Source organism: Spongiimicrobium salis (assembly GCF_043678055.1).
GTDB lineage: Bacteria > Bacteroidota > Bacteroidia > Flavobacteriales > Flavobacteriaceae > Spongiimicrobium > Spongiimicrobium salis.
In genome coordinates, this window is sequence record NZ_JBHEQA010000002.1 from 400,505 (window position 1) to 458,175 (window position 57,671).

The 57,671-nt window shown below is 39.7% G+C and carries 48 protein-coding genes (1 of these 48 cut by a window edge); 14 read left to right on the forward strand and 34 right to left on the reverse strand.

The features are described from left to right. Nucleotides 1–67: 67 nt before the first annotated feature. Nucleotides 68–1,291 carry a multidrug effflux MFS transporter gene (locus tag ACEXOE_RS11120; RefSeq protein ID WP_394748858.1) on the reverse strand — a complete coding sequence of 408 codons (1,224 nt, stop codon included), beginning with the start codon at nt 1,289–1,291 and terminating at the stop codon, nt 68–70. 189 nt (nt 1,292–1,480) lie between these two features. On the opposite strand from ACEXOE_RS11120, the gene ACEXOE_RS11125 reads away from it, so the two are divergent. From ACEXOE_RS11125 to ACEXOE_RS11150, 6 genes are all read left to right on the forward strand, one after another. Further along, nucleotides 1,481–2,212, forward strand: coding sequence for a TerC family protein (locus ACEXOE_RS11125; RefSeq protein WP_394748859.1), 732 nt, complete (start codon nt 1,481–1,483; stop codon nt 2,210–2,212). Between the two features lie 5 nt (nt 2,213–2,217). Further along, nucleotides 2,218–3,525, forward strand: a complete 1,308-nt coding sequence (locus ACEXOE_RS11130; RefSeq protein WP_394748860.1) for a hypothetical protein — start codon at nt 2,218–2,220, stop codon at nt 3,523–3,525. A 178-nt stretch (nt 3,526–3,703) separates the two neighbouring features. Then, complete coding sequence (locus tag ACEXOE_RS11135; protein WP_394748861.1) at nt 3,704–4,042, forward strand: hypothetical protein; 339 nt, start codon at nt 3,704–3,706, stop codon at nt 4,040–4,042. 572 nt (nt 4,043–4,614) lie between these two features. Continuing rightward, nucleotides 4,615–6,081, forward strand: a complete 1,467-nt coding sequence (locus ACEXOE_RS11140) for an ankyrin repeat domain-containing protein (RefSeq protein WP_394748862.1) — start codon at nt 4,615–4,617, stop codon at nt 6,079–6,081. Between the two features lie 31 nt (nt 6,082–6,112). Further along, nucleotides 6,113–7,162 (forward strand): sensor histidine kinase, encoded by a 1,050-nt coding sequence (locus ACEXOE_RS11145; protein WP_394748863.1) that lies wholly within the window; start codon nt 6,113–6,115, stop codon nt 7,160–7,162. After that, nucleotides 7,159–7,935 (forward strand): LytR/AlgR family response regulator transcription factor, encoded by a 777-nt coding sequence (locus tag ACEXOE_RS11150; protein WP_394748864.1) that lies wholly within the window; start codon nt 7,159–7,161, stop codon nt 7,933–7,935. The genes ACEXOE_RS11145 and ACEXOE_RS11150 overlap by 4 nt, the downstream gene beginning before the upstream one ends. Nucleotides 7,936–8,173: 238 nt before the next feature. On the opposite strand, the gene ACEXOE_RS11155 is transcribed toward ACEXOE_RS11150, so the two are convergent. From ACEXOE_RS11155 to ACEXOE_RS11230, 16 genes are all read right to left on the reverse strand, one after another. Further along, a complete protein-coding gene (locus ACEXOE_RS11155; protein WP_394748865.1) occupies nt 8,174–8,980 on the reverse strand; it encodes a DNA alkylation repair protein in 807 nt (268 codons plus the stop codon). 6 nt (nt 8,981–8,986) lie between these two features. Next, nucleotides 8,987–9,457, reverse strand: a complete 471-nt coding sequence (locus ACEXOE_RS11160; RefSeq protein ID WP_394748866.1) for a hypothetical protein — start codon at nt 9,455–9,457, stop codon at nt 8,987–8,989. A gap of 78 nt (nt 9,458–9,535) precedes the next feature. Continuing rightward, nucleotides 9,536–9,997: a YHS domain-containing (seleno)protein gene (locus tag ACEXOE_RS11165; RefSeq protein ID WP_394748867.1), complete on the reverse strand. Its 462-nt coding sequence runs from the start codon at nt 9,995–9,997 to the stop codon at nt 9,536–9,538. A gap of 60 nt (nt 9,998–10,057) precedes the next feature. Continuing rightward, nucleotides 10,058–10,447: a nuclear transport factor 2 family protein gene (locus ACEXOE_RS11170; RefSeq protein ID WP_394748868.1), complete on the reverse strand. Its 390-nt coding sequence runs from the start codon at nt 10,445–10,447 to the stop codon at nt 10,058–10,060. A 45-nt stretch (nt 10,448–10,492) separates the two neighbouring features. Then, a complete protein-coding gene (locus ACEXOE_RS11175; RefSeq protein WP_394748869.1) occupies nt 10,493–10,894 on the reverse strand; it encodes a nuclear transport factor 2 family protein in 402 nt (133 codons plus the stop codon). A gap of 119 nt (nt 10,895–11,013) precedes the next feature. Further along, nucleotides 11,014–11,868 carry a helix-turn-helix domain-containing protein gene (locus ACEXOE_RS11180; protein WP_394748870.1) on the reverse strand — a complete coding sequence of 285 codons (855 nt, stop codon included), beginning with the start codon at nt 11,866–11,868 and terminating at the stop codon, nt 11,014–11,016. 68 nt (nt 11,869–11,936) lie between these two features. Next, entirely contained in the window at nt 11,937–12,689 is a 753-nt protein-coding gene (locus ACEXOE_RS11185) for an SDR family oxidoreductase (RefSeq protein WP_394748871.1), read from the reverse strand. 151 nt (nt 12,690–12,840) lie between these two features. Beyond that, nucleotides 12,841–13,614, reverse strand: coding sequence for a hypothetical protein (locus ACEXOE_RS11190; RefSeq protein WP_394748872.1), 774 nt, complete (start codon nt 13,612–13,614; stop codon nt 12,841–12,843). A 199-nt stretch (nt 13,615–13,813) separates the two neighbouring features. Next, complete coding sequence (locus ACEXOE_RS11195; RefSeq protein WP_394748873.1) at nt 13,814–14,392, reverse strand: TetR/AcrR family transcriptional regulator; 579 nt, start codon at nt 14,390–14,392, stop codon at nt 13,814–13,816. A 282-nt stretch (nt 14,393–14,674) separates the two neighbouring features. After that, the gene (locus ACEXOE_RS11200) at nt 14,675–15,238 is read right to left on the reverse strand and encodes a DinB family protein (protein ID WP_394748874.1); all 564 of its coding nucleotides are present in this window, start codon (nt 15,236–15,238) and stop codon (nt 14,675–14,677) included. Between the two features lie 128 nt (nt 15,239–15,366). Next, a complete protein-coding gene (locus ACEXOE_RS11205; protein WP_394748875.1) occupies nt 15,367–17,448 on the reverse strand; it encodes a serine hydrolase in 2,082 nt (693 codons plus the stop codon). A gap of 174 nt (nt 17,449–17,622) precedes the next feature. Beyond that, nucleotides 17,623–18,837, reverse strand: a complete 1,215-nt coding sequence (locus tag ACEXOE_RS11210) for an alpha/beta hydrolase-fold protein (RefSeq protein ID WP_394748876.1) — start codon at nt 18,835–18,837, stop codon at nt 17,623–17,625. 111 nt (nt 18,838–18,948) lie between these two features. Beyond that, nucleotides 18,949–19,671, reverse strand: a complete 723-nt coding sequence (locus ACEXOE_RS11215; RefSeq protein WP_394748877.1) for a LytR/AlgR family response regulator transcription factor — start codon at nt 19,669–19,671, stop codon at nt 18,949–18,951. After that, nucleotides 19,658–20,818 carry a sensor histidine kinase gene (locus ACEXOE_RS11220; RefSeq protein ID WP_394748878.1) on the reverse strand — a complete coding sequence of 387 codons (1,161 nt, stop codon included), beginning with the start codon at nt 20,816–20,818 and terminating at the stop codon, nt 19,658–19,660. Before ACEXOE_RS11220 ends, ACEXOE_RS11215 begins: the two co-directional genes overlap by 14 nt. Before the next feature lie 52 nt (nt 20,819–20,870). Beyond that, nucleotides 20,871–21,788 carry a phospholipase A gene (locus ACEXOE_RS11225; RefSeq protein WP_394748879.1) on the reverse strand — a complete coding sequence of 306 codons (918 nt, stop codon included), beginning with the start codon at nt 21,786–21,788 and terminating at the stop codon, nt 20,871–20,873. A gap of 53 nt (nt 21,789–21,841) precedes the next feature. Next, a complete protein-coding gene (locus ACEXOE_RS11230) occupies nt 21,842–22,411 on the reverse strand; it encodes a DUF427 domain-containing protein (protein WP_394748880.1) in 570 nt (189 codons plus the stop codon). Nucleotides 22,412–22,546: 135 nt separating this feature from the next. Here ACEXOE_RS11230 and ACEXOE_RS11235 point away from each other — a divergent pair, with 135 nt between their 5' ends. The 8 genes from ACEXOE_RS11235 to ACEXOE_RS11270 all read left to right on the forward strand — a co-directional run bounded on the left by ACEXOE_RS11235 (nt 22,547) and on the right by ACEXOE_RS11270 (nt 31,797). Continuing rightward, on the forward strand, nt 22,547–23,152 hold the full coding sequence (locus ACEXOE_RS11235; RefSeq protein WP_394748881.1) for a Crp/Fnr family transcriptional regulator: 606 nt from the start codon (nt 22,547–22,549) through the stop codon (nt 23,150–23,152). Between the two features lie 73 nt (nt 23,153–23,225). Continuing rightward, complete coding sequence (locus ACEXOE_RS11240) at nt 23,226–24,599, forward strand: 2OG-Fe(II) oxygenase (RefSeq protein WP_394748882.1); 1,374 nt, start codon at nt 23,226–23,228, stop codon at nt 24,597–24,599. Nucleotides 24,600–24,685: 86 nt separating this feature from the next. Beyond that, nucleotides 24,686–25,024: a PadR family transcriptional regulator gene (locus ACEXOE_RS11245; RefSeq protein ID WP_394748883.1), complete on the forward strand. Its 339-nt coding sequence runs from the start codon at nt 24,686–24,688 to the stop codon at nt 25,022–25,024. Further along, nucleotides 25,018–27,600 (forward strand): ABC transporter permease, encoded by a 2,583-nt coding sequence (locus ACEXOE_RS11250; protein WP_394748884.1) that lies wholly within the window; start codon nt 25,018–25,020, stop codon nt 27,598–27,600. The genes ACEXOE_RS11245 and ACEXOE_RS11250 overlap by 7 nt, the downstream gene beginning before the upstream one ends. A 297-nt stretch (nt 27,601–27,897) precedes the next feature. After that, on the forward strand, nt 27,898–28,449 hold the full coding sequence (locus ACEXOE_RS11255; RefSeq protein WP_394748885.1) for an RNA polymerase sigma factor: 552 nt from the start codon (nt 27,898–27,900) through the stop codon (nt 28,447–28,449). Next, nucleotides 28,433–28,966 (forward strand): hypothetical protein, encoded by a 534-nt coding sequence (locus ACEXOE_RS11260; RefSeq protein WP_394748886.1) that lies wholly within the window; start codon nt 28,433–28,435, stop codon nt 28,964–28,966. The genes ACEXOE_RS11255 and ACEXOE_RS11260 overlap by 17 nt, the downstream gene beginning before the upstream one ends. Continuing rightward, nucleotides 28,953–30,287 (forward strand): hypothetical protein, encoded by a 1,335-nt coding sequence (locus ACEXOE_RS11265; protein ID WP_394748887.1) that lies wholly within the window; start codon nt 28,953–28,955, stop codon nt 30,285–30,287. The genes ACEXOE_RS11260 and ACEXOE_RS11265 overlap by 14 nt, the downstream gene beginning before the upstream one ends. An 82-nt stretch (nt 30,288–30,369) precedes the next feature. Next, nucleotides 30,370–31,797, forward strand: a complete 1,428-nt coding sequence (locus ACEXOE_RS11270; RefSeq protein ID WP_394748888.1) for a serine hydrolase — start codon at nt 30,370–30,372, stop codon at nt 31,795–31,797. Nucleotides 31,798–32,070: 273 nt separating this feature from the next. Here the strand turns inward: ACEXOE_RS11270 and ACEXOE_RS11275 are convergent, their stop codons facing one another. The 17 genes from ACEXOE_RS11275 to ACEXOE_RS11355 form a co-directional block, all read right to left on the reverse strand. Continuing rightward, nucleotides 32,071–33,459 (reverse strand): SH3 domain-containing C40 family peptidase, encoded by a 1,389-nt coding sequence (locus ACEXOE_RS11275; RefSeq protein ID WP_394748889.1) that lies wholly within the window; start codon nt 33,457–33,459, stop codon nt 32,071–32,073. Nucleotides 33,460–33,547: 88 nt separating this feature from the next. Then, nucleotides 33,548–36,763 (reverse strand): S41 family peptidase, encoded by a 3,216-nt coding sequence (locus ACEXOE_RS11280; RefSeq protein ID WP_394748890.1) that lies wholly within the window; start codon nt 36,761–36,763, stop codon nt 33,548–33,550. Between the two features lie 47 nt (nt 36,764–36,810). Further along, nucleotides 36,811–37,170 carry a hypothetical protein gene (locus ACEXOE_RS11285; protein WP_394748891.1) on the reverse strand — a complete coding sequence of 120 codons (360 nt, stop codon included), beginning with the start codon at nt 37,168–37,170 and terminating at the stop codon, nt 36,811–36,813. Beyond that, nucleotides 37,163–39,586 carry a penicillin acylase family protein gene (locus tag ACEXOE_RS11290; protein WP_394748892.1) on the reverse strand — a complete coding sequence of 808 codons (2,424 nt, stop codon included), beginning with the start codon at nt 39,584–39,586 and terminating at the stop codon, nt 37,163–37,165. Before ACEXOE_RS11290 ends, ACEXOE_RS11285 begins: the two co-directional genes overlap by 8 nt. Nucleotides 39,587–39,602: 16 nt before the next feature. Continuing rightward, nucleotides 39,603–42,623, reverse strand: a complete 3,021-nt coding sequence (locus ACEXOE_RS11295; protein WP_394748893.1) for a WD40/YVTN/BNR-like repeat-containing protein — start codon at nt 42,621–42,623, stop codon at nt 39,603–39,605. A 290-nt stretch (nt 42,624–42,913) separates the two neighbouring features. Beyond that, nucleotides 42,914–43,447, reverse strand: a complete 534-nt coding sequence (gene mog / locus ACEXOE_RS11300; RefSeq protein ID WP_394748894.1) for a molybdopterin adenylyltransferase — start codon at nt 43,445–43,447, stop codon at nt 42,914–42,916. Nucleotides 43,448–43,576: 129 nt separating this feature from the next. Then, nucleotides 43,577–44,221 (reverse strand): DUF1826 domain-containing protein, encoded by a 645-nt coding sequence (locus tag ACEXOE_RS11305; RefSeq protein WP_394748895.1) that lies wholly within the window; start codon nt 44,219–44,221, stop codon nt 43,577–43,579. Beyond that, entirely contained in the window at nt 44,218–44,652 is a 435-nt protein-coding gene (locus ACEXOE_RS11310; protein WP_394748896.1) for a MerC domain-containing protein, read from the reverse strand. Before ACEXOE_RS11310 ends, ACEXOE_RS11305 begins: the two co-directional genes overlap by 4 nt. 222 nt (nt 44,653–44,874) lie before the next feature. Continuing rightward, entirely contained in the window at nt 44,875–45,564 is a 690-nt protein-coding gene (locus ACEXOE_RS11315) for a CPBP family intramembrane glutamic endopeptidase (protein ID WP_394748897.1), read from the reverse strand. 302 nt (nt 45,565–45,866) lie between these two features. Beyond that, the gene (locus ACEXOE_RS11320; RefSeq protein WP_394748898.1) at nt 45,867–48,674 is read right to left on the reverse strand and encodes a S9 family peptidase; all 2,808 of its coding nucleotides are present in this window, start codon (nt 48,672–48,674) and stop codon (nt 45,867–45,869) included. Nucleotides 48,675–48,692: 18 nt separating this feature from the next. Beyond that, the gene (locus tag ACEXOE_RS11325; RefSeq protein ID WP_394748899.1) at nt 48,693–51,977 is read right to left on the reverse strand and encodes a VPS10 domain-containing protein; all 3,285 of its coding nucleotides are present in this window, start codon (nt 51,975–51,977) and stop codon (nt 48,693–48,695) included. Between the two features lie 305 nt (nt 51,978–52,282). After that, nucleotides 52,283–52,834: a YceI family protein gene (locus ACEXOE_RS11330; RefSeq protein ID WP_394748900.1), complete on the reverse strand. Its 552-nt coding sequence runs from the start codon at nt 52,832–52,834 to the stop codon at nt 52,283–52,285. Continuing rightward, nucleotides 52,834–53,331, reverse strand: a complete 498-nt coding sequence (locus ACEXOE_RS11335; protein WP_394748901.1) for a hypothetical protein — start codon at nt 53,329–53,331, stop codon at nt 52,834–52,836. The genes ACEXOE_RS11330 and ACEXOE_RS11335 overlap by 1 nt, the downstream gene beginning before the upstream one ends. A 123-nt stretch (nt 53,332–53,454) precedes the next feature. After that, nucleotides 53,455–54,567 carry a helix-turn-helix transcriptional regulator gene (locus ACEXOE_RS11340; protein WP_394748902.1) on the reverse strand — a complete coding sequence of 371 codons (1,113 nt, stop codon included), beginning with the start codon at nt 54,565–54,567 and terminating at the stop codon, nt 53,455–53,457. A gap of 161 nt (nt 54,568–54,728) precedes the next feature. Then, nucleotides 54,729–55,898, reverse strand: a complete 1,170-nt coding sequence (gene argE, locus ACEXOE_RS11345; RefSeq protein WP_394748903.1) for an acetylornithine deacetylase — start codon at nt 55,896–55,898, stop codon at nt 54,729–54,731. Then, complete coding sequence (locus ACEXOE_RS11350; protein ID WP_394748904.1) at nt 55,898–57,298, reverse strand: YfcC family protein; 1,401 nt, start codon at nt 57,296–57,298, stop codon at nt 55,898–55,900. The genes argE and ACEXOE_RS11350 overlap by 1 nt, the downstream gene beginning before the upstream one ends. Nucleotides 57,299–57,573: 275 nt before the next feature. Further along, nucleotides 57,574–57,671, reverse strand: the end of a protein-coding gene (locus ACEXOE_RS11355; protein ID WP_394748905.1) for a WD40/YVTN/BNR-like repeat-containing protein. 3,139 nt of this gene lie beyond the right edge of the window; the window shows 98 of its 3,237 coding nt (coding positions 3,140–3,237); the start codon falls outside the window, past its right edge; the stop codon is at nt 57,574–57,576.

The following is a 57,671-nucleotide window of genomic DNA, read 5'->3' on the forward strand; positions in this document are numbered from 1 at the left end:
ACTCCTAACTCCTAACTCCTAACTCCTAACTCCTAACTCCTAACTCCTAACTCCTAACTCCTAACTCCTAACTCCTAACGCCTAGGGCTTGTTTCTTATATTTTTTACTTCGTTTTAAATACAGTAGAATAAGGAGGGAAATACTGGCACAGACCAAAAAGCCCAAAAACAAGGGTAGGGGACTGTCCACCACATAACCCCCGATAAAGCCACTGATGGGAACCGCCATGATGGTAGAAATAAAGCCAGTGATAGCGGAACCAATGCCTGCAATATGTCCCAAGGGTTCCATGGCCAAAGCCCGGAGGTTTCCAAATAGGAATCCGATAGCGAAAAATTGCAATCCAAAAAAGAGCAACAAAATGCCAATACTGGGGTGTACGGTATGGGAATACAATAGGATATAGAGTAGGGAAACCCCGAAAAATGCTAGGAGGGAGGCGGTCACTAATTTCTCCATCCCATATTTTAAGACCCAACTCCCGTTGAGAAAAGTGGCTGCACCGATAGAGATGGCCAGAAGCGCAAAAATATAGGGAAACTCCTCTTTCAATTGGTATTGTTCTTCAAAAATCTGCTGGGAAGTACTGAGGTACACCATAAAAGAACCGACAATAAAACCAGAGATGAGTGTATAACCAATGGTTGATCGGTGCCGTATCAATTCCAGAAAACCATTTTTAAAAATATGTAATCGGAAAGGCCGCCGTAGCTCGACTTCCAGAGTTTCTTCCTGTCGCTTCCAAAACCAGAGTATCACGATAACAGTAAAGAGGAGCTGTACATAGAAAATAGCTTCCCAGGAATAATGGTCCAATACAAATTTCCCCATGGCCGGGGCAACGATCGGCACCAGAATAAAGACCACCGTAATGAAAGACATGATTCGCGCCATATAGTCTCCGCTGTATTTATCCCGGATCATGGCAATACTAATGGTTCTAGGAGCGGAGAGTCCTATTCCCTGTAAAATTCGCCCCGTGATCATTACCGTTAAATTATCCGCAAAAATGCAAATAAAACTAGCAATGATAAATAGGGCAAAACCCAGATAAACAATAGGTTTTCTTCCTAAACTATCCGAAATGGGGCCAAACAAGAGCGGGCCCACGCCCAAGCCAAGAAAAAACATGGTAATCAGCAATTGACTGTCCGTATTGGAGGTCGTGCCAATGGTAATGCCAATGACATCCAATGCCGGTAATAAGGCATCCAGGGACAAGGCCACAATAGACATCAATGAGGCCATTAAGGCTATGAATTCCAGCTGCTTCCATCTTGTTTTTAACATCCTGCAAAAGTACTGCAATTTCCCTTAAAAAGAACCCTTGGAATGTCATGGAAATGTAAAGAAGTGCAAGAAGTTCTATTTTTTGGGGCAGCCATAGCTGATTTACTTATATTTGAATTTTAATTCACCAAACCCTATTACACAATTATGGAAGGCCTTTTTACCCTCGAAAATTTTATTACCCTTGCAATGCTCACGCTCTTACAAGCCGTACTGGGACTGGATAACCTCTTGTACATTTCTTTAGAATCCAAACGAGCTCCGGAGGAAAAACAAGCGCGCGTAAGGGCCATTGGAATTGGCCTTGCCATTGTATTGCGGATCATACTTCTGTTTGTCTTGATTCGGGTGATTGCCTATTTCCAGGAACCCATTTTTGGTTTTGATATGACAGATGTGTTGGAGGGACATTTCAATATCCATAGTCTAATCGTTTTGGCTGGAGGTGCATTTATCATGTATACGGCCGTAAAAGAGATTTGGCATATGCTAAAAATAGAGGACGAACATAAAGTAACGGATAGCAAACCCAAATCCATAAATATGATCATTACGTCCATTGTGATCATGAACCTTGTATTCTCTTTTGACTCCATTTTGAGTGCCATGGCCTTGACCGATGTCTTTTGGGTGATGGCGACCGCCATTATCATTGGAGGCTTACTCATGATCTGGCTGGCCGGAAGGGTGTCCAATTTCCTGAAAAAGAACAGAATGTACGAGGTGCTAGGGCTATTTATTTTATTTATTGTGGGGATTATGTTGTTGTCCGAAGGAGGGCATTTGGCCCACTTAAAACTCTTTGGCAATGAAGTAACACCTATGAGCAAGACCACTTTTTACTTTGTTATTGTCGTCTTGGTGGTCATAGATATTATTCAATCCAAATACCAAAAGAAATTAGCTGGAGGAGGTAAGTAGCATTCATGGCATTGGATAAATCACAAAAAGCAGCCGAATTTAGAGCAACCAGTTGGCAGTTGGAACTGTTGATTACTGGGGGAATTATCTATACGCTCTATACCAGTACGGATTTCTTCAAAGCTTTTTATGTCTCCCATTATCCCATTCTGGACTTTAACCATTATAAAATATTAGGCTTTTTTGGGGTCTATATCCTGAGTAGAGCCTTACTTTTTGGATTTGGGGCCAATTTGATCCTACGTACGGTTTGGTTTGCGTATAAGGCCATCGACTATTGGTATCCACAGGGCATTGCCTTTAAAAATCTGGATGTTCCGACCTATAAAAAAACGCAATTAAAACAGGCGAACAATGCCGAAGCACGCCTGAATACCTTGGAGAAATGGGCCAGTTTAAGCTTTAGTTTTGCCATACTATTTACCTTTATCGTGGTCAGCACTTTGGTGGTCTGCTTGCTGATCTGTAGTATATTATTGGAGGTTTTTGGTCTTGAGGATTTGGTGTATTATCCCGCATTTAACTACGGTTTGGCCATTGTGATATTGCTTACCCAGTTGGGAGTCTTCCAAGGCCTGAATGTAAAGACAAAATTTGCACGATTAAATGCCTTGGGTAGTTTTTTAAGCAAGGTCTATTACTATGTCAGCGGCTTGTTTTTGTACCAAAGGGAATTATTGGTATTGCGGACCAATGGCCGAAAATGGGTCCTTGTGGCCTTTGGAAGCCTGTATTTGGTATTGGCTTCATTGATTTCCATCAATCAAATCGGGGAATTCTACGATGCAGGAACCTTTGAATTCAATTGGTGGGATAGCCGTAAGACCTATGAACAACCCACGGTCTATTCCATGAATTCCAGACGCTATGGAGAAAACCTGAAGGAAGGGGATGGGTTTTTCTTGGGCGGCATACAGAGCGAAGTGGTCAAAGACAAGCATATTAAACTCTTTGTGGTGCATTGGAATTGGTTCGATGGTTATATGCAACATGCCATGGATAGTCTGCAGATGAAGGCCAAGGCACCCAAGTTTGAATCCGATTCCGTAGGGAGGGCCTTTTATAACGAACAACACCGCAAATATCAAAAAGCCGTTAACAGCCTGATCAAAGTGAAGATCGATTCCACCGAAATTCCAGAATTGCGCTGGGAACGCTATAAACATCCCAAAACCCAAGAGGAAGGTTATTTGAGTTATATTTTGGCCGATAGCCTGAATACTGGCCGACATACCATGCAGGTGTTCCGGCAAATCCATTGGAAGGAAACCAGAAGGCAAAGTTGGTTTTCGCTACCATTTTGGGTGGAATAGCTTTTTTAGAAAGATATGGGGCAAATATGGCGTTATATCGAATATCTTATGCTTTGATGGAGGGTATGACCGGATAGGGGCGTTTTGTTCATATATTGTTGAAAGAAAACTTTTTATGCGGTACTATCGTATATAAGGAAGACGTATTTTTGAGAGAACACATCCATCCCTACAGAAAATGAAAAAACAAATACTCGTAGTGGTATGCCTGACTTTGGGTATGCTATTTAGCACCAATTTGAGTGCACAGAAACGCCCGGCACAGTTACAGCAAAAATTGGAAGATAAGAAAGCCGAAGAAGCTGGACCTGTATTTTTGAAGTTCGAACCTAACTACAGCAAAAAGCAAGCGGCGATGTTGGCCGAGTTCAACAGAAAAAAAGCACAGATCGATTCCATGGACATTTCGAAAGCAAAACGCCGAAGATTGCTGAAGGCCTTGTATAAGAATCGAAAAATGGGGATTACCTCCGGAACAAAACTCACCGAAACGACTTTCGAAGAGAAAGAGGAATAAAAATCTTATTTTTTTAATGAACAACGAAAACTCCTAACAGTAGGGGTTTTGAAATATTCTATTTTACATAATATAAATTATAGTACAAATGTATTTGAGCGAATTGACGGATGCTTGCATTTTATAGAATTCGCAGATATAATAACACGTGAAAATTAGAAGTATAGAGCAATACCCATTATTAGGTATTCGGACTATGAAATTTCTGGGGGAAGCAAATTGTAGGAAACAAAGAATCTTTGAGGAATATAAATATATTAAAAATTAACAAGTAACCTATTACTGAAAATCGTTAGGATAATAAAAAATGTAGTAAAATACCATTTCACACACATTGCCCTCAATGATTCACTTTGAGTATAATAATAGACATTATATAAAATTGCTTTATGGTCGTTTTCCTTTCGTTTATCCCTACAAAATACCGCTAGCACCAAAAACCAAAATAGTAGGTCAACCATTTAACCAGGTCATTTAAGACGAAGTTTTGTCCATTTCACGGAAATTCCGCTTCCAACCAAGGATGTATTCTAATAGTTTTAATTCCTGAACCTATTAATAGTATCTACAAAATGAAAACATTAATTTTATCTCTGGCGGCCATGATCGGTCTTCAGTCCTATTCACAATCCAAGACCATTTTTGAAATTGCTTGCAATGGTAGCGTCCCTGTTTTGGATTCTCTTTTACAAAGCGCGGATATTAATAAAAAAAGTGGAAACCAGTCCAATCTCCTTCACTTTGCAACCTACTGTTCCAACGAGGATGTTTTTGACTACCTGCTAGAAAAAGAAATTGATTTCGATCATACCAATAAATTTAAGGATACACCATTGATGTATGCCGTACTGAGACGCAATCTAAAAATGACCAAAGCACTTATTGATAAAGGCGCTACAGTAAATACTGTGAATAACGATAATCTTACGCCTTTATACAATGCGGTGCAGTCTGATCATATGGAGTTGGTAACTCTTCTCTTAAATGCCAAAGCTGATGTTAACTTAGGCACTTCCCTACTTCACAAAGCCGTACTTAACAACAATTTAGAGCTGGTTAAAGAACTGATTGATAACACTACTAATATTGAAACTAAAAACGATTATGGCAACACACCATTGGCACTTGCCATACGAGAAGGTAATCCAGAAATAGCAGAATTTCTTATCACCAAGGGTGCAACCCTTAAAAATGTACCTCAATACAAATTAAAAGGTGCTTACCTAGGTCAAAAGGTACCGGATAGTGTTCCATTGGTCTTTGCCAAAGGTTTTATTTCCACGGAGAATTTTGTACATAGCCCAACATTTTCCTCGGATGGAAACGAACTGTATTATACGGTTGAATCCCGACGCTATCACGGGGGGACCATATTTGAAACCAAGAAGGTCAATGGGGTTTGGACCTTACCTAAACCTGCAGCTATTAATGGCGATTTCAGAGAAATTGACCCTTACCTATCTAAAGACAATACTACCATGTACTACTGTACCAACAGGCCTATTAAAGAAGGGGATACTATACGGAATAATAGTGATTTATGGATGTTGAAACGCACTGAGAATTCTTGGGGGAAACCTATATATTTAGGTCAAGCAGTGAATAACCAAGACCACAATGACTGGTTCCCTACACTTTCCGATAGTGGTCTTCTCTATTTTTCTACGGGACCTAGTCGCTCAAGCAATATTGTCTATTCTGTTTTTAAAGATGGTCTTTTTTCAAAACCTATAGATTTAGGACCTTTAGTAAACTCGGAGCGTAGAGATTATGACCCAGTAGTAGCACCCGACGAAAGTTATATTATTTTTTCATCCAATAGGGAAAATGGTTTTGGTTCCGTTGATCTCTATATAAGTTTTAAGGATAACAATGGCAAGTGGCAAGCGGCCATAAATATGGGCAGCTTAATTAATACAAAAACCATTGAATTTGCACCACGTCTATCCCCGGATGGGAAGTTTTTATTCTTTAACAGAGGTGGAAGCATTTTTTGGGTTTCTACAAAGTGTATTGATAAATTAAAGGATAAGCGCTAAATTTTTTAAATTACCCCTAAATACCAATAGTGTGAGGCATAAGACAGTGTATATATGGCATATTATAGTTGCGGCAATTGTAATTACCATCTTGGCCAATATTGGTTTGTTCAACAACTTTCATAAACTGCAAAGCACCAAGGACCCGACTCCAGAGAATATAGAACAATATTACTTTGCGGTTAGAATAGGTTTCGTCGGTGTTGCGAGTGAACTTTTGATGTTGGTGATTTTTTCATTTTTTAACTATTCCTGGAAGGAGTACTTTTTTAATAAAAATAATATCAAACTGATCATACTAGCTAACTTTGTCTTATTGGCATTATTTATCGCGATGGATATGTTTATCTTCAAATATGTGGTGAAAACCCATCCTGATCTAGTTCTCAATGGGACTTATTTAAAAAATTACCTCATCAATCACTCCTTGGTGCTCTGCATCGCCATAGTGTCCCCTTATATGCTATTGCGAATGGAAAAAGCAAGGGAAATGGAAATGAATTTAATACAGCTGAAAGAAGAAAAATCCATTGCCGAGTTGTCGGCCCTAAAGGAACAGATAAGTCCACATTTTTTCTTTAACACCTTGAGTACCCTAAGTGCTATTGTTAGAAAAGATACCAAAAAAGCAAGCCTAGAGTTCATTGATGACATATCTAGTACCTATAGGTATTCATTGTCATCAACGAAAACGGATATAGTACTATTAAAAGAAGAATTGGATTTTATTACCTCCTATACCGATCTATTGCAAAAACGATTTGGCGACAAGTTGAAAATCATGGTAAATGTATCCGAAGAAACGTATGACCGCAAAATACCCCCAATGTCCATTCAATTATTAATAGAGAATGCAATGCAACACAATGTCATTACTTCTGAGCACCCTTTGCTTATTAAAGTACATAGTGAACATAATCATATTTATGTGGAGAACAGCTTAAACGAAAAAGAGGATATTGAAAGCTTCGGCATTGGTTTAATGAATTTAAACAATCGCTATAAATTGATCGCCAATAAAGAAATACGTATTGAAAAAACACAAGATGTATTTTTGGTGGAACTTCCCCTATTGATATGAAGGTTGTAATCATAGAAGATGAGACTAGTGTAGCACAAAATTTGAGCGATTTATTATTCGAAATAAATCCTGAAATCGAAGTATTGGTTGTACTTGAAACCATAAAGGGGAGTATCCGATGGTTTCATGAAAACCCTTCACCGGATATAGCATTTTTTGATATTAAAATTGCGGATGGCAGTTCTTTTGAAATACTGGAAAAAACCAAACTAAATTTTCCTATAATTTTTACCACCGCTTTTGATGAATATGCCCTTAAGGCCTTTAAATATAACAGTATTGACTATTTGCTAAAACCGATTAAAAAAGGGGACTTAGAAAAAGCGATTTTAAAATATCGGAATCTTTACACAAAGGATAAGGTAATTATAGACCATAACTTGAAGTTGATCGAGGTCATCAAGGAGATTAAGAAATCGGAAAAAAAAGCGATTTATAAGAACTCATTTTTGGTGAACTACAGAAACCAACTTATTCCGTTAGCGGTAGGCGATATCGCTTATGTTTATTTGGAAAATCAAATGGTGTATTGCAAAACCATAGAAAACAAAACCTATAAATTATTTAAGACCTTGGAAAAATTGGAAAACCAGCTGGACCCACAATTGTTTTTTAGAGCCAATAGGCAATGCATTGTTTCCAAACAATCGGTCAAATCTGCAAATACCATGGATAAAAGGAAATTAAGACTTGTGCTATCACCAAATCATAATGCTGAAGTGATCATAAGCAAGCTGAAAGTTCCAATTTTTAAAAAGTGGATTAAAAATTGACTTAAAATAGTATTTGTTGCATTTCATACACATTGTACCCTATCCCTCTGCCCTAGTTGCGACTGCGAAACAAAAAAATCAAGGCTGCATAAAACTTTGGAAACACGGACGAACGTTAAGAAAATGCCCCAGAGGACATTTTTAGTGAGTAGCGAACCTGTGGCGTTGGAGCTCACTCGCCATATTTTAGAAAACGTGGTAACTGGTAATATTGTTTTGAACTATCCTGAGTCCATTTTTACACGTTTTTTTCAATAGTTCGTAATCCTCTTTTAATAATGTATAAGGTTTCTTTTGTTGTAGATTCTTTTTCCCATCGACTACAAATTGCTTTCACCCATTCGGGTCGCGATTTACTGGCATCATTTAACCAATTTGCAACAGAATCTCGTACATATTTCGAAGCATCAGATTTTAAAGGTTCGAGACATGGCAATGCTTTTTCAGGGTTTTCTTGAAATATTGCAATCTTTTTGGTCCATACGCCTACTGGTCGTAAGGTCTCAGCAACATAGCGTCTTACATTTTCATCATTGTCAAGAGTCCAACCAGATAATATTCGTAAAGCGGTATCTAAATCGTCAATAAGCCGTTCCTTGGAAGCAAAAATGACTACTTCACGATTCATAAAATGTCGATCCGCAGCATGGGGTTTCACGGTTTCTAATAAACCATCAATCGAATCATGAAATAAGCTTTCTGCCCAACAACCCCAACAGCGAACCATATCGCTATGATTGTTGGACAGATGCTTCTTAACAAAAATGGCATTTGACAATTGCGCAAATGTTTGGCCAATGACCTTTGAAGTGCTATTAGATGTTGGTTTTTTCTGTGCATTAACAGCTTCTTCGAAGGAAGTATACCAATCCATCTTATTTGTTTGTTTTAAAACAACTTTTAAAAGTACCAATTGATCTATTGCCAACCATTCCATCAAATTCTTGGTTTCTATTTTCCCATCGTTTAGATATGCTATAACTTCGGGATTTAAATCCTTTGTGCTCCTCGCCCCTTTTCTATTGAGTATATGTTCAGGTATCATAAACAATCACCAGGATTTTATTGGTTTCAAAATGTTAAAATAAAGTCCTACTCCAAGAAAAGCAGTAGCGTCATCTCCGTAAGTACTTCCAATTTCGACATAGCCTTGAATATAATCGTCTACAATTGGTGTTGTAAATCCTAAAGAAAAATTTCCCGTATTTCCCGTAAGTGCTTTATCTACTGAAATATAAGTGCCTAATTCATCAAAAATGTTATAAGTGACAAAAGCACCTGCATTATTTGCACTAAAGTTGTAATAAGGTGCAAAAGACCAATCACCTTTTGCTACACCTACTGTAAGGAATAAAGAAGTATCTGTTGTAAATGGTGGGTCACCTTCAAAAGTTGTAACTGCAAAAGGCGCATAGATTATACCTGCAAATAGTTGTTTGGACTCTTGTTTGTCTTGCTTTTGAGCTGTTACATTAATTGTAGACAAAAATGATAATAAACCTAAAATAATTGATTTATACATTAGAATTGATTGTTTTGAATACATATTTGTAAAAAAGGACGCCTATAAAAGATTGTAAGACGTCCCATTTTTTGTTATTTACTTCTTTTTAACACTAGCCCATTTACTATGAGCCGCAGTCTTTAAGGTAGTAGTTTCTACATTCCAGAGTTGCATCGCATTGAAATCACCTCCTTCAGATGGACCATTGAAAAACAGATATAATTTGCCATCAACAATATCGAAGGTCTCGGGATTACTAGGAAATTTTGAATCCTTTGCTCCTACACCCCATGCACAGTGTCCTCCAAATTGTGGTAAATATTGTTCGGGATTCTTTCTGAAGGCATTACGATTTTCTACAGATGAAAACTGATAGGTAGCATTATTGTACTTTTCTGTAATTTTTGGACTACCTTTCTGTGCTGTATTTGAAAAATAGGCGACTACATCATAACCGCCAATAGCTAATCCATTGTCATCAACAGGTTGAACTTGTGCATTGATACTTAGTGCAATACTAAACATTGCTATTGCTGATAAAAACTTTAAATTTTTCATGTTTTAATTTTAATTGTTACTATTATTTAATTATTACTAGATATTAATTCGTATTGTGTATTAATTGCGCGAGTGTGAATCAAAGGTTTTTCCACTAATCTTCCATTCTCCATCTTTTTTGTACAAGACAAGGAAATCTGTAAAACGGTATCCCAGCCAATTCGTTGATTCTATTTTGGCTGCTGCTGCAGGTCCAGAAATATCAATCCAAGCAATATGGTTTTGAACATCCTTAGATTCTCCTAACGTGTCCATGACTTCACCAAATGTATCTGCATCTAGGTTCTTAAATTCGCCATCCATTGACCCTACAATATGTGTATGATCATAAAATACTGAACGGATTAGTTTACCATCTCCAGAACGAGCACTATCTATATAGGGTTGAAGTGCCTTGGCTATGGCTTTATACTCATTAAATTCTTGAGTTTCTTTTTCTGTTATTATCATTTTTTTAGATTTTATTATTACTTTTTTTATTGAATTGAGGAATGATTAGTTACGTGAATGTGAATCGTAAACTTTTGCACTGATTTTCCATTCACCATCCTTCTTGTACATAGCGAAGAAATCTGTAAAACGGAATCCGACCCAATTGGTAATTTCAAGTTTAACGGCAGCGGCCGGCCCTGAAATATCGATCCAGGCTATATGATATTGCATGTCATTTGCCGCGCCAAAGGAGTCCATTCCTTTTCCAAAGTCCTCCATGTTTGCATTCATGAACTCTCCATCCATAGATCCCACTACATGTGCATGATCATAAAATGCGGTTACCATTAATTGACCGTCTCCTTTTCGTCCTCCCTCAAAATAAGGTTTGAGGGCATTGACTATCTTCTTGTATTCGTCAAATTTTTTCACTTCTTCTTTTGTATTCATTTCTATTGTATTCATATCTTTTTTTTGGTTGCTTGTTAGAACAGATACCATAGTGCAACCAGTTTTAACTATGATAATGCATATTTAATATTAGAACGTTCGTATATCAATATCCAAAAAAATAACGTCTACCATCAATACTGTTTGAACTTGGAAGGTGTGACCCCGGTATGTTTTTTAAATAACCGGGCAAAATACGTAGGATATTCAAACCCCAGATCATAACCGATTTCCGAAATGGTCTTATGACTTGATAACAGCTGTTTTTTGGCTTCTGCTATAATCTTATAATGTATCATTTCTGTGGCCGTCCTTCCTAGGTGGTGTTTGATCAAATCCCCAAAATAGTTCGTTGAAAGATTTAATTTATCTGCAAAATAATTTACAGAGGGCAATTGCTGTGGATTACCTGCATAATAGCTGTTTAATTGTCTTTTAAACTCTAGTACTACCTTGTTATATAATGGTTCTCTTGTATCGAATTGCCTAGTATAACATTTACTTATATAGGTGCATATAAGATTGCAATATGCCATAATTAAATCCAAGGCATAATTATCTTTTCTGTATTCAACTAGAACTTGCTTATAGAGTGTCTCTATCTGTGATTGCTCCTCTTCTGATAAGAAAAGAGCTTCGTTAATTTCATATTGAAAAAAACTAAAATCAATATTATGTTCTTGTAACAAAATAGGTGATATCAAAATATGGTATCCTTTCCAAGCTTCCTCTACCTCCCATTTATGTATTTGATCTGGTTTTATGAAATAGCAAAAACCAGATTTGGTGTCAAACTCGGTATTTCCGTACCACTCTAAATCAGTCATACCTCGCTTAAATGCAATCATGTAAAAATCAGATTTCAATCCCTTACAAGAGAGTCGGAGCTTTGGAAATTCATCATAATGAACAACATCGATGAGTTTCTTTTTCGGTGAGCCGTAACCAATAAATTGGTTGTATTCTTTTATGGTATTGAAATGAAACATATTATTAATAAATAAGTCTATAATTCCGATTCTTTTCTAGCTTATAAAACTATAAGCTTAGAATGATATTAAAAGTCTTGAACCGTAGGTCTCAATACAATTTCATTTATATCGACATCTGCTGGTTGCTCAATAGCATAAGCAATTGCTCTCGCCACAGAATCTGAAGGGATTGCTTGCTGATAAAATTCTTGTACCGTTTTTGAACTTTCTTTATGCGAGCTTCCATTCTTTAATTCAGAATCAACGGCACCTGGCTCTATAGTCGTTGTTCTTACACTACCATCTAATTCATGACGCAACCCATCAGAAATGGCTCTAACCGCATATTTTGTACCGCTATATACGGTACCCCCTGGGCTAAATACTTTTATTCCTGCAACAGAAGATAGGTTAATAAAATGTCCTGACTTTTGTTTTTGAAAAACAGGTAATGCAGCTGCAACACCATATAAAACACCTTTTATATTGATATCAATCATACGATCCCACTCATCGGTTTTTAATTCGTTCATAGGAGCAATAGACATTAATCCAGCGTTATTGATAATAACATCCATTTTCCCAAACTCTTTCAACGCCTTCTCAACAAGAGCTTGTACCTCGTTTTTGTTTGTAACATCGGTTTTTAGATAGGTTGCTTTTCCTACACCTTTAGTATTGATGTCATTTGTAATATTTTGTAGGCGTTCTTCACGACGTGCGCCTAAAACCACATTTGCTCCTTTTGAGGCCAAATGACGTGCCGTAGTTTCTCCTAGTCCGCTACTAGCGCCAGTAATAACTACTGTTTTTCCAGATATATTATCTACTAAATTCATATTTATTTTTTTATTTAAATTTTTATACTGCAAAGATATGATGAGAGTTATGTAGGATACTGATACAAAAAAAGGGAAAGATGAAACAAATTACAGATTGATGTAATACTTATGATTTAGTAATGCATCATAATCACTGAATTATTGAAAATTAACTTTGGATGTTCTCTAAATTGTACCCATTATTAAATTTTACATTCTTGGAAAACTCTTCAGTCCAAGATTCTTTCAGTACATTTCCATCCCAATCAGCAGGGGCATATTTGCGATACGTGGGTAAATAGATACCCTCTATTTTCTCATACCTAACTTTTGTTATAAATGGTTCGGTAATACCATATCCAGTAGCATTATAAAGAAATTGATCTACTCTATAAGTTTCTGGATTGATATATAAAATATATCGATCTTTACTTGATTCACCTATATTATCTCCAAAGCTCATCTCAACCACCTTATAAGTGATGCCATCCAAATTTCTGGAAGGTAACATTTTATGATTCACACCGGGGTCTGATAACTTAAACATCATAGTAAACCAATAATAGTTTGTTTTTCTAAAGATATGACCAAGAAATACAGCTTGTTCATCTGTTATAATTTTTCCATCCATTTTAGAAATGGAATTTTTGCCATCAAAAAACTGTGTATATTTTTTACCCGGCATTTGTGGTAAGACAAAAACCTGTCTTTTTGTATATTCTGCAAAGGAAACTTCCCCATCAAAAATATACCGCTCTTTAGAAACGTCGGCTAAATTGTTGTCCTTAACTTTAAAAATGTAATCATAGGATACATCTTTTAAATTGTATAGAGCTTTCTTGCCACCATTGGCTTCTACAACTTTATTTATAAGGGTTTTAGCTTCTTGCGCTTGGCTTGTGGAAATAGATGTAATTAGTAGTAAAAAGATTATTTTTTTCATGATAATATAGTTTTATAGATTAATTGTTTTTGTGTGTTTTTAGGCCTTGAATTGTTGTTTTTATACAAAGGCCTTCCCTATTGTATTTATTGAACTTCATCTGCTTTTGTTAATTCTGTAATTTGCTCTCATTTCTATGTATTAATAATAGTATTTGTATTTGATATTAGAACGTTCGTATATTAAATATCAAAAAAAACTATGATTTTATGATTTTCATCATAAATTGTATGAATAATTGATAAGCTTCATCTTTCCCAGAAGCTATCATATGTGTCATTGCTCCTTGCCTATTTGTAAGAAATAATATTGCCATTTCAGATGCTTTAAAATCTTTTGAAAAAGCACCATTCTCTTGTCCTTCTATGAAAAACTGTTCAAAAATGTTTTGCCATTTTTTGTAATTACGGTCTGCTACCTTCTGAATGACTTCATTTTGTCCAGCAATTTCACTTGAAAGACTTCCTACCATACAACCTTCCTTACATTCAGCAACATTCAATCGCTCTAATTCTTCATTGAAAATGGTTTCCAATCTCATGGTATGCGGCATATCACTTTTCAATAATTTTGCCGTATAATAGGCGGCAGCTTTTTCTCCATAATATTCTAATACTTTAGCGGCAAAATCTTCTTTACTCTTAAAATAATAGTAAAAAGAACCACTTGGAATCTCTGCATTTTTCAAAAACTCCCTAAGGCCAAGATTATGGTATCCTTTCTGGCTCAAAGTCTTTATCCCAGTCTCTAAAGCTCTATGTATATTGTCTTTTTTCATTTTAATATTCGAACAGTCGTATATAAATTTAATTACCTACAAAAAAAATAAAAAATATTTAATTTTTTATTTGCTACATTCATAAAAGAAAAGAAAAGAAAAGAAAAGAAAAGAAAAGAAATAAAGCCATTCCATACATATTCCCACTTCACCCCTATCGTTGCTTCGTGCAAAACGTATTCCATTACTTTTAAAAAGAAGCTTTTGTGTAGAAAAAAAATCTAATAAAATTGAATTAAAGAAAGCAAAGTTTTATATCATCCATTTTTTAAACTTTCCAGTTTACTTCGGCAACCGATTCTTTATGGTCGCGATCTGTCCCATATGATTGGCCGAATGTTCCATCACATGATACCAGATATAGTGGTAGTTTAATCCTTCTTCCATATTGGCAGAGAACCAGGCATCATCCTTGGTTTTGAGTCCCTTTAGGGTTTTTTCACGGACTTCATCCCATAAATCCAGATAATAGGTGATTGGTTTCCCCCTAAGGATGCTCTTTACTTTTTCATTAATTTCCCCGGCAACACCCAATCTTGCCAGCTCCTCTTTGGTCCATTGCCGACCTTCCAATGTGGCTATCTGGTAATAGGATTCCGTGGACACCAAATGCATGATCAAAGCGCCTACGCTATTGGCATTATCATCATATAAGAAATCGACTTGTGATTGATCCAGATCTTTTACTTGTTCGGTAATTCGATCTTTTAAGTCTTCCAACATATAGACCATGACACCAATTTTTGGCGAATAGCCCTCAACGGACTTCAGCTCCCCTTGCGCCTGCAATAGGACTAAGGGTAGGAATAATAAGAAAGAGGTGATGTTTGTTTTTAGGGATTTCATAGTGTTGTGTTTAAACCAATTGTTCCGTTTAAAGATACTATATCATCCCCTCTTGCCCTTCATATGACCGTTAATACTATGTGAAAACTGAGAATAATAAGGATATTCCAGATTCTACAAGTTCTTAACTATTCCACAAAAGCAGGCAAAATACGTGCTGCCGTCATTTGTAAGGTGGTGGGCTCATCCCATTCACTTGCGGTAGATACAATCATCAAATCCAGCGCTTTGATCAGAATGATAAACTGACCTCCCCCACCCTGGGCAGATGCGCTGTAATAGCTTTGATCGCCATACTTCAAATCGGCATTCCACATAAAATAACCATAACCTTGGTTGGAGACATCCTTGCCACCGCCGAAGACATCATCATCCCCGGTATCGATGATCATGCTAGTCGCCTTGTCGATAAAGGCTTCCGGAACGAGTTGCTCGCCTTTCCATTGGCCTTTGTTCGCGATTAGCGTTCCCCACTTGATCATATCGCGGGATTTCATTGTTGAACCCGACGCTCCGTCTGGCAGACCACTGGTAGACATGATCCAGTCGTAATAGGTGATACCCTTTTCATGGAGCGCTTCCCAGCTGATGCCCATCTTAAGGAGCAATTCGTTTTCGATAAAATCCTTGGCCGATCCTGGAACCACGGCTTCTAGGACCTGCATTACCAGATTTGGTCCATCTCTTCCGTAGCGAAAGCTTTGGGACTGCTTGCTAATCGGTGCACTCTGCGTTAAAATGGCTTGAAGGTGTTTCCTTCCTTGTATTTCTTCTGGATTCTGTTTAAAATCCTCCCGCTGTTCATCAGAAATCCGAATGCCCGTGGTCATGGTCAGCGCATGACGTAAGGTGATCCGTTCCACACCTTCCGTAAATTGATCCGCTTCCAGGCCATCGAAAAAGTGAATAAGGGGTTTGTGCAGATCTGCCATGCTCAGATACCCCAGTTGGATCGCACGGCCGAGGGCCATGGCCGCATAGGTTTTGGTGGTTGAGGCTTGGGGATGGGGTAGGTCAATACGACCCTTGGAATAATAGGATTCAAACAGCAATTTACCCTTATGGGCAATCAACAGACTGTTTATTTTATCGTGCTGCCCATCAGCAATCTCCTGGGCCAATTTGATGATCAAGTCCTTGTTACCAGCATCAACACCAAGCTTGCCCACGGGAATTCCATCTTTTCGGTCTGCTGGTGAGCTATCGATAAATGCAGGTTCAAGAGCGGGGATATCTCGGTAGAGTCCCGCCGCTTCAGCAGGCGTGGCCTCTGCAGCGGAAGCGTCATTTTCTTCTGGGCTAGTACCACTTTTGGATCGGAGGTCTTCAATAACCTGGGTACTTACCCAATAAGGCTTTGTAAATACATAAAAACTACCGTCTTCATTAACCGTATAACCTCCCCTGGAGAAAGTCAAATATTTTCCATCGGGGGTCACATTAGGACCACTATCGGATTGTTCTGTATTGATTTCAGCTCCCAAGTTTATTGCTGCACCCCATGAACCATTTTCCTGTTTAAAACTGATATATAGATCACTATCCCCATATCCTTCTTCTCTTACCGCATCCCATAAGATATAGGATTCATCTGGAGCAATGTAGGGGTGCCCTAGAGGTTTTCCGTTATTGATCTGCTTGCCCAGTTTTTGACTGGATTCATATTTTCCGTCGATAAGTCGCGAATAGCGGATGGATCCGTCTATCTCTGGTTCGTTAAAGTGACTAAAGAAAATAGTTTTTTGATCCGAAATGGATATCCCCATGATAAACTTGTCTTCAAAAGGGGTTCCCAAGCTTTTAAAGTCGGACCAACCGGATGCGGTTCGTTTCTTATACTGATTTCCTTTATAGATGATATTTCCATCCTTAGAGAAGACGGAATGTTTGATATCAGTAACCGATTCCTCTTGCCATGTATTCTGTTCATAGCGAATAACGAGAGGGGTGAAATCTTCATATTTCCCGCCTTTTTTAACGGTATACATGGCTTTCATGTCTGGAGAAAATGTAATACCACCTATAAAATGCTCTTCGGTAGTCACTATCCCTGGGGCAATGATTTCTGGGGTACGACCAGGAGGCTTTTGCTTTAGAAAGAGTTGCTTTATATGTGGAAGATCGGTATCCTTTACTGGCGGGGTTTTGGTATTGCAGGCATATAATGCGAGTACCAATACCAGCGTTAACCTAAAATGGAATTGTTTCATGGTCTATCCTTCGATTTTTATAGGGTGCTCGTCATTTAGATGTCAAAACACTAGTAAAAGGTGTCTTTTTTCTCTGAGGGATTCAATCTAAATTTTACCAACGGCGCTATAGGCTCATGAACTGCTCAAAACAACCCAAGAACATTTTAAAAAAGATAGTTGATGTCCCTTAAATCAATGCTTGTTTTTCAATACCTTCAACATTTGAACGGCATTTTTATTGTCAGGGTTCAATTGCAGTGAAGCTTGATAGTTTTTTATCGCTTTCTGGGAATCTCCCATGATCTTATACATTTCCCCAAGACTATCAAAGGCATTCCAGGAATTCGGGTAATGCTCCGTATTCCATAAAAATGCTTGCAATGCCTTATTATGTTGCTTTTGGGAAATAAGGCGATACCCCAAGGCATTGATCATATGTTCCGGGGGCGTAAATTTTCCGTTGTACATGGCCTTGTACTGCGTAATGATCTCCTCCAAAGATGCAGTATGCAGTGCGGGTTGCTGTAAGTCCTTAAAAATGAATTGTAAACCTTGGTAAAGGCTTAACAAGGCAACGGTCCAATGATTTTCCTCTTTAAAATAGTCGAATTGTATATGGGCAGGATCCACACCTTTATTCTTTAATTTGGCATTGAACAATTCATGACTGTTGATGTTTGCCTTGAATACATGGGGAATGCGTTCAAAGTTTTTATAGTTATCGGCCGTGGAAAGGTAAAATTTCTTCCCTGCCAATTGTGCCAATGGAACCTGATCGATTTGTTTTACAATAAGCTGATTATCCCACCAAAAACTGGGATCCATGGAAACATAGGCATCAAAGGAGGATTGTGGAGAAAGGTAGGAGGATCCCACCAATAGTCCCCCATGCGAAATGCCCACTAGGGTTCTATAGGCATTGGTACGATAATTTTTATCGATTTCAGGAAGTAATTCCTCCTCAATGAATCGCAAAAAAGCGGCACTGCCTCCACTGGTGCTATGGTTTCGGACGGCACTGGAGCCATTAAGGTTCACCAAATACTTGGAAGGCGTATAATCCCGGACCCTATCCACATTGGTAATGGCTACAATGATCATTTCAGGCACTTGCCTACCCCTTGCCATTTGATTGATGATGCCGGAATGGGAATGGAATCGCACTTCCCCGTCCAAAAGTACTAAGACGGGATATGAATTTTTAGTGTCATGATAAGAATCGGGCAGGCCAACAATATAGGTACGCTCTTCTTTTAACACCTTAGAGGTCATGGTATAGGCAGAGCCAATGACTATTTTTCCCGCTTCTTTTTGCGCAAGAAGTCCAACGGGCATGCATAGGAGAGCAAGGAGTACAGTACTATATATGATTTTAGAGCTTTGCTGGACGATTTTAAAAGGGTGCATATTTTTTTGGTGTTTATAGGACAAAGTAAGGAGGAGTATTGTAAAGGCAAAAGAAAAGTACAGGAGCGCAGATAAACGCCGCTAAGCGTACACAAATCTTCTCCTTCACAATCACAGACTATTCCAATGTTTAAACTTTACGGATTGCCTGCTGGATATTTCTACCTTCTGGCCCGTGGTCAAGGTAACCTGTAGCCTGTTGTTGAAATGCGGGTGGATTTCCTGGATAAAAGTAGTGTTGATGATCTGACTTCTATTGGCCCTAAAAAAAATGGTAGCATCCAACTTTTCCTCCAGGATGTTCAAGGAGCGTTTGATCATGGCCTTCTCTTTCCCAAAATAGAGCCTGGCGTAATTTTCTATGGATTCTATAAAGTAGATTTCGGATAGGGGCACAAAATGACAGTTTTCCCCGTCTTTAATAAAGATTTTACGGTGCATAGGGAAAACTTCGATTGTTTCTTGGGTTTTTTCCGTGAGTTCTTGCTTTACTTTGCCTATAGTTTTGGCAAAGCGCTCTTCCCTTAGGGGTTTAACAAGATAATCCAAGGCGTTTAATTCAAAAGCTTTTACGGCATACTGGTCATAGGCAGTGGTAAAAACAACTTCGGGGACGGTGGTCAATTCTTCTAAGAGCTCAAAACCAGATTTTTCGGGCATATGAATGTCTAAGAAAATGATATCCGGAACTGTTCTTTGTATTAAGCTTATGGCGGCATCCACATGATCGGCTTCCCCGACAAGTTCAAATTCAGGATGTTTCTTTAAGGCACGCTTTACTTCTTCACGGGCTAAACGTTCATCATCAACAATGATGGTCTTAAATGTTTTCATAGGTTTCAAGGGGTAAAATCATGATGGCTTCTACCGTATTTTCATCCAAGGCTTTTAAATCAAAACTGGCATCGGATCGGTATTGAATGTACAATCGTTCTTTTAAATTTTTAAGCCCAACTCCATGGTGTTTTTCTCTAGACAAACTCCCTGGATTTTTTACCCGAATATGGATATGGTCCTGTTTTTTAACAATGTCGAGCATGACGATACCGCCTTTGATCAACCGATCAATACCGTGTTTGATCGCGTTTTCTACCAACAACTGAATACTTAAGGTGGGAATTTTATAGTGCTCCAAATCTTTATCCACTTGTATTTTTAGGCCGAGACGTTCTTCAAAACGCAATTTTTCCAAAGCGATATAATCCTGTACCAAGGCCAATTCGTCTTTAATGGAAATAACATCTTGATCCTTTCCATATAAAGAGGATCGTAACAAGTCTGATAATAAATCAATAGCTCTTCGGGCTATGGTGGGATTTTCCTTGATCAAGGATTTTATGGAATTCAGGGAATTGAATAGAAAATGAGGATTTAACTGGGCCGATAAATTATCCAGTTGTGTCTGTTTGATCAAAACGGACAATTGGGCGTTCTTTTGTGCTGTAGCCACTTCTTTTTGATAGTAATGATACAGGTGATAGGCCAATATCCAGGCAGACATCAACCGCAAACCTGTAATAATAATAGGATCCCAGGACATAATAGCCTTAAAAAGGGTCACCCTATCATCTACAAGGGCAGTGTAAAAGAAATACCATTTTATATTATTGATCAGCGCATAGAACACTGCGAGCACTAATACGGCGGGAATGACACGTATCAATAGTCTTTGTATGGAAAAGCTGTTCCAATTTGCCTTTAAAGCAATACTTCTATAGATGTGAGTCAATAGTATTCCAATGCCAGCATCGGACACATAATTAAGGAAGGTATAGAAAAATCCGTAATCGTCCCTGGTATATACCTTGTAGGCCCAATATAAGGAGACGGTCCCCCACCCTATCAATTGGCAGGCCCAGTATAAAGATGTTCTATTGTTTTTAATGGATTCCAAGCTGCTATTCATTCCTGCACAAAGAAAGGCATTGCCATTTAATCTAAAAAGGAAAAGTACAGGAACGCGGCATATAGGGGATACCATTGCATTATGTTGTGCTATACGTTTTCTTTCCTTCGGTCAAGGCCATCCCGAATCAACGCCAACGTATCAAGGAAAAACCAATTCCAAAAGTGGTCTGTTTATGATTATAATCAATCAAATTCTCTCCATAACCATGAAAAACTTGGGCGTGCAAGTATAAATTGTCCGCTATTTGATAGCCGTAATGGAAGCGTAGGCTTCCCCTATTATTGGTACCGGTATTCAGCGAATGCCGTAAAGCCAAGCTGATGTTGTGTTTGTTTTTGGCGAAGGCCGTCAATAATTCGGCCCTGCCCACATAATTCTCGATTCCCGGATTATTATCTTCCACAGCTCCTTCCGGAATACGGATCCAAGGATTGAACACAATGCTCCAGTTTTTGGTTTCCCAACCGGCTTGGAAAGTAACGCGATTCCAACTACGCGAAAAGGGATTGGATTTCCCATTGCTTTGATGGTTAAATCCAGCAGCGATATACACCCCATCCAAGCCAAAAACCTGATAATTCAATGGGAGGACGATGAGGGCTTCGGGTTCATAATTGGTTTCTCTAAAAGGCCTTGATATCAAGGCATTATAAACCTGCCATTTAGACAATTGGGTATAGGCCAACCAGAGGTCTATTTTCTGTTTCTTGTTTTTATTTAGGCGAAGTACACGGGTTTTAAAACTTAATTGAAATGTAATTTCCCCATTATTGAATTCCGTGGGCTCACTTACATTATTTAAGGGATTGCCACTTTGTGGACTATTGTTAATGTCATCAATATAGTTCAACGCCAACAAGTAAACCGGCTTGTAGGGTAAGATCTTAAAACTGCTGACACTATCGTTTTTAACCAGCCATCGCTCACTTAAGCTAGCGCTGTTCAGGTCCATTAATGGCGACTTCCCTTGGGCATGTAATTGAACAAAACAGCATAAACTCCATACAAGGGTTATGGGGATAAATTTAAAATATGGATTCATTTCCTAAATAGTGTGTGGTATTAGTGGTTAGTGGGATGAAATGATACCTAAGGTTACCAATGTTCACTTCCTTTTTCTCCTTTAAATGGCCCCCTAAGATCAGGGGTGATCCATCCGGCATAGAATCGCCCTGGCTGGGGAATTACCCGTATGCCCCCTACCCTACAATCCAGATATTGTGGATAAAAGGCCAAATGTTCTTTTAATTCATGAAACCCCTCAAATAACTTAGGGTATGACCACCCTATGGGGAAATCGGCCTGAGCTTTAAGGGCCCAATAGTGGGCGCTGCCCTTCCATTCGCACAAAGAAGTCTTTTTGGGTATGGGGACAAGCAAGTCCATTTGAATATCCTGCATAGGGATATAATAGGTAGGCGGACTCGCAGTTTCCAATACCGCCAGGGCATTGCTGGAATCCGCTATGATAGTATCTTCATGCATCACCTGTAGCGGTTGTTGTACTTTTTCGACCTTCGGTGGCCGTGGAAAATCCCAGACCGACCGTTGGCCTTTTTTAGGAATTTCGGCAAAAGACGGCCTTTTCTGGCCTCGATACTCCCACTTTTCACGGGCTTGTTGCAACCAATAGGCTATCTCTTCTTGTTTTTTATGTTGTTTCATATGATGAACTACCTTTTCGGAAAATTAAACAAAGCCGTACATTGGTGTTAGCCCATGATATGATCGGTCTGTTTAAAACCGTGGCAAAATAAGGCTTTTTGGAGAAGTATTCCCAACTTTAAAGTTTGTAGCTTTATGGTACGTATGGATACCACTAAAGAATATCAAAAATTGATTGCTTTTATTTCCAAATGGGTGGACCTGTCCGAAACGGATATCGATCGGCTACAATCTCAACTTTGCATGGAAACATATGCCAAAGGCGATGTCATTGTACAACAAGGACAACGATGTACTACCTTAAAATTTGTGATTTCCGGAGTATACCGGGTATATCAAATCAACGATGGGAAGGATATCACCAGCTATTTCAATTATGAATCCCGCAACCCCATCGTTGCCTCATTTGTCAGTCTGCTAAAAGAACAGCCTAGTACAGAGACTGTGGAGTGCATCCTTCCCGGAAAGTTGCTATCCATTGATTATTCCTATTGGAAATCTCTTTATGCGGTAAGTCCGCCTTTAAATACCTTTGGGCGACTCATGGCGGAATTCAATTATGTATTAGCGATGGAACGGATAGCATCCCTGCAATATCAAAAGGCTTCAAAACGGTATGCAATATTCATGAAGTTATACCCGGATCTCCTCAATAAGATCCCACATCATTATATCGCTTCTTATCTGGGCATTACCCCAGAATCCTTAAGCCGGATTCGAAAAACAGCATTTAACCCTTAAATCTTATCAAACATCAATGCAGGGGATTTCCATTTCTTGGAACTTTGAATGTTGAAATATTCAAACTTCTCCTATGCATACGATCACTAAAATAAATGGGTTGTTCCTTATTGAAATTGAGAACTTTCTATCGCATACAGAAATCAATACGCTTTTACAGCCAAGAAAACAGCAATTTAAAAAGGCTATCAGCCATTATCCAGATTATTATAGGAATAATGACCGTTTGGTGGAAGATGATCAAGAATTGGCGAACACCTTATTTCAAAAAGTAAAACAACATCAACTTCCACATGTTGAGGCGTCATTTGTTGGACTCAATAAGCGGATCAGGTTCTGTAGGTATCAAAAGAATCAATTTTTTGACAAACATCAAGATGGGGTATTCCATCAAGATGATATGCATCGTTCCCAATTTACCTTCTTGTTGTACTTGAACGATAATAGCTCTTTTGATGCTGGAGAAACACATTTTTATACCACTAAAACAAGTGAAACTCCTGTAAAGACCATACGCCCCAAGAAAGGGAAATTGGTGATTTTTGACCATCAAATATGGCACAAAGGAGCAACAGTGACCCTTGGGAATAAATACATATTGCGGTCCGATGTGATGATAAAAAGTAAGGACCTGAATACACATCATCAAGGATACATATGGAAACTTCTCAAACTCAATGAAACCGCTTTTCTGAGTTGCGGAAGAGATCGAAAAATAAAACATTGGAACGCCCAACTAGAACTTCAAAACACCTTTGAAATTCATACAAAATCGGTCCTTAAAATAGTGTCTTTTGGAAAAAATGAATATTTGTCCTGTTCCAGGGATTTTACGATCAAAAAATGGAACCTGTCAGGAGAAGTGCTTGCTGTGATCCATTTGCCCGAAATGATCTTAAATATGTTGTGCCTGCCCAACGAGCGCATTATTGCTGTAGGAACTAGTGGAAAAGTCTATGTGTTGAGTGCTGCCTTGAAAGTTATTAAGCGCATTGCGGTACATAAGGCATGGGTATGGGATGCGGCGCTATTAGATGAAGCTACCCTGATAAGTTGTTGTGAAGCGGGGAAAATACAGTTGACCCATTTATCCTCAGAGAAAAGCAGATGCATTTACGAACATGAACAACCACTATGTAGCATCAATGCCGAAAAAAAGAAGCTTATCCTTATCGGAACAAAGGATGGTACATTAATCCAATGGTGCACAAGAACCAAAACGTCAACGAAAATTAAAGTCCATGATGATATTATACGATCTATAGTCTATTATGGCAAATACATATTAAGTTGTGGGGAGGATAATAAGTTGATGTTGACCGATATGAGGTCCGGGAGAACGAAAGAACTATGGCGTTCCTGTAATTTTTTACAAGATATCATGGTGATGAACAAAGCGATATATGTGGCTGGGTATGATGGGATGATCCATAAGGTTAAAATATAAAGGGTTTCATTATTAAAACTACATTTAGGAATTTTTATTTGGTGGATCTATAAATAAAAACTACATTTAGGAAATAAATAAATCCAATGAAGAAGTACCAACTTGGAGAATTTGAGGAATTCGTCCTTTTAACGGTCGGAGTTCTCCATGGCGATGCCTACGGAGTTGCTATTAAAACCGAAATTGAAAAACGTTTGGAACGCAAGGTTTCTGTAGGTGCGCTTCAGTCGGCACTCCGACGGATGGAAGGCAAAGGTTTTCTCACTTCAGAACTCGGAGAAACCACAAAAGTAAGAGGTGGGAAACGGAAACGCTATTTTAAGATTACCGCCTTTGGAAAAGAAGCGCTAGAATTTAATATCCAAACGCGCTTAAAGTTGTGGTCGGAAATTCCAGATATTGATTTTCAATTTAAGCCATGCTAAAAAGATTGGGAATACGCCTATTGAAATGCTACTGTCACCCTGATTTTCAAGAAGATATTCTAGGAGACTTAGAGGAACACTATCAAAATAATCAAAAGGAAAAAGGCAGGCTTTATGCCAATTTTAAGTTTTTTATAGACGTTCTATTGCTATTTCGACTTTCCCTTCTCCGCACCTCATGGGGCCATCAAAACTATATACCCTTAGGAATGATCCATACCTTATTTAAAACCAGCTTTCGTGTATTTTGGAAAGAACGCCTCTATGCACTATTCAATGTACTGGGCCTTACGATTGGCCTTACCGCCAGTGCCCTGCTCCTACTCTATGTGGAATCTGAGTTATCCGTCAATGGGTTTCACAAAGATATAGGACAAATGTACCAAGTAATGGAAAACCGGACCAGTTCCGGAATAATTTATACCAATGATTTCACTCCCGGACCTCTTCATACCAGCTTTACAGATGATTTCCCTGAAGTGGAATCAATGGCCGCCTACACCCACCCCTACGACCCGTATTTTATCCTTGAGGATCACAGGCAACGGGAAAGTGGTATTTGGGCCAGTGCTGATTTTTTCAAGATTTTTCAGGTTCATTTTATTGAAGGAAATGCAAAAAGTGCTTTGAACTCACCTTCGCAAATCTATCTTTCAAAAAGTGCAAAAGAGCGCTTATTTGGGGAAGAGCCTGCCCTGTCAAAGACCATAGAAGTTGATGGTTGGGGCAATTTTGAAGTAGGCGGAGTTTTTGAGGATGTCCCCCATGAAAGCACGATTAATTTTGATTTTGTTGCCCCTTTTCTGCTCTGGAAACAGGAAAATACTTGGGTAAACGAATGGGGCAATAGTGGCATCAGTGGTATTGCCAAATTGCGTGCAGGTACGGACATCGATCAATTTAATGCTAAAATAGCGCCTTATATACAGGAGAAAATGGGAGCCGAAGAAGCTCCGGGCACCCTCTTGTTACAACCGTTTAAAGAACGCTATCTATTCACGAACTATGAGAATGGAGAATTGACCGGGGGGCGCATTCTCTATGTTCGTTTGTTTAGCGTAGTGGCCCTTTTTATTCTATTGATCGCGTCCATTAATTTTATCAATTTGGTGACGGCCCGTTCCACCAAAAGGGCCAAAGAAGTAGGGGTTAAAAAAGTAGTAGGCTCTAGTCGTAGGTATTTACTGTTGCAATTCATGACAGAATCCGTATTGTTGGCTCTTTTTTCTGCTTTGTTGGCTGGGTTCCTAGTGATGTTGACCATAGATCATTTGAATCTTCTAGTGGGCAAGAATATAAGCTTTTCCCTGTTTAATGTTGATCAATCGTATAAGTTGATGGTGATAGGGCTTATCGTAGGTCTGGTTTCGGGAATATATCCGGCTGTGGTACTTTCCAACTTTAAAACGATTAAGGTATTAAAGGGCAGCTTTAGAAGCTCCCGGAGCTCAGATGGTTTACGGAAAGGCTTGGTGGTTTTTCAATTTGTCATTTCTACCACCTTAATCATAGCCACTTTGGTGATCCAAAAACAGTTGGACTTTATGGAAAACAGGGAACTGGGGTTCAATAAAGAAAATTTGGTGATGGTTCCCTTAGAAGGTAGTTTGCGCAACAGTGATGTACAAGCACAATTAAAATCCAGATTATCAGAGAACCCGCATTTTACCAATGTAGCCTTTTCAGGGAGTTCCGCACTCACCTACGGAACGTCTACGGATGGTGGCTTTAGCTGGGCAGAAAGGGACAATGAACTTCGGACAAATTTTCAGATCATTCAAACCGATTATGATTTTCTGGAGACCTATGATATGGAACTTGTAAGAGGAAGGTCTTTTGATACCTCTTTGGTCACGGATTCATTGCATGTGATCATCAACGAACAAACCGCCAAGATCATGAATTTGGAGGAACCCATCGGCCATAGGGTGACCTTTTGGGGCCGAACCGGAGAAATTATCGGTATCGTTAAGGATTTTCATTTTCGTTCACTACACTCCCCTATTGAGCCTTTGATCATTAGTTTAAGGCCTCATAGCAATACGATACTCAGTTTAAGAATGGTGGATCAGCACCATGGGGAGAGCCTGGCTTACCTTGAGGAACTATGGAAAGAATATAACCCGGATTATCCTTTTGAATATCATTTTCTAGAGGATAATTACAAAGCACAATACCAAAGTGAAACAGTGATCGGCACTTTGGGAAATTACTTTTCCGCGATAGCCATTTTTATCTCTTTATTAGGGTTGTTTGGTTTGGCAAGTTTTGCTGCCGAGCAACGTATAAAAGAAATCGGAATCCGAAAAGTATTGGGGGCGGGCGCTTTGCATATTATGCTACAGATGGTGAAAGGTTTTCTTTTATTGGTAGGCATTGGTTTTTTGTTGGCTGTACCCATCAGTTACTTTGCCATGGACGACTGGTTGGACGCCTTTACCTATCATACCGAGATAGGGCTTTCTACCTTCTTGATGGCGGGTACGGCTTCCCTCTTGATCACAATAATGACCATTGCCTATCATGCCATACGAGCGGCACATGCCAATCCGCTGAAAAGTTTACGGTATGAATAGTGAAACATAGTAAAAAGAATAAGAAAGCCTGAAACTCCATTGGCTTATATTTCACTATCGTTTTTCCTAGAGTAACATACCTCTTGAAAATTATACATTCCATTTGATTTTTTCTTTCCCTAGATTTAAAGGGGGCACTAAACCTGTGTCATTTCTTTTCTTATGGTTTCATCCTATAGCTATATACAACCAACAGTATATTTTAATTGATTCATTAAAATTTTTTGCAACGTAGTCCTTTGTCTTTTGTCTTTCTTAATAGAAGGTGTTTTTATTTTGAAAAACTAGCGTACCCATATGCAACAAAGCCAATTAATAGAAGGATGTAAATCAAATCATAAGCGCGCTCAAATTGAACTCTACAGAAGATATCATCAAGGAATGTATAATGTGGCGATGCGCTTGTTGATGAACGCAGAAAATGCCCAAGATGTGGTTCAGGAGTCCTTTTTAAGTGCGTTTAAACATATATCCCAGTTTAAAGCAGAAGTTTCTTTTGGTGCATGGCTCAAAAAGATTGTTGTGAACAAATGTATCAACGAATTAAAAAAACGAAAATTGGAAGTGGTCGCCTTAGATGAAACCAAAGTCGATCATATGGAGCTTGAGATGGATAGCGATTGGGAGTTCGGTGAAAGTTTTGTGTTGGAAGATGTAAAAAAAGAAATGAATAAACTCAAAGATAAATACAGGTTCGTAGTAATGCTCTACTTGATAGAAGGTTATGATCATGAGGAAATTGCACAGATTTTAAACATTCCCGTGGTTACATCAAGAACACATTTAATGCGGGGCAAGGCACAATTAAGACAATTACTAAAACATAAAGGTTATGGCACAGAATCTTAAAAAACGATTTGAAAAAGACCGCTTAGTAAATCATACCCCTAGGCCAAATCATGAAGCAATTTTTATAGAAAAACTCTATGAAGAACTTCCTGTAAAAAAGAATAGCTCCTATGGCATATTAAAAATGGCCGCAGCTATAGTCGTTTTTATATCGCTGGGGGTACTGTCCCATATCTTCTTCGATCAAGACAGACAAAACACTGATCCTGATATGGTCTTGAGTACTATTTCACCGGATTTAAAGGAAATTGAAGCGTACTACGTAACCAATATCAATACTACCCTTTCAGAGATAAAAGATCGTCAAGAAAGTCGATCTATGGTAGATCGCTATATGAAGCGTTTTGCCATTTTAGAAGAAGAACATACCTCTTTGGTTGCAGAAATACGAAAGGAAGGTCCAAGTAGCATGAGCATACACGCCCTTATCAATAACTTAAAAAGACAACTTGAGTTATTACAGGATTTAAAAGTAGCAATGGAAGAATTAAAAAATAAAGATCATGAAATTATATAAAGTAGTCGTTAGTGCCTTTTTAATAATATTGGGTTATACAAGTGGTAACGCTCAGGTAGTGACCAAAACACAACAATACAAATTTGCGGTTACAGAAGATGTCGTTCTAGATGTCTGGACGAAGTACACCAATCTTGAGTTTGCCTTTACGGATGATAAAGTGGTGACCATTGAAGCTATACTGGAGATTGAAGGTTTATCGGAAAATGAGGTAGAAAATTATTTTAAAAAATGGGATTTTAAAGCGGAGCAATACGCCAATGAAGTGAGAATAGCTTCTTTGTTGCAAGAGGAATCCAATGTTGAATTAAAAAAGCGAGGATATTACAAAGGCTATTTTGTGGATACGGATAAGTTGGATGCTGGCAAGGTTGAAAACAACAATTTTAAAAAGAAAACCCTGCGTCCAAGCATAGATCAAAAGCAAAACACCTTTGATTTTGATACCTATATTGAAAAAGGGAATGCCTATCTAAAGGAATGGGAGCGGGAAAATAACGAGAAAGTCGGTAGACGCTGGTACCATAAGACCAAAGAAGAACGCATTAAATTAAAAGCCTCTAGAAGAGAAACACTTCCAGCATTGGAGAAGAAATCCACTATGATAAATCAACCTGCCCTTAAAAATAAAAACCTACTTCCAAGTGCTAATGTCCGAGCATTATCCAAACGCGCCATCATCAGCAAAACAGTAAAAGTAAAATTTCCAAGAAACGCTAAACTCCATATTAAAGCCAGACATGGAAAAATCGTCTTATCTGAGGAATTTAAGAATCTGAAAGCAGAACTTAGTCACGTATTGCTTCAAGCAAATAAGTTAAGTGGCAAGCAAACATCAATTAAAGGATCCTATTCAAATTTTGAAATCGATTATTGGGGCGATGGAGATCTCAATGTAGTATTCTCCGGATATACCTTGATAAAGAACGTGCAAAATATGGTGTTAACTTCAGATGCTTCCACTGTTTCCATTGATGATGTGACGAAAAGCATAGATGCCAGGGGAAATTTTAAAATGTTGAGCATCGATACTTCTTCGGAAATCCAAAAGGTCCACATGGATGTTGAAGACAGTAAAAAAGTGTGGTTGAAATTGCCTAAAACGGCTTACCATTTCCACTACGAGGGCATTAATTCCAAGTTGATCCATCCGGAAAAATTTACCTTAAAAACAAGTAAATCCAATCCGAGAAAACAAATCATAGAAAGCAACCGATTCTTGGAAAATGGTCCTAATGTTCATATAAAATCCCTTTCTAGTGTTATGCAAATTTATGATATCCCTTGGGAAAATCTAAAAATCAAAAGCTTACAAGAATAAACTTTTCGCCAGAGAAAACGCTAAATACCTACTGGCATCATATCACTTTTACTTTAAACAATTCATAAATCAATGTAGTTATATGAAACGAATCCCTATACTTCTATGTTTCCTTTTTTGTACGCTCTTTGGAAGTTCGCAAGAACATCCAAAAAACTACCATGAAGCCTTTGCGTTGATAGAGGTTTGGTTGGAAGCTCAAAAAGACTTTGAAAATATTCCTGGAATCACTGCCATGATCCTTCAAGATCAAGAAATAGTATGGACCGGAGCTTTTGGAAAATCACATATAGAACAAGATAAAGATATGGATACCCATACTATTTGCAGCATTTGCTCTATTACCAAGTCGTTTACAGCCGTCGCCATAATGCGACTTGTAGATGAAGGAAAGCTCCATTTAGAGGATAAGGTGAAGGACCTTCTGCCATTTTATGAAGTACATCAAAAATTCCCTAAAAACGGTGCCGTTACTGTAGGTGCCCTGTTATCACATGCTTCTGGATTACCCGGAAATACGGGTCATAGTTATTTTAGTGGACCTGATTTTACTTTCCCTTCCCCAAAAGAATTTCGCTCTGCACTAAAAGATTTGGAGACTAAAAGTGAAGTGGGAACCGATGTTGCTTATAGCAATATAGGCTATGCTTTGTTAGGTGAAATCATTGCAAAAATTTCTGGGATACCCTACGAAGAATACATTCAAAAAGAAATCTTGAATCCATTAAAGATGACAGAAACTACTATGGGAGCTGCAATACCCAATAAAGAGCATGCTATGGGATATACGGCCATAAATAGAAATGGAAAACGGGAAATGGTCAATGAATTTGACACCAAAGCGATGCAACCGGCGATGGGACTATGGACCTCCATTCATGATTTAGCGAAATATGCCAAATGGCAGTTTAGGTTGTACGATGCTTCACGCTCAGAAATTCTAAAGCCTTCTACCTTAAAAAAAATGCATCAAGTGCACGCCACGAGTAAAAATGGATATTTAAAGTGGGGCTTGGGCTTTGAAGTGATCGAGGAATCAGATGGCAATACGTGGATATCCCATGGCGGAACCTGCCCTGGTTTTGTTTCTCTATTGCAATTAAATATATCTACTAAACTTGGTTTGGCCATCCTGATCAATGGAAACAGATCCCAAACCTTTAAATATCTAAATGGAATAAAACAAATACTGGACCATGTAAAACCATTGAAGAACATGGCCGAGCATAAGCTCAACCTCAAGGAGTATACAGGCTATTATAATATGAACCCTTGGAATAGTGAAGTTTATATCTCTAGTTGGGCAGAAAACCTAGTGGTATTGCAGTTGCCCGAAAATTCACCCGGGCGCAGAATGATGTTCTACGAGCATGTAGGTGGTGATACCTTTCGTTACATCAAAGAGAATGGGGAACTAGGTGATACCTTTACTTTTGAAAGGGATCAAAAAGGAAAGGTCTATCGATATGTTGAGGGAGGAAACTATAAAAACAAAATACGGGATAAATAAGAGTTTATATCATGGCGGTGTCATACGTTCCGTGCAATACCCATTCGCCTTTATTGAAATCAGCATAAGGATTATAAATAGCATAAAAAGGGTTTTGCCTTCTAACTAAACCGTTGAAAAGCTTACGGTATGAGTAGTTTATCAAATATTTTAGGATAGGGTCAAAGACAAAAACTTTTAGTTGAACAGCGTTTTAATTCCTTCTTTTAACTTAAATGCAGATTTTACCTTTTTGGTCTTCAAAGGTTTATCTAAAATGGCAAGTGCATATCCTCAGTTTTTAAGAATGGTGGTCATGGCATATATTTCTTCAATGATGGAAAGGGGCACCTGATCATTTCCCTCACCTGCATATATAGAGGTGATCACAGCTTCCCCGATGACATGCCTACCCTTTAAACTTCCATCTTTATCTTGATGGATTCCCTCAATGGGGTATTCCTTCAGGAAATGGGCAAGTTGCTCATCGGAGTAGGACGTTTTTAATCCCCAAATGGCATGAAGGATCAGGGGGTCTCCATTGGGGGCATCCCCAACATAGAGCATATTGTGGCCCTTTTTTCGCAAAATGGTCAAAAAGGGAATCCCTTTTTCCTTGATCAACTTCACTTTCTCCTCCGTGGTTTTAGGAAACTCATAGTGATCGCCAATGGCCATTTGATCCTCGGAATCCCTGGGCAACCAAATTCTATACGTACCCAATAAATCCCGAATCATGGCAGAACAATCTCTATTCTCCAACATCCCTCCCCATCCATACGGTCTTTCGATCAAGTTGGAAACCAATTGCTTCAACGTACTTTCCTGAAATGGAAAGCTGTCAAATGCCAGCGCATCCCGGTTTATTTCTGCTTTTAAAATCGCTGCCTTTTGGTTTTTATCGGCATTGGCATAATAGACGTGTACTTTGTCCAGGCTTTTTTCAATTTCTTCATAGGGCAATAGCATTCCAATTTTAGCATTGATGGCATAATGGGAAGTGGTATTTTGAAGGTTGACCTGGTCGGACAAAGGAAAACAAAAGCTTCCCGAAGACCATTGTGCTATAAAATCGGCGTCAACCAAGGCAACATCATGCATGTTTACCCAACCTTTGTAATAAGGACTTAGCACATAACACCATTGTTTATCCCGTGAAGTATGCGCTATGAATACAGGAGTATTGGCCCACAAGCTGGTTTCCTGAAAGTAATCAAAGGGATAGCCTTCACCTGCCTTGGAATAGGTATCAAAACCAGGTCGTTTTGTGGGAATTCGCCTTAGATCCGTATGGGAAATAATGATGCCTCTTTGCTGAAAATTGGGGAAGCTTTTAACATCGGCATTAGCGACCACTTCTTCCCGTTGCCATTTCCTATGGGGTTTCTTATTCTCCCCATACCAAGCATCATCTTTCAGATAGTTGTCCAAGTAGGACATTTCTTTTCCAGGCAAACTAGCTAAGGAAGAAAGCAAGGTTTTTGAGGAGGATTCCCAAGGCACAAAGAATTTTTCGATAAAGGCATTTTTTAGGGAATCCGGAAGCTTAACCGCAGTTTCCGGATATCCGATATCCTCATAGGAATGGGTATCAATGGTAATAGGAACTTCTTTTTTAGGAACATTGGTGCAGCTATATAACCCTACACAAATACCTAATCCTAATATCAAAAACAAACGCATACCTTACTATTTTCTTCGTTTATATATTGCGGCCAGAGAGATTTCACGCACTCCGTATCATGCTGGCCGCATCCATCTTATATCAGATCTAATTTAGATCTTTTAATAGCGTTTCTACCGCTTTTTGTAATTGAGTATCTTGTTTTTTTGCTTTGTCGTCGGGATTGTTATTGACCAAAATATCCGGTACTGCAGGTCCTAATTCCATGTTTTCCTGCGTGGCCTTTACGTACCAACCCCTAAACGGCATACGGACAAAAGAACCATCGATCAAACCTCTTCCTCCTGTGGATATTACGGCACCAAAAGTAGCTTCGCCGACCAATTTCCCAATACCAAGGGTCTTAAAGGCGTGGGCAAAAATCTCAGCATTGGAATAGCTGGTGTGATTGCTAATGGCTATGGATGGCTTGGTCCAGGAAGCCAAGGGCAAACGCTCGCTATAAGGATAGTAGTTAACAAACTTTTTATGCTCAGTGGCCAAGTTTTTTGCAGCACCTCGTGGTACGGTATAGGCGTGTTGCCGCACATTTAAAACGGCCATTAAATAGTCGGTGGTCCAGCCGCCTCCATTGTAGCGCACATCAATGACAATGCCTTCCTTACCTAAGCCCGCAGCGGTCAATTCTCTTTCAAAACGCTCAAAACTGGTCCAGTTCATGCCTTGAATATGAATATACCCCAATCTGCCGTTGGAGTACTTTTCCGTAAGGCGTTTCCGTTCTTTTACCCAGGCATTGTAATTTTCCAAACGATTACTGTTCTTAGGTCTGATCACAACCTCTCGGGTGTTATTTTTATTTTTGACTTCCAAGTATATTTTTTCATTGGCAGTCCCGGTCAGCAGGCTATAAAAATTGGTTTTGGCTTTAAGTTTTTCTCCGTTGACGGCAGTAATGATATCTCCCGGGCTTAATTTGCTCGTTCCCCTATCCGCGGGCATATTGGGAATCACTCCCAGTACTTTTAAATTCCCATTTTTCTGAGGTTCCAGTTCCAGACCAAGCTGGCCTGTGGATTCGCGTTGCAAATCTTCTCGTTGTCTGCCTCCCCGTAATCCCATATGGCTCGCGTTGATCTGCCCTAACATCCAGTTGAAAATTCTTTGGAAATCGGCTCTGGTAGAAGCTTTCATCGCTAAAGGTTTGTATTTCTTTTTTAGGGAAGTCCAATCTTGTCCATGAAAATCGGGATCATAAAAACCGTCATTGATGGCTTTCCAAGCTTCTTCAAAAATCTGATCGGATTCCAGTGCATAATTGATATCCATCCGAGCTAAAGTCGGAAGATTTTCAGACTTGTCGCTCGCAAGGTTGATTCGTGCCAGATTTCCTCTTGATTTGGTATAATACAATTGGTTGTGTTTCTTGTTCAACACGATATTGGAAGGACGAGTATTTCCTTTGGTGATTTCTTTTCTATCCTTTCCGTCCCACTTGATTTTATACAGATCAGAAGTAATACTTTCATTTCCTCTCCCTCCATTTCCGGTGACATAATAGAAGGTTTTACCATCCTTGGAAATGGCCTGGACAAATTCCCCTCCTGTATAAGAAGTTACTTGGTTTTGCCGTTCATGAATATCTTCAAAGTCGATACGAACAACCGCCTCGGTAGCCTTGTCTTCTTTTTTCGCCCCTTCCTTAGCCCTATTGGAAGAGTCTTCTGCTTCTTCTTCCCAATCCTGGGCTGTTTTTTCCCAATCTTCCTTATTGAGCCATACAAACCAAACATCGTAATCACTATTATTACGGTTTGAGGAAAAGGCCAATTTTTTTCCATCCTTACTCCAGATCGGATTTCTGTCTTGTTTTGGGTGTAGGGATACGTTGACGGGTTTTTGGGAGTTGTCTGCCCTATGGATATAAATTTCATCGTTAAAATCTAAATTGCCTAGGCTATAGGCCAACCATTTTGAATCTGGGGACCATGAAACACCTCCTGGAGTGTCCCAACCATCTAAAAGTATTTTTTCATTAGACAATTTCCCGTTTTCATTAATGGCGGCAACAATAAGTTTTCCCCTACCTCGTATAAAGCTTATGGATTTACCATTCGGGGAAATGAGGGGGTTACTCTCCTCTGCCGTGGTCTTGGTAATCCTCGTTATTTTGTGCTTTAAGGTTTTAAAAAGATCGTTCTCCTTAGGGTCATCAGATTTCACCACAAAGAAATCGTTTTGTCCATCCCGGTCCGATACAAAGAACAAGGTGGTATCATTGATCCATTTCACCATTCTGTCCCTGTAAGGGGAATTTGAAACGTTGACCGTTCTGTTTTTCTCTTTATCGTTTTGGGTAATGAATATTTCACCGCGTACCACAACAGCGGAGAGCTTCCCATTGGGAGAAACGGCAACTTCACTAATATTCCCGGAAATGCGCTCGTGTTCTATAGGATCAAATTTATAGTCCGATTTGATGGCCAAGGGGATTACTTTGGAGCTGGAAGTAGCGGTATTCATGTGATGTAATCGATCGCCTTGGATGGCTACAATATCTTTTCCGTTTTTACTTAAACGAAAGGAAAATATCCCCATATCCTTGAAAGTACTATGTTGAGTTACGGTTCCTGTTTTACCCCCTTGGGCATCGATTTTTAGGCTATGTACATTGTAGCGCCCGCTGCGGGAAGATTGAAAGTAAATGGTGCTATTATCTGCCCATTGCGGATAAAAATCATTCCCATCATAATCCGTAAGTTGCGTGTAATTGTCCTTTTTGATATCATACAACCAGACATTCCTGTTTGCAGGTCCTCTATACGCTTCTCGCTCTAGCCGGCAAGAGCCTTTTACAAAAGCAATGAATTGACCGTTAGGCGATAAGGTGGCGTCAAAACCCAAGGAATTCATATAACGAGAGGGTGTTCCTCCTTCAGTACTGACCATATGTATTTCCGGTTCTCGTTCCACTTGCATGAAATTCCTTCGAGTTTCGAAAATCAAATGCCCGTCTGCCGTAAAATCGGTGATATTGTCATTGGTAGAGTGATACGTAATTCTCTTGGGAATGCCGCCTTCTTTTCCGATGACATACACATCATTGTTGCCAAAGCGATTGCTGATGAAACTTATGGCAGTACCATCCGGACTCCAAATGGGCTTGGTATCATTTGCTTCATGGACTGTAATCCTTCGTAGATTAGTTCCGTTTACATTAGCCGTCCAGATGTCGCCCTGAAAATTAAAGGCAATGGTTTGTCCGTCCGGACTAATGGAGGGGGTGTTGATCAATGGGTTTTGCGCATAGGAAATGCTGAAAACCAGAAAAAGTAAGACCGTTAGTTGAATTGATGATTTCATGAAAATAATTTGTGTGATTTGTACTTATTTTAATCGATTAAAAGGAATTAGATTTTAGGGCTTCCCAGATTGCGCAGCTGTCTCCCAAAAACAGCACTGATTCCGGCTGCCAAGCCACCAATCACTCCTGTAAGAAGAATAAGGATATAAGGATTCCCTCCTATTTGCAACAATTGGGATATTTTTTTGGCCAAGGTAAAGTCATTTGCACTGCTCTGTAGAAATGAATACACCGCCCAATAACAACATATGGCCAAAAAGGGAACGAAAAATACTGCTGATTTTTGCAATGGGATTAACAAGGCAGTGATCAAAGCGGCTATCATGATGGACCACCAAGGGAGAAAGAGAGACAATAACACCGCTAATATAAGAGTGGCTATAAAATTATAAATGTTCTTAGTCATGATGTGCCGGTATTAAGGTTTGCGTACCGATAACGGCACTAGTCGTATTATTGGATTGCAAAAAATGAAGGCTATGGTATTTTCCAGCAGCCCAATCGTCTATAAAATTGTCGTAATATGTACTCCCTGGGTTACCAGATTGACCTCCAGGGTAGATGCCCAAAGCGGTTGGTGGAGATGTCATTTCTACAATCATTCTCCATGAAGGGCCATGATCTTCAGAAGTGGCATTCACAATATTGCGATCCCCTCCAATGGGAATATCAAATCTAGAGAAAGCCGGCAAGGCCTGTAACAAGTGGCCGGCATAGGTGCCTTTATAATTTACCCAGGTATAATCTCCCTTTTCTGCTTTTATCTCGTTTAAACGTTTGGCGGCTTCCTTAAAGGCCAATACAAATAGATCTCTAGCAGTCTCGGTCCTATCCTTGGTGGCTACAATATCCATAAACTCGTGATTCCCATGATTTTTAAGGAGATAAATCGTTTGGTAGGTATAAGGTGAAGTCAATGCCATGTTCTCTACATCCAATTCGTCCCAAAGCATGGTATATAATTTACCGTACCATTGCCGCCATATACTGGGCCCCACTTCATGGATATCGTTATTGAACTTCCAAGTGCTAATTTCTTGGAGGATGATCTTTTCATCTCCAGTCAAGGAAGAAGTATCCATATGTTCCAGCATATAAGGTACTAATTCTTCAGCTTTGAGGTTGTGATTGTTGTTGTGCAAATCCTTGAAATCTTGTACACTGATTTTGTCTTTAGTGCTAAAAAAATCGTTGATTACACGGTTTCTGTAGGTTTCATAGCCATCATTAAAAACATAATAAGGATAGTTTTCATCTACAGGATGCTGATTGGCAGAGCTGACAAAACCCCGTTCCGGGTTTTTGGTATGGGCATTGAACTGTTGCGGAATATACGATTGCCAGTCGTTTTCAGGAAGACTCCCATCCATTAGAAATTTCCCTTGACCTTCCCATTTATTGGCAAACTTCCCTTGGATCCATAAGGCAATATCACCTTCCGTAGAGGCAAATACAAAATTTTGTGCCGGGGCATTCCAATACTGTAAAGCACTAACATAGTCATCATAGTTTTTGGCTTTATTGAGCGCAATAAAGGTTTTCTGGTTATTGCCTCCATCGTGACCTATCCACCGCATAGCATAGCCCGAACGTTCATTGTCCGATCGAAAATTTTTATCGAAGACCACAGGACCATGATGCGTATACAATACAGAGTCCTTGAAGTTTTCTTTGCCTTTTATCTTAATGTCCTCAATCCTCAAACGAACGTCTTTCCATTGCTCATTATAGCGGTATTTCGTACGGTCTTTATTGAAGGCTACTTTATACCAGTCGATAACATCTCTGGTGGCATTGGTTTCACCCCAGGCAATGTGTTGATTAAAACCAGAAATAACGCCCAATGCCCCTGGAATCGTTGCGCCAAAGGCATTGTGTTCCGGAGTACTCAATTGCATGATGAACCAGATGGCGGGTAAATTGAGTCCCAAGTGCGGATCGTTGGCCAATATGGGATTTCCGCTTACGGATTTTGTTCCTGAAACTGCCCAGTTATTGCTCCCATTGTCCGGATGTGGTTTAGCTATCGTTTCTACAATGGTATCTAAAACCACTTGGGATTCTGGTAGTGCTGTCTGTGGCACATCGATAAAACTCCAGTCCGTATCCTTCGGGATCACAGGGTCGTTACTATCGAAGAAGTCTGGAAAGAGCAAATCAAAATTTTCCTTTCCAATAAGGCGGAGTACATTGGTGTATTCCAGATCATCGTCATAACCTGCCAACATCTTGGTCATATACATTAATAGCAAGGCCGTTTTTTTGGGCGACCAAGCTTCAGGCGCGTAATCCAAAAGCTTGTATTCTACCGGATAATCTTTAGGGTCCAATTGATCGATATAGGCATTTACCCCGTCTGCATAATCCTGCACAAAAGCTAAGGTCTCGGTATCATATTGCTCCATATAGGCAATGGCTTGATCTGCGCCATAGCCCATGCCCCGTCTTCGTTCTGATCGGTCATAATTTAAGGCGCCTTCACCAAAGATTTCGGATAAGCGTCCGGCTGCGGCATGTGTTTGGAATTCCAATTGCCATAGGCGATGTTTCGCTGTTAAATAGCCTTGCGCTTTATAGAGGTCATGTTCGTTTTGTGCAAAGACATGGGGAATCAGCTGTTCATCATAGTGCACGGTCACTTCTTCTGTTAATCCAGGGATAAGGATTTCACCAGTAATGGATTCATCGCCTTCATTTTGCCAAATGCCCGAGCTAGGATTTAAAAATTTTCCCAAGGGCGGAATGGCACCCAATTTTGTATGTAAAACATAAAAAATTCCGATGGTGAGTATAAAGGAGATAGCGAGTTTAAGGTATTTCATGAGGTAGCCTATAAATTTAGTGCACGTTATTTTTAATCGCTGTAAAATCGGTCATCAATTCGTCATAGCGTTCCATCACATCTACACCAATGACCTGATCGGCACCATTTACAATATTGTAGATATAAGAAATCTGTGCGATTAACATTTGTTGCGGATAGGCCCCTTTGTCATTCTTGAGTTGTTTTAAAGCGGCTTTTAGCTGTTCTAATCGGCCTGTGGTACTATCTTCTTTAGGGTCCAATTTTTTAATTTCCTTTTCTAAGCGATCTTGCAATTGTCTAGCCTCAGACAACAATGCCAATATCTTGTCTTGCATGTCTTGCTGTTTTCCAAACAAAGCCTTGGTCATGCCCTCTGCTTTGACCCTAGGGTCCATCATCACTTCAAATTCCTGTGTCATTGTCTTATCTCCTAGGGTGAGCTTGGCGGTGTACTGGCCAGGAGCTACCAAGGGACCATTCTTATAACGTCTATTCTTTGTCTTATGCCAAGGCCCTTTTTTACGAAGGTCCCACTCAAATCGATGCAAACCTTTCCTTGCTTTTAGCTTTTTACTGACATAGCGAAAGAGGGTATTTAGCCCCATATCCTCTACCTCTGTTACCGAAGATTTCAATAAGGTGCTATCACTTAAAATGGTAGTAACGGGTTCTTTCTGGGCATTCAGTATTTCTAGTTTCACCCCTTTGGTGGCCTCGGGCAAATAGTAATCGATATAGACCGCTGTTCTGGGATATTTGGGGAAACTGTTCCCTGCGCGTATTTTTGGGTAGCGATAGCGTATGGTAGTATCGGGTTTAAAAAGGTGGGGTGTACCCCCTAGTTTGGGCATTTTAGGGTCGCGTAAACTGGTAATATTATCCAAAATCCAAAATCCGCGCCCCATGGTACTCAATACTAAATCGCCTCTAAAGATTTTTAGGTCCGTAATGGGGGTCACAGGAAGGTTTTGTTGAAAGGATTGCCAGCTGCTTCCATCATTGAAGGAGACATAGATACCATATTCTGTACCAGCATACAATAAACCAGGTTTTATGGGATCTTCACGTAAGACACGTGCCGTATGATCACTAGGAATACCGTTGGTTGCCTTGCTTAGTAAAGTCCAGTTTTTTCCATAATCTGTAGTTTTATAGAAATAAGGCTTGGTGTCGCCCAAGAGATGACGATCCACTGCAATATAAGCCGTGGCCAGATCGTGCAGGGACGCAGCAATGGATTCTACCCTACCTCCTTTTGGCAATTTTTTTGGCGTCACATTTTGCCAGGTCTTGCCCCCATCCTTGGTGATGGAAACCACCCCATCATTGGAACCCGTCCAGATCAAGCCTTGCTGTAAAGGGGATTCCCGTATGGAATATAAGGTACTATAATATTCCTCTCCGGTAATATCACGAGTAATAGGGCTCCCTGAAATTACTTGTTTGTCCGCTTCAAAGGCGGTTAAATCCGGAGAAATGGTTTCCCAGGAATATCCATCGGAATCTGTTTTGTGTAAGAACTGTGATCCATGATAAACCACGTCGGGATTATGTGGCGACACATGGATAGGGGCCACGCGTTGAAAGCGGTATTTTAAATCCTTTGGATTGTGCCCATATATATTGCTTGCCCCCACATAATAGCTTTTCTCAATTCCGGTCAATTTATTAAAGACCCCAAAACGTCCTTTACAATTCGCATACACGATATTGGGATTGCCCGGTTTGGGCACGGCAGGGCCTGTTTCACAGCCCCCGGTATTGATGATCCAGGCCGTTCCTGTTTGTTGTACCGCAGTAGGCGGAAAACTCGGTACGGCAATGGTAGTATAATTGTCTTGCTGCCCCGCATATAGCCAATAGGGATATTGGTCGTCCACTTCCACCTGATAGAGTTCTGCTGTAGGCTGATTGAATTGTGTGGACCAGGTCTCTCCTCCATTAAAACTTACATTGGCACCCCCGTCATTGGCCTGAATTAGGAGTTGTGGGTTATTTGGGTTTAACCAAATATCGTGATTGTCACCGTGAGGCACTTGTATGACTTTCCAGGTTTTTCCACCATCAATGGATTTTATGAGCGGATTGGCATTGGAATATATGATATCAGGATTGGTAGGATCTAATTCCACATTGGTATAATAAAAAGGGCGGTTTACCAAACGGATGTCATCCGAAACATGGGTAAAGGACTTTCCTTGATCTACGGATTTATACAATCCTTGTTCCCCTTCAGGTGCCTCGATCACAGCATTCAGAATACTGGAATTGGCAGGAGAAACGGCCAGATCGATTTTTCCAATCGTATTCTTGGGCAGCCCATTCTCCAATTTAGTCCAATCTTTGCCCCCATTCACCGATTTATAGATGCCTCCTTCCGCTTTGGTACCACCAGAAATGATGGTCCATGGTTTGCGTTGGCCCTTCCAAGCAGCCGCATAAATTACATTAGGGTTTCCTGGAAGTAATTCGAGATCTGAAAACCCTACCTTTTCGGAAACAAATAAAACCTTCTCCCAACTTTCCCCACCATCTGTTGTTTTAAATATCCCGCGTTCCGCATTATCTTTGAAGGCATTACCAATAGCCGCCACCCAAACGACATTACTATTGCGGGGATCAATTTCCACCGCACCAATTTGCCCCACATTTTTAAGTCCGATATGCTCCCATGTCTTACCCGCATCTATGGATTTGTACATCCCTTTTCCACTGATAATGTTGCTTCGGAGTCCGTCTGAACCCGTACCAACGTACACAATGTTGGGATCATTTTCAGCTACTTGAATTGCTCCAATGGAGGGTGTTTCGAAGAATCCATCAGAAATATTGTTCCAAGTGGTCCCATAATCTTCGGACTTCCATACGCCTCCTCCCGATGCACCCAAATAAAAGGTTCCTGGAAGTGAGGCAACCCCGGTTACCGTGGTTACCCTACCGCCTCTGGATGGGCCTACCGTACGGTATTTCAGGGCTTCAAAGCTTTGAGAAAAGGTCATCCCAAAAGCCAGAAATGAAAATAGGAATAGTCTTAGAGATAAAGAGAAGTTCATGTGAATATATGGATTAGGTAGTACTGAATTTTTAAATTGCGGTTGCGCATTAAATTTTGGAAGTAATTCCTGAATATTTTGCGAATGGATCCCATTTCCCAAGGAATCCGAACAATTCTGAAAGACAAAAATCTCATTTTTTTAAGCTCCTTATTTAATTCAAAACAATTGAAGTGGCGGTATGGTTTATAATCATTTATTTGCGCTTTTGAATATAGGAATAATAGACAAAACTTAGGGCATTTTCTTCCAAAAGCTGTACTATCTTCAATCACAATTTTACAAATCCCTTATCCTTGTTTAGGGCGGAATACGTTCATCTCCTTTACATCTGTCTCCAAGTAAGGCCCTCCTATCAGATCAATACAATATGGAATGGCCGGAAATACGGCTTCCAGACATTCCCGAATAGATTTTGGTTTACCGGGAAGATTAATGATTAAGGTGCTACCACGAATTCCCGCCGTCTGGCGCGAAAGAATGGCAGTAGGCACATATTGCAAACTCACCTGCCGCATCTGCTCCCCAAAACCAGGAAGTAATTTTTCGCAAACGGCCACAGTGGCTTCGGGGGTCACATCCCGTTGGGCAGGTCCTGTACCACCCGTGGTTACAATCAGACAACAGGTTTTCTGATCGGCCATATGGATCAATTCTTTTTCGAGCAAATCCTGTTCATCGGGAATAACGGCGTACTCTGCTTCCCAGGGACTAGACAACCATAGCTGTAATAAGCGCTTGACCTCCTGACCAGGCAAATCGGAGTATTCACCACGACTGGCGCGATCCGACACATTGATAATACCAATTTTTGTTTTTCCCATTATATCATCAGTTTTAGCATTCTACAAGCGCAATTATTTCAAAAATAAAAGAAATAAAGATCATGCCCCTTTTGGGATTTCATTATCTCAAAGCCCATGGGCCTCAACATCCTCTTTGTTTTTGGAATATCACAGGGGGAAATTTAGAGGTTCATTGAGGTCAATACTGAGTAAGATGCGTTCCCCGCCATTTTCCTCAATACTAGGACTGCGATGCAAAACCGGAACTGCTCCAGGATACAAGGCCCCTTTTAAAATGACAACGTCACCTGTATTGACCTGTATGACAAGGCTTTCATCGGTTAAGATTTTTTGATTTCCCTGCCCGGTGAGGTACGCTTTTCGATCTTCCGCTTGATCGGGAAGGCATAAGGTGCCTGGGCCATAATAGGTACATAACATCCTTAGTTGGTTATTGTCTGCATGGAATCTAGGACACATGTTCGTACTCACCTTGGCTAGTGAAACCCGAAAAGAGGATGCTCTTGTAACTTGTTTAAACAATCCTAAAAGATTTAAAATATCCTCCATAAAGTCAACACGTTCCGGATGTGCGTTTGTAAAATACGTTCTCAAGGAAAAATCAATTTCTTCCACTCGGCCACTTACCCCAAATTCCAATGGTTGCTTTATGACTTGATCAAGTCCTTTTTCCAATGCCGTTATCCTACGTTGGTAAATGCTAAGATTTTTGGCTTCCAAATGAATGCCCTGTAATAGTATTGGATCGCTGCCAATTACGGCATTATCGGCCAGGAGGTGTATTGGTGTCATCTATTCTTATTTTCAGTAGTAAAGTCTCTCTTTGATTTTTTACAATAGCGGTGATTGTATATATGCGCCACAACCAATGCAATGGAACCGAGGTACATGAACCACATACCATAGATAAAATGAAAAGTCTCGGATAAAAGGCCAAGGGCGAAAACACCCCATGCTGCCCATAGAATACTTTTTATTCCTTTATGAACCGTATGACGTGCAGAGTACCAAACTGCAATTAAGCCTAAGATTAAAAAAAGATAATCCAATAGTGCCCAATATCCAGAGGCGTGATGGTGTTTCCCTATGATGTTTTCCAAAATCGGTCGAGTGGCGAAAAATAAGGGAGTTAGTGCACAATGAACAGCACAAAGACCACTGGCAGCTACCCCAAGTAAATCAGAATAACGTAATTTTTCCATTGGACCAGCACTAGGTGTCATAGTTGTTGTATTAATGAGAATATGAAGTGCAAAAATAAGCAAATCATTCATTAATGCAACTGAGTTGCAATTAATTTATACAATGAAAAGCATACGAAGAAAGAACCGATCGAAAGCGTGCTCCAAGAATTGAGGCAGATTGGATAGGCCGGGATTCGTGTCACTTCAATGGTTTGCCCGTTGCGATCCCTAGCCTAGTGGCATGATATGATACTTAGAAGTTCAATGAAGTAAAAGTTGCTCAAACAGCTGTTTTACCGGGCTTGACCTTCCCAAATACAAGTAGGTCAACCCCCAAGTATCATGTAGGGCATGTATAAGAATGAGGATCCATAAATTATCCTTGTTCTTGTAGAATATAAAGCTGGTGAATAGGGAAATGATAGCAATGGTCATCATTCCAGAAATCCCTTGGTAATAATGGGATACGCCAAAATATATGGAGACTAATATCCCAGCAAATAGCCAAGCAATTTTTGTATTTCCAAAAAATTGGGCCAGCCATTTAAGATAGTACCCTCTAAAGAGAAATTCCTCTCCGAAAGCAACAAGGGTCCATACTACGATAAGAATAACGATATAATTCAGCGTATCCCCCGCAATATCCAATGAAGATAAGTCGGGTTCTCCGAAGTATTGCTTTACCAAGACACCTACAAAATTATCGATGAGGATCAAACAGAGGGTAAGTAATACACTTTTAAGAATGGTTTTTTTGGTCAACTTTTTAGTAAAACCAAATAAAGACCATTGGAAATTGCTTGACCAAAGTAGGAGTCCAACAATAGCCAATCCAAAGAAAAAGCTATAGTTTCTATCGAAGTAGTTTAATAGTGGTGCAACAAGCATGACGAGTACAACCACATATGACTTTGTTAATCTAGGGTATATTTTGCTCTTCAATGATTCCATAAGGTTGTATTTACTTCCAGTAAGACATCTTATTTTGAAAAGAGGTTACAAAGTATTCTAATTTGTCTTCTGTTGCCTATCCTATGGAGACTTGGTATGCTCTGAGTAAGGTTGTTTTAGTCCATTTGTATTATGGACTAAAGCTTATATTATTGCTTTTGCTTTGTAAAAATGCGGTATAGAAAAAACAGCTAAAATTTAAGAAGTAAAGTCAGGCTTTTAGCTCACACATAATTTTAAAGTGTTTTCATCCATATAGAATACCGGACCAACATAAAGCTGGCCCGGGTTCTTATTTGAAATCACTTTTTCTCACGTTCAACATACTCATACCCTTGATTGATTCCTTTTTCCAAGGCTGGAACACCCCGTTCCATCCATTTGGGCTTAGGAGCGTCTTTAAGATAATGATCAAAGAATTGGGCCATGCGAATGTTAAAGTCAATACGGTTTTGCCATTTCAAGGGCCAATGGGGTTCGCCGTTATAATTTAGGAACCAGGAAGGTTTCCCCAATCGGCGTAAACTCACAAAAAACTCAATTCCTTGGTACCAAGGCACGTGTCCATCGGCATCATTGTGCATGATCAATAAAGGGGTATTGATCTTATCGATATTGAAAATTGGGGAATTTTCCACGTAGCGTTGAGGGTATTCCCAAGGCGTACCCCCTATCCTACTTTGGGTATGTTCATATTGAAACTGTCGGCTCAAGCCCGTCCACCATCGAATTCCGCCATAAGCACTGATCATATTGGGTACAGGAGCTCCAGATTCCGCAGCTTTAAAAATATTGGTTTTGGTCACCAAATAGGCAATTTGATAGCCTCCCCAGCTATGTCCCTGAACGCCGATATTATCCTTATCAATAAAACCTTTATCGATCAATGCGGTGACTCCGGGAATCACGCAATTGAAAGCACTTTCACCTGGATAACCATCCCGGTAATACACATCGGGATTAAAAATAACATAGCCCCTACTAGCATAAAACGGATAATTGATGGTACTTCTGCCATAAGAAGGAGAACGGTGACGGTACAAGCCGTCAGTACTCCGCTCATAGAAATTTACGATCATTGGATACTTCTTGTTGGGGTCAAAGTTTTCTGGTTTGATCAGCAACCCTTTTAGCGCTTTACCATCCAAGGATGCCCATTCTACCAATTCGGCAGTACCCCAATTGTAATCGGCTTGCTGCGGATTGGCATCTGTAATTTGCTTGGGGGAACTGAATGACAAATTGGAACTCCACAGATTTGGAAATTCGGTAAATGACCCTCGCGTAAATACAATCCGCTCTTTTTTATCTGTCTGCGCCAATACCGGACGGTTATACGAGTAGGGTCCACTGACCAGTTCCTGAACCGATTTCCTTTTAGGATTATAGCTGGAAAAGCCCCCATATTTGGTCTCTTCATTAAATGTACTTAATAGCCAGGCATTGGCATTTGAGATAGACCGTTCTTCATCGTCTGTTCTGGTATACCGATAACGAATGTGTTGTGATCGTCCCTTGGTGAGGTTCTCGGACTGCCCTGTATCCGGGTCAAAGGCCCAAATATCAAATCGATCATAAATCAAGAACTTGGCATCCTTTTCCGTCCATCCTGCAGCTCCGTAGCTATAGGGGTCGTCTGGATAATCGTGCAACTCGTTATAAAACTGTCGCCCTTTGGTCAGTGCCTTATATTGTAGTGTCTTTAGGTTGTAGGTGAACCACGTACTATCTTTACGGCTATAGCCAAATAAATACTTGCCTTTGGGACTTAAAGAAGTACCTCCGTACATCTTGCTGCTCAAATCAGTACGTTCCCCTGTACTTAAGTTTACACGCTGCACGTCCATAGGGCGTTGTGCTGTCCATTGACTTTCTAGCTCATAAGGTGTTCCGTTGGCAATTACAGCATAAGCACCATTGCCTTCATCGCCATAACGTACAATATCGTATTCTGGATTGGCAATAGGAACAATTTTCTTTGTTTTAAAATCATAGAGCGATAGATACGCCTTTTTCTTATCGTCTTTTACATCGAGTTCCTGGACGGTATACAATCGTGGTTCGTCATAGGTCCATACTTCCACATTCACGATTTCCTCCTCCAATAAGGTAGTATCCTGAACAATAGGCGGAGTTCGCAACCCAAAGAACAAACGCTCTTCGTTCTTTGAAAACCGAAGGCGTTCGTCTCCGGATACCAATAGTTTTGCAGGATTTGTTTCCGAAGCTACAATTTCCTGCGCAGCTTTTTGTCCTTTGTTCCAAGCATATAGAACGGGTTTTTTTATAAGACTTTTTGTGGAATCGGCATCGACTACAAAACCTACGCGTTTCCCGGATTCGGATATCCCCAATTGTGGATACTTGGTTTTTTCATGACTTTCAAATAACAAGCTGCTACTGCCTTTATTTACATCGTAATAGTATACACCTCCAGCACTTTTGTTCTTTTCACCCGAGCTGGCATATATTAAAAAGCGTCCCTCTTTGGCCAAGGCATGGCGGTGTACGTATTTTAAGGTATCTTCTACTCCGCTGGCCAATTGCCGAATCACCAAATGGAAACCATTGGCTTTGGATACTTTTTTCAGCTTCTTTTTGACTTTTGCTGTATCTTTTTTCTGGGTTTTCGCCGAATCTTTCTTAGGTTTTATAGCAGCTTCCAAATAATACGTAACAATTCCGGACCACTTTTCCGGCATCTCAAAGGATTTTACATTAGGAATCTTATGTACCGTTTTGTCATTGATATCATAGATGACCAGAGTATCTTTTGGAAGGTCTTTTTTCTTCACCTTCCTACGTTTCATTTCTTTGATACTGTCTTTCCAGGCATTGACGGTAAAAACGGCATAATTGGAATCATAGGAGAACTCTCCCCCTTTACTTCTTTCATAGGAGAATACGGATTTACCATTGATTTCCTGCAGTTGGAAACTTTGATCTTTTTCGCCTTTTTCCAGACCATACAACACATGGTTTCCCGAATTTGAAATACGGACATTTCTAATTTGGTTCCAGAGTCCTTTATCATCGTGTTGCATTATTTTTTTTTGTGCTGTTATCGTCGTGGTTACGCATAAAGCACTTAGTACGAATAAAATTCTCATATTGTGGGTGTTTTAATCTCAGTTATTATATCCTCTCCCAGGTGTGTAGGGGGCGCCGGCTTTGATGAGTTTTTGTTCCAAGGCCTTAATATCTTCATTATAAATGCGTTCCATAGTAGCTTTAATTGCGCTAACTTCCTCTTTGGCTATGGCGTAGCTGTCCCTATGCGTCTTCGTAGGAGTGGAAGTAGAATACTTTTGTTCAAAACCTATAGCTCCCAAACGACTAGCTGGAGACAAGGGTTGATCGATATCCAATCTACGTTTTACCGGATCGCCAAAGAGGGCCATTTGTACCTCCTTTAATTGTTTTTCTAAAGTATTGACTTCCGTATTTAAAGCACTTAAAGGCTGTTCGGCGCGTTTGAGCGCTGCTTTGATGTAGCGCAATTTGTTTCGGGAATCCGATAATAAATTTTGGGTAATTCCCATATCGGCCTGTAGTTCGGCCAAACTTTTCTGAAAAGCCACTTTTTCTGCACGGTTTTCTGCCGGCATCTCTACATTATTCAATGCTTTTACTTCGAAGGTTGTTGGATTGGTCAAAGTGCTTATTGCGCCTTCTTTTACCAATGCCATTTCCACCGTATAGGTGCCTGGAACTACTAAGGTACCTTCATCGGTTCCGCTAAACGGATTGTAAAAGGAAGGTTTGTTTGAATTAATTGGATTCTGAAGGGTATACCGTAAATTCCAGTGGAAGCGCTGCACTCCTTTCTTGGCAGGTTTAAAGGTTTTATGCACCACTTTTCCATTGATGTCTTTGATGGTAAACACTAATTCTTCCTTATTCTGATCTGATTCTGCTTTTAAAGCCTCATAATTGGGGTAAGGGGCATCAGCACCAGATTTGATACGCTCTTTTTCCTTTTTCTGACGCTGATCTTTGATCGATTTATAATCGGTATTGTAATAATAGGTGATCATAGCCTCAGGGCCAAGGTTGGAAGCTGTATAAAAATTATCACCTTGAAAAGATTTGCCCGGTAATCCCAGGGGGCTGCTCTGTTCCCACATCAAAGCTGTTCGGATAGGATAAATTTTGGCTTCATTGGCTGGAGCCGTATTTTCAACCTCCCGCAATACGGAATAGTCGTCCATGACGTAAAACCCGCGACCAAAAGTACCCAATATGAGGTCATTTTCACGTTCTTGAATTGTGATATCACGTACGGCAATGGTAGGTAAACCATTCTTTAACTGTTTCCAATGCTGTCCCTGATCAGGAGAGAAGAATACACCAAACTCTGTACCTACAAAAAGGAGGTTGGAATCTACATGATCCTCTTCTATGGTGTATACACTACCACGCTCGGGCAGATTTGAACTTATGGCGTTCCAACTAGCACCTTTATCTGAAGACTTAAAGATATACGGCTTGAAATCTCCGTATTTATGGTGGTTAAAGGCTACATAGATGACGTTTTCATCATGTTTGGACAAAAAGATGCTATTGACATAAGATTGATTTGGAGCTCCGGGAATGGTTGAAATTTTTCTCCAATTTTTCCCGCCATCTTCCGAGATGTGTATTAATCCGTCATCGGTTCCAGCCGCCAATACATTTCTATTTTTCGGAGATTCCGAAAAGGCCACTATAGTTCCATAAAGTGAGGTTGAGCCGTTTTTGGCCACCGCATCAATACTGACCACACGATCATATACTTTGAGGGTATTTCGATCAATTTGTCGGGATAAATCATCGCTGATCACTGCCCAGCTATTTCCATAGTCATCAGATCGAAAAACTTTGTTTGCCGCAAAATACAGTCTTCCTGGAACATGCCTGCTCACCGCTAAAGGTGCATCCCAGTTATAACGATATGCATTGTCTCCTTTGCCCGCTTTTGGTTTAATCCCCACGCGCTCTCCACTCTTTTTATCAAAACGCACTAACCCGCCATATTGGGACTGCGCATATACGATATTGGGATTGTTGGGGTCTATTTGAGACTCAAAACCATCGCCTCCATTGGTAATAAACCATTCTGAATTGCGGATGCCATGATTCGTTGGCACGCGTGAAGGACCTCCCAAACTAAAATTATCTTGGGTACCCCCGTAAATATTATAAAAAGGATAGTCATTATCCACCGCTACTTTATAGAACTGGGTAACGGGTAAATTCTTTTTAAAATCCCAGGTTTTTGCGGCATCAAATGTTTCGTAAATACCTCCATCACAACCAATTATCCAATGTTTGTTGTTCCTTGGGTTTATCCACATGGCATGATTGTCCACATGTTTGGTATCTTCCCCTACCAATTCAAAAGTCTTTCCGCCATTATGGGTTACGGACATCCAGGTATCCATGGAATACACCGTATTTTCATCAATGGGATCAGCAATGATTTCCTGATAATAGTTGCCACTGGTCACATGTGAACCACGTTTTTCCCAACTCGCGCCTCTATTGGTAGAGGCATAAAAACCGCCTTTTCCATTGGCCGCTTCTACAATGGCATATATAATTTCAGGATTTGCGGGTGAAATGGCCAATCCAATCCGTCCTAATTCCTCTTTGGGAAGTCCTTTATTAATTTTTGTCCAAGTAGCTCCTCCATCAACGCTCTTATGAAGGCCAGATCCAGGACCTCCGCCAACATAGGTAAATACATGGCGTCTTCGTTGTAAGGTGGATGCATATAATACATCGGGATTTCTGGGATCCATGACCACCTCATTCACTCCTGTGTGTTCGTCTACCGTAAGGATGGCATTCCAGGTTTTTCCACCATCTTCGGTTTTATAGAGCCCCCGCTCCCCTCCTTTACTCCATAGCGGGCCAATGGCCGCCACATATACGATATCGGAATTTTCCGGATGAACGATAATCTTGCCAATATGTTCCGAGGTCTTAAGCCCCATATGTTGCCATGATTTCCCGCCGTCTGTAGATTTATATACCCCATCACCATAGGAAACCGAACGCTGATTGTTATTTTCACCTGTCCCCACCCAAATGACATTGGGATTATTTGGATCCATAGTAACGCACCCTATAGAATACGAACCTTGAGCATCAAATATAGGTTCATAAGTTACCCCAGAATTGATGGTTTTCCATACCCCTCCAGCAGAAGTGGCCACATAGTATTCAAAGGGATTGGAGGGATTGAATGCAAAATCTGAAATACGCCCTGAAGTTAGGGCTGGTCCCACATTACGCCATTTAAGACCAGAGATGCTAATTTGTTCTAAAGCTGATTTTTGTGCTGTTTTCTTTTTTGATTTTCGTTGTGCATCACATACTTGGCTGAAACCTAGGAAAAGGCCAAGGAGGACAACTAGTGGTTTTTTCATAAAAATGGAATCGAGTAGTTCATTAAATTAGTCATGTCGCATAAGGAATATGCTACAATAGTATCCAATGTTGGGATTGAATTATCATAACATACCCGCCTATTGCGAAGCGTTTCAAGATAGTCAAAATTTGAGTTCTAAATGAGGTAGGAGCGAAAATAGCGGGAAATTATACGTTAAAATATGTTAACATAATTTAGTAGATTTTAACCTTATTCCTTATAACTGAAAGACAGCTGTTAAAATAGGTTTTGTTGCTCACCCAGGCTTGGGGTTTTACCTGGGCCAGCTATGGGAATATGGGGTTATTTGAGTACCAAAGTTCCTTTCAAAATAAATTCATCAGCAATGGCATTTTCTTTTAGTTTTTCAAATACCGAAGGTGAATTATAAGTAATACCATAATCAATACGATTGAAACGATGCTCAAAAGAAAGTAGTATTTGATTATTTTTAAATTGAACCTTTAACGGGATTTCCTCGATTTGGGTTTTATCCTTTATGGTCATTTTTCCTGTAATGCGCTGGTCGCTTTTTATGGAGAAGGGCTTGGTCAGCTCAAAAACGGCTTCAGGATACTTTTTTACGTGAAAAAAATCTTTATTCTTCAGATGATTTTTAAGGTTTTTATTCTCTTGGTCAAGAGATTTCATATCAACGATCACCTTTAAGCTGGTAATGCTACTGTCTTTACGTTTCCAAAAAATATCTTTAACCTCCAAAGTACCTTCTGGGGCATAGTTTCCAATTGCTGCCATTCCAACCCATTGTAAACGCGTTGTCTTTACGTTTGAGGTATCCTGTCCGTATGTGGCATATACCCCTAATGCTAGTACTAAAACTATTATTTTTTTCATTAGTATTTGTTTAAAAGATTAGCGGTAGTGTAAATACTTTCATAACCGCAAACAAGGATTCCTTCGGCTGTAGTTCCTATAAAATACCATAGTGCCCAGCCACCAAATAGTTTTTCGTCAATGCGCCAATTGTTTACCCAAGTATAGGGTTCGGCTTGATTCAGCCGTTGTTTCCTAGTGCCAAAACTTTTATCCAATTCCTTTAATGGATACGATTTGCGCAAGTTCCATTGATCATTGTAATATAAATAGGCTCCATATTCAATGATTTTAATTTCATCGCTTTTACAAAGAATTGCAGTCGCATGTTTCCAGTAATAGCGATTCTTGATTTTAATGGGGTCGTTTATTTTGGGAAAATGATTCACCTCAATGATTCTTGGAAGCTGCACCAATTTTTTAGGATATGTGTCTGCTGGTGGGGTGCCATAATTTACTTGTGCCCATCCCCATTGCACACTTAAAAAGGTAAGTAGTAATACAAATGTAGTTTTCATAATATTCCTGTTTTTAGATTACAGGAACAAAGATGCATTGAAGCGGTTATATCAATCGTTCCGATTTGGAAAATGGAACTTTTTCAAGGGAATCGAGAAGTTTCAATTTGAAAAATGAAACGTTTAACTATTTGACCGCAAGTGTTTTGGTGATTTTCCCGTATGTTTGGTAACTGTCCGGTTAAAGGATGCCTTTGAGTTAAACCCTACTTCATAAGCCAAACTTAATAGGGTATATTTTCGGCTTTCAGGTTTTGCAAGAAGGGATTTTAATTCCTCCAATCGCAGTTCATTGATATAATCGCTAAATTTCTTCTCAAATACTGTAGATAGGGTCTTCGTAACCAGATACGGCCTCACTCCTATAGCTTCTGATAAGAGTGCTACCGTTAGTTCGGGATTTTTAAACATTTTCTCATCCTGCATTTGGGCCTGGATTTTATCGGCAATCGCATGTAATTGTTTCCATTCCTTTTGAGAAGGTACTTCAACCTTTTTAAAGGCTTCGGTATGACGTCTTGAAAACCCCTCTAGCCCTAACCAATAGGTAATCACGGCTAAAATGGCAAAAATGGGATATCCAAAGAAATTAAATGCATAGTCAAAGAAGAAGAAATCAATAAGCGTTATTGCCGTAAATACTATAGAAAAACCAATAAGTGCCTTAACTACCCGTTGTAACCATTTTACCTTTTCAGGAAGTAGTTGATATCCCTTTATGTTTGGTGGGGCTTTTAAGATATGAAGGGACCGATAGCCATAAAAAATGATAAGGGATCCGCTTACGACGTACATCGTTGGATAATGCATCCAAACCACGTATCCCCAATACCCCAACCAACTTAAACTTTCCCGAGTTCCATCCCAATAGAAATTTTGGGATTTAATAAAGAAACTCCATATAATCTCAATGGCAACTGGTAAAAAGTGAATCCAATGCCTTTTTTTTAATTGAAATTTAGGGTGAACGTAATGCAAGGTGAAAAAATAGATAAGGGCCCCATAAACCCAATTCATCTCCAATAAAAAGTAATAGAGGGTATCATAGCGTCCATAACCAAAAAAATGGAGTATTTCGGCAAGCAATCGATATGAAAAGAAAAAAAGAATGGCTGCTAAAAACCGATTCGCCCTTTTGTGAAGTGTAGTGGTATTCCATAGCATGCCCCCGTAAATAATTCCTTGTATGGCCCCTATGGCCAATAAAATAACAAGAAGAACGACTTTTATTTCCACCTCCCTAAGATACTGAAGTTGCCTTAAGAGACCATAGTATTTTTATACTATCTGTAGTCTGCCTAAGAGAGGAGCCGCCTTGAAATTTATATATTAGGTTCATAAGAAAACCTTTTTGACGGCCTGTTCGGTTCGTCTTATCCTCTCAATTTTTGCGGGTATTAGATAAAATTATCCGACGATAATTCATGGAGGAGTTTGTTCATCATTTCAACACCTTTTTCCAATTGCTCATGACTAATAAATTCATTGGCACGATGCGCTTGTGTGATAGATCCAGGCCCGCAAATCACCGTTTGGAATCCTTCATTGGCAAATTGCCCTGCTTCGGAAGCATAGGAAACCGTATTTAGTGTTGTATTTCCGGATAGTCTTTTGACCAGTTCAACGACATCGGCATCGTCCTTGGTTTCCAAATGGGGTACTGGGGGATGATTTTCAATCGTTTTTATAGCGAAATCCGGAAAAACAGGTCTTAGTTGTTCCTCTTTTTCTTTGCAGTACACCTCAAAATCAGTTAGTATCGTTTTAACGTCATCCATAGGAATGGTACGTAAATCCCAATGGAATTGGGCCTTATCCGCAATTACATTTGGAGCTATACCTCCTTGGACCAAGCCCACATGAATGGTGGAATGTGGGGGATGGAATCGTTTGTCAAAACGTTGCTGTTCAATCAACTGATTCATTCTATTTTCTAGCCAAAGGATAAGTCGTGTTGCCTCATGGATGGCACTTACCTCCTGTTTAATACGACTACTATGTCCGGCAGACCCATTGATATAGGTCTCTAGGATATATATCCCTTTTTGTCCAACAATGGGTTCCATTAAAGAGGGTTCCCCGATTATGGCATATTTTGGACGTTCTTTATAATGTGTTTTGATTCCACGGGCTAATGCCGGACCTGCCAAACAACCTATTTCCTCATCATAGGAAAAGGCAAAGTAAATGGGTTTTTTCAAATCTGCTTGCACCATTCGTGGTAATGCGGCCAAGCAACAGGCGATAAAACCCTTCATATCACAAGATCCTCGTCCGTACCATTTTCCATCACCTCCATCGGTGAGTATAAATGGATCGGTATCCCATTCCTGTCCTTCCACGGGCACTACATCGGTATGGCCTGAAAGAATAACGCCTCCATCTGTCTCTGGTCCTATTCTGCAATACAAAGAGGCTTTGTTCCCTTCTTCATTGGGTAACAAATGTACTTCTATAGCATACGATTCTAGATAAGATTTTATCCAATGGATGATATTTAAATTAGATTCCCCTCCCAATACGGGAAAGGAAACAAGTTTAGCAAGAATGTTCTCAACAGTCATCATTAATTATAGTTTATTGTTACCGCTAGTATTAAAATTAAAAAGGCCAAACCTATTAAACTGATCAGTACCGGAAATATAAATCGGATCCATCGGTCAAGAGGTACGCGGCACATACTGAGCATAGCGATGAGTCCCCCTAAAGTTGGATTGACAAGATTAGATAGGCCATCCCCGATTTGAAAGGCCAAAATGGTAATTTGCCGACTAAGGCCCAAAGATTCCCCTAATGGAAGCATAACCGGCAATGTTGCTAAGGCCTGACCACTTCCGGAAGGAATGAAGAAGTTAATTACCGATTGGGAGATAGACATGCAAATGGCCGATAAATGTAAAGGTAAACCTTGGAGAACACTAGAGAGCTGATATGAAATGGTATCGCCAATATTGCCCATTTCCATCAACACTTTAATGGTAGTGGCAAAGCCTACCATAAATGCCCCAGGGGCAGCTAGGCTTACTGATTTCAATACGGTTTCACTCATCGTAGTGGCATTCATTCTGGATATTAGACCGCAAAGAAGGGCAATGATCAAGAACACTGCCGACAATTCATTGATATACCAATTTAAATTAAAAACGCCATATAGTATGGTCAAAAGCCCTAGAATGAAGACCGAGATCACCATCCAGTTTTTTCTGCTCAAACCATATTCTTGGATGGGTTTTGATAGTGCCAATTGCTCAACATCCAGACCAAGACCTAGGCTTTTGTTGGGATCTAAGGTGATTTTTTTAAAATAACGCACATTGTAATAGGCCATAATGCTCAACGCCAGAAAACAAAATGTGCTGCGTAATAAGGCACCCGAAAACATGGGCAATTGGGCAATTTTATGTCCGGTGCCTACGGTATAGGGATTAATAGGAGATAAACCAAAGCCAATAGTCATGGCGCCGACCGATATTCCAGCAGCTAAAATTAAATCGCCTCCCAAAGCAAGACTAAGTACCGCAGCAATGGGAACCATGGCAATATTATTTTCATAGCCTACAGAAGCGCCAAGTAGGCCATATATAAAAGTCATAATTACAATAATGAGGTATTTATTTTGTACCCCTAAATTTTTGACCAAGGTCCCAACTGCATTTTCTACGGCTTTTGATTTGTCCATAAATCCAAACATGATAGCACCAGCCAAGACGATGAAGATAATTTCTACTGCAGCCTTAAAGCCTAATGGAATTGCCTTGAACATATCCAATATACCCACTGGTGTTGATGCAATGGTTGTGTAGGAATTGGGAACAACCGTACTCCTACCATCTATCACTACCCGTTCGTAGGTCCCGGCCGGGAGAATATAAGTCAAAATGGTGATAAGGACAATGATACCAAAGAGCATGCTTATGGCATGGGGGATACGCCTAAAAATAGATTTTCTGGATTTCGATTCATGCATTTTTGATCAGCATTTTCAAGGGCTCAATATACGTCTTATATCTAAACTTTTATAGTATTCAATATCTTTCAGTGTATGACTATTTTTGGGACTCCGGATCGCTGTTTTGATTTGTACTCTCTATTATGGTGAAGAGAAAACCTGCCTATTCCGGTGGACTGAAACTTTCTTTGAGCTACTGTATGTTCTATAGGTTGCTTTAGATTCCACAAGTTTCACAAAAAAAAAGCCCGAACTTCATGTTCGGGCTTTTTAATATCCTGCTCTAGGAAGCCTTAATTTTCTATTAATCCTTGTCCTTCGATCCAAGGCGCTCCAGACTGTTTCAATTCACCTTCAAGTGCTGGAAGTGTAGTATTCATAATAGGCTGTA

Excerpts from the sequence above, each read along its gene's own strand:
- ACEXOE_RS11260 (WP_394748886.1), top strand. The coding sequence starts at position 28,433 with ATGGCACAGAATCTTAAAAAACGATTTGAAAAAGACCGCTTAGTAAAT.
- ACEXOE_RS11150 (WP_394748864.1), top strand. The coding sequence starts at position 7,159 with ATGAAGGTTGTAATCATAGAAGATGAGACTAGTGTAGCACAAAATTTG.
- ACEXOE_RS11325 (WP_394748899.1), bottom strand. The coding sequence starts at position 51,977 with ATGAAAAAACCACTAGTTGTCCTCCTTGGCCTTTTCCTAGGTTTCAGC.
- ACEXOE_RS11270 (WP_394748888.1), top strand. The coding sequence starts at position 30,370 with ATGAAACGAATCCCTATACTTCTATGTTTCCTTTTTTGTACGCTCTTT.
- ACEXOE_RS11250 (WP_394748884.1), top strand. The coding sequence starts at position 25,018 with ATGCTAAAAAGATTGGGAATACGCCTATTGAAATGCTACTGTCACCCT.
- ACEXOE_RS11190 (WP_394748872.1), bottom strand. The coding sequence starts at position 13,614 with ATGAAAAAAATAATCTTTTTACTACTAATTACATCTATTTCCACAAGC.
- ACEXOE_RS11180 (WP_394748870.1), bottom strand. The coding sequence starts at position 11,868 with ATGTTTCATTTCAATACCATAAAAGAATACAACCAATTTATTGGTTAC.
- ACEXOE_RS11235 (WP_394748881.1), top strand. The coding sequence starts at position 22,547 with ATGGTACGTATGGATACCACTAAAGAATATCAAAAATTGATTGCTTTT.
- ACEXOE_RS11240 (WP_394748882.1), top strand. The coding sequence starts at position 23,226 with ATGCATACGATCACTAAAATAAATGGGTTGTTCCTTATTGAAATTGAG.
- ACEXOE_RS11175 (WP_394748869.1), bottom strand. The coding sequence starts at position 10,894 with ATGAATACAATAGAAATGAATACAAAAGAAGAAGTGAAAAAATTTGAC.
- ACEXOE_RS11285 (WP_394748891.1), bottom strand. The coding sequence starts at position 37,170 with ATGACTAAGAACATTTATAATTTTATAGCCACTCTTATATTAGCGGTG.
- ACEXOE_RS11205 (WP_394748875.1), bottom strand. The coding sequence starts at position 17,448 with ATGAAACAATTCCATTTTAGGTTAACGCTGGTATTGGTACTCGCATTA.
- ACEXOE_RS11320 (WP_394748898.1), bottom strand. The coding sequence starts at position 48,674 with ATGAGAATTTTATTCGTACTAAGTGCTTTATGCGTAACCACGACGATA.
- ACEXOE_RS11140 (WP_394748862.1), top strand. The coding sequence starts at position 4,615 with ATGAAAACATTAATTTTATCTCTGGCGGCCATGATCGGTCTTCAGTCC.
- ACEXOE_RS11280 (WP_394748890.1), bottom strand. The coding sequence starts at position 36,763 with ATGAAATCATCAATTCAACTAACGGTCTTACTTTTTCTGGTTTTCAGC.
- ACEXOE_RS11255 (WP_394748885.1), top strand. The coding sequence starts at position 27,898 with ATGCAACAAAGCCAATTAATAGAAGGATGTAAATCAAATCATAAGCGC.
- ACEXOE_RS11170 (WP_394748868.1), bottom strand. The coding sequence starts at position 10,447 with ATGATAATAACAGAAAAAGAAACTCAAGAATTTAATGAGTATAAAGCC.
- ACEXOE_RS11310 (WP_394748896.1), bottom strand. The coding sequence starts at position 44,652 with ATGACACCTAGTGCTGGTCCAATGGAAAAATTACGTTATTCTGATTTA.
- ACEXOE_RS11265 (WP_394748887.1), top strand. The coding sequence starts at position 28,953 with ATGAAATTATATAAAGTAGTCGTTAGTGCCTTTTTAATAATATTGGGT.
- ACEXOE_RS11215 (WP_394748877.1), bottom strand. The coding sequence starts at position 19,671 with ATGAAAACATTTAAGACCATCATTGTTGATGATGAACGTTTAGCCCGT.
- ACEXOE_RS11125 (WP_394748859.1), top strand. The coding sequence starts at position 1,481 with ATGCTCACGCTCTTACAAGCCGTACTGGGACTGGATAACCTCTTGTAC.
- ACEXOE_RS11350 (WP_394748904.1), bottom strand. The coding sequence starts at position 57,298 with ATGCATGAATCGAAATCCAGAAAATCTATTTTTAGGCGTATCCCCCAT.
- ACEXOE_RS11230 (WP_394748880.1), bottom strand. The coding sequence starts at position 22,411 with ATGAAACAACATAAAAAACAAGAAGAGATAGCCTATTGGTTGCAACAA.
- ACEXOE_RS11290 (WP_394748892.1), bottom strand. The coding sequence starts at position 39,586 with ATGAAATACCTTAAACTCGCTATCTCCTTTATACTCACCATCGGAATT.
- ACEXOE_RS11315 (WP_394748897.1), bottom strand. The coding sequence starts at position 45,564 with ATGGAATCATTGAAGAGCAAAATATACCCTAGATTAACAAAGTCATAT.
- ACEXOE_RS11135 (WP_394748861.1), top strand. The coding sequence starts at position 3,704 with ATGAAAAAACAAATACTCGTAGTGGTATGCCTGACTTTGGGTATGCTA.
- ACEXOE_RS11305 (WP_394748895.1), bottom strand. The coding sequence starts at position 44,221 with ATGACACCAATACACCTCCTGGCCGATAATGCCGTAATTGGCAGCGAT.
- ACEXOE_RS11155 (WP_394748865.1), bottom strand. The coding sequence starts at position 8,980 with ATGATACCTGAACATATACTCAATAGAAAAGGGGCGAGGAGCACAAAG.
- ACEXOE_RS11220 (WP_394748878.1), bottom strand. The coding sequence starts at position 20,818 with ATGGTATCCCCTATATGCCGCGTTCCTGTACTTTTCCTTTTTAGATTA.
- ACEXOE_RS11330 (WP_394748900.1), bottom strand. The coding sequence starts at position 52,834 with ATGAAAAAAATAATAGTTTTAGTACTAGCATTAGGGGTATATGCCACA.
- ACEXOE_RS11295 (WP_394748893.1), bottom strand. The coding sequence starts at position 42,623 with ATGAACTTCTCTTTATCTCTAAGACTATTCCTATTTTCATTTCTGGCT.
- ACEXOE_RS11200 (WP_394748874.1), bottom strand. The coding sequence starts at position 15,238 with ATGAAATCCCTAAAAACAAACATCACCTCTTTCTTATTATTCCTACCC.
- ACEXOE_RS11185 (WP_394748871.1), bottom strand. The coding sequence starts at position 12,689 with ATGAATTTAGTAGATAATATATCTGGAAAAACAGTAGTTATTACTGGC.
- ACEXOE_RS11130 (WP_394748860.1), top strand. The coding sequence starts at position 2,218 with ATGGCATTGGATAAATCACAAAAAGCAGCCGAATTTAGAGCAACCAGT.
- ACEXOE_RS11335 (WP_394748901.1), bottom strand. The coding sequence starts at position 53,331 with ATGAAAACTACATTTGTATTACTACTTACCTTTTTAAGTGTGCAATGG.
- ACEXOE_RS11275 (WP_394748889.1), bottom strand. The coding sequence starts at position 33,459 with ATGCGTTTGTTTTTGATATTAGGATTAGGTATTTGTGTAGGGTTATAT.
- ACEXOE_RS11120 (WP_394748858.1), bottom strand. The coding sequence starts at position 1,291 with ATGTTAAAAACAAGATGGAAGCAGCTGGAATTCATAGCCTTAATGGCC.
- argE (WP_394748903.1), bottom strand. The coding sequence starts at position 55,898 with ATGATGACTGTTGAGAACATTCTTGCTAAACTTGTTTCCTTTCCCGTA.
- ACEXOE_RS11225 (WP_394748879.1), bottom strand. The coding sequence starts at position 21,788 with ATGAATCCATATTTTAAATTTATCCCCATAACCCTTGTATGGAGTTTA.
- ACEXOE_RS11160 (WP_394748866.1), bottom strand. The coding sequence starts at position 9,457 with ATGTATAAATCAATTATTTTAGGTTTATTATCATTTTTGTCTACAATT.
- ACEXOE_RS11245 (WP_394748883.1), top strand. The coding sequence starts at position 24,686 with ATGAAGAAGTACCAACTTGGAGAATTTGAGGAATTCGTCCTTTTAACG.
- mog (WP_394748894.1), bottom strand. The coding sequence starts at position 43,447 with ATGGGAAAAACAAAAATTGGTATTATCAATGTGTCGGATCGCGCCAGT.
- ACEXOE_RS11195 (WP_394748873.1), bottom strand. The coding sequence starts at position 14,392 with ATGAAAAAAGACAATATACATAGAGCTTTAGAGACTGGGATAAAGACT.
- ACEXOE_RS11165 (WP_394748867.1), bottom strand. The coding sequence starts at position 9,997 with ATGAAAAATTTAAAGTTTTTATCAGCAATAGCAATGTTTAGTATTGCA.
- ACEXOE_RS11210 (WP_394748876.1), bottom strand. The coding sequence starts at position 18,837 with ATGCACCCTTTTAAAATCGTCCAGCAAAGCTCTAAAATCATATATAGT.